We start from the raw sequence: 57671 nt of genomic DNA, 5'->3' as shown, positions 1-57671 counted from the left end.
AAGCCTCTCCCCTCGTTGGCATTCAAGCCATCGAAAGAGATTCGGTATCTGGTGGAATGGGTGGGCGGTGCTGCGCCAGTGCAGCAGGCGAAGCCCTTGGGCAGGGCTATGTCACGAAGACGAGCCCCTTGCCGAACACTGCACGCACCGGCAAGGGCGTGCCAGTGATTTCCAGGGTTTTGCGGCGCAACCGGTTGAGCGCCGACTCGATACGGTGGAAGTCGTCCTCCAACCCTCTTCCACCCACGGCGTGCATCAAGATCTGCTTGCTGACAACCACGCCCTTTGTCTTGAAAAGACAAGTCAGGAGTTCAAGTTCACGGGTGGTGAGAGGCACCAACATTTGATTGGGCGCGCGCAAGACCGCATTCGCAGCGTCGAGTTGCCAGGGAACAGCAACCGACGCGTCGATCTCCCCTTGCAAGCGCTTGCTGCGTAACTGGGAACGGATGCCAGCCACGAGTTCCTGCATGTCCACAGGCTTCACAAAATACTGCAATGCACCGGCATCTAGACCCCTGATCCGACTGTCGAGATCGGCACGGGCAGTCATGAGTACCGTGGGGACGCCCTGAGAAGCCAACCGGGTGAGCAAGCTGAGTCCGTCTTCTCCTGGCAACCCGATGTCGATGATCACCAAATCCACGCGCGACTGCAGCAGACGGACGTAGAAGTCCTCTGCGGACTCCGCGCCCCAAGACTGAAAGCCAGAACGCACCAGAAATCGGCACACATTGCTGCGGATGTCTTCGTCGTCTTCTACGACAGCAATGATGGGTTCAGCAGACATGAGAAAAATGGGAGCGAATCGGGAAGTGAGCTTGCGTAACATTGTGTCAGCGCATCGAACTGCCAGCCATGCACAAGAACTCTCAAGAACTCACAGAATCGATGCATCAAAAGCCCTCACGAACAACGTCCTTCCCCCTGACCGCACTTTGGCTCTGTGTTCTGCTTTGGTGCAGCCTGCTATGCGTACCGGCACAAGCGCTGGAATCGCAAACCAGTTGGCAGCTGGGTTGGGACATCCCCATGGACAGACTGGATGATGAAAGCGGGAACCTGGAACCAGAGGCAATCAGCGCCATTCCAGCGGAACGAGCGACATCCCGACTTAAAGCGCCTTTGAACGGTGGGTATCTGCGCCATACCGTTTGGCTGCGTTTCAAGGTGCCAGCCCTCCCCCCCGAACATGAACCGGGGGATCTATGGCTGCTCGCACAACCGACCTATCTTGACTATGTGACCCTGTACCAGAAGGGCAGCGATGGTGCGTGGCATCAGCAGGACAGCGGCGATCTGGTGCCCACGGATCGCAAACCGGGCGTTCGGCAACATCTGTTTCGTTTGACGCCTGGCCAAGTGGCTCTCATCCGAATTCATACGTCCAGTGCGACGCAGTTCCACGCGGACATTCTCGACACCCATGCACTTGCGACCACCCTAGCATCCGCAGAACTGCTCATGGGGCTTTACTTCGGCGCCATGTCCGCTCTTTTGGTCGGCATCTGGGCTGCCACCATCATTTTCCGGACGCGTGCGCTCTTCTCGCTCGCGGTCCTGGTGACCGCCAGCGCCATCCATGTGTTCAATGTGCGGGGCTATTCCAGTCTCTGGACCCCACCGGACTTCATCTTCTGGGACAGCAACGCGGTGAGCATAGGAGCCTTTCTGCTACCCGCAGCGCTGGCGTGGCAGATCAAGGAGCAACTGACACGCAATACGCCCTACCGGTGGACCGACAGATTTCTGACATTCCTCATCGCTGTGAATGTGCTGGGAGCATTCAGTGGGCCTTTAGGTTTCTACCCTGATGTGGCGTGGGTCAATCTGATCTCTCTGCTGGCCAGCGACATCGTAGGAATATCACTGTGCTGGCTGGCCTTACAGCGGCGAGACCGCCTCGGTCCGCATGTGCTTTTGCTCCTGGCATACGGTCTGCACTGCGTGTGCGGTGTGCCGATCGCCATTCTCATGACGGGTCAGATTCAATGGAACGTCGATGCGACATTGATCTGGCAACTTGAGGCCATCGTGTTCACCGCCCTGCTGGCCAGTGCGGTGTTCGTGGGGATGGTGACCCGGTATCGAAAAGCCCAGCGTGCCAAGGACCAGGCCATAGAACGGCTGGCGCTGTCCGAGCAGTCGCTGGAGGAACGCATCCTGCAGCGGACCACGGAGCTCTCGGCGGCCCAAGTCGCGCTCGCGACATCGCTTGAAAGCGAGCGAGCCTTGCGACATGAACAACGGCAGTTCTTCCACATGATCAGCCATGAATTCCGAACACCTCTGACCGTGATCGATAGCGCTGCAGCAGAGCAGCAGAGCAGCAGAGTTTTCCATCCGCCGAACTGCAGCCGCAGGTAGATCGAGCCGCACAGATACGCAGAGCCAGCAGGCGCCTGACCGCATTGGTCGACAGTTGTCTGATCAATGAACGGCTGGATCACAGCGGCCTCGCGCTGCAGGCATCACCGGTCAAGGTCAGTGACTTGCTTCACCACGCCGCTCAACTCGTGCACTGGTCGCCGCGCCACCACTTGCAGCTTTTTACCGACTCAGCGCCTCTGGAATGGGTCTGCGACGCGACACTGGTGCACATTGCCCTATCCAACCTGGTGGACAACGCTGTGAAGTATGCGACCGCTGGAGAAATATTCATTGCGGCGCAAAAAGGTGAGACAGGACTGCTTGAAATCTCTGTGGCCGACGAAGGCTCTGGAATGTCGCTGGACGTGATGAACCGCATTTTTGAACAGTTTGAGAGAGGCGACCGTACGGACCAAAGCAAGGGATTTGGCCTTGGACTGTGGGTTGCGCGCCGCATTGCACGCCTGCACGGGGGCGACATCACCGTCCAGTCCAGCGAGGGCCAAGGCGCCTGCTTCACATTGACGCTGGCCTCGCAACGCATCAGCCCAAGCGGGAGATGAGGCGCCAGGGTAGCCGCGTCGCCAGAAAGCTGCGTAGGCGGAATCCTGGATAATCGACCCTCGCAATTCTTGTTGGCACGGGGCCTCCTGTGTCCGGCGCACCGCCCGGCGGTCCATTTTCAAAGTTCCAGTATCCATGAGCGCAACAGCGACAGACCCCAACCTTCAGCACCTGACCCAGGCCCGCGAGCAGATTGCGCAAGGCGATCTCAAGAAAGCCGCACTCACGCTCAACATAGCCAACGCACAATGGCCTCAGGATCCCCGGGTTTTCATGCTAGGCGGTCTGCTGGCTGAAAAGGCGGGCAACGTTCAAGGTGCTTTTGACGCGCTGCGCAAATCGGTGGCCCTGGCTCCCGACTGGGGCCCTGGACTGCTGGAGTTGGCGTTGCTGCTGGCGCGCCAGAACCAGTTCCCAGAAGCTATAGAGACCGCTGAAAAGGTGGCCGCACTCGAACCTAAGAACCTGCAGGTGCTTGCAGGTGTGATCGATATCGCGCACCGTGCCGGTCATTTGGAAATGGCTGTCCGCCACCTGCAGCGAGGCCTTGAGCTGGTGCCCGGTGATATCGCGCTGCGGCGCTTGCTGGCTCGTGACCTGAGTGAGCAAGGCAAGCACGAGGAGTCCCTTGCGATCTGGGACAGCTTGGTGCAGGAACTGCCTTTGGATCCACAGTCGCTGGTAGGCCGTGTACAGGCGTGCATTGCAGCCGGGAAACCAACCGACGCCAAGAAAAATACAACGGCTTTGCTGGGCTTGGCACCGGATGACGCGGTGTACCAGTACTACGGACAGCTTGCCGACGGTAAAACGCCTGGGGAACAGCCCCCCGAACTAACGCGTTCTATTTTTGACAATATGGCTGAGTTTTACGATTTGCACGTTGTGCGTGGTCTCAAGTACCAATTGCCCAAGCAAGTCGGAGACAAGATCCTGGCGAGACACCCTGACAAAAAGATCAATGTCCTAGATCTTGGCTGTGGTACGGGGCTGCTGGGGGTGTGCCTGGGTCGCCTGGATGGCGCGCTGGTGGGTGTGGACCCATCGATGAAGATGATTGAGCAAGCAGCGCGACACAACGTCTACGACCGCTTCCATACGGTGAATTTACATGACGCGCTGCGCGAGACGCCCGGTGCGCTTTATCAGGTGATTGCTGCGCTTGACGTGTTCATCTACGCGGGCGAGGTGGCGCGAGCCATCCCCAACGCGCACCGCGTTCTAACGCCGGGCGGCATGATCGTCTTCTCGTTCGAGTCAGCCCCCGAACAAGGCCCCGACATGGTTTTGCAACCTAGCGGCCGATATGCGCACAAGCGCAGCCACGTGGAAGCAGTGTGCAAATCGGCTGGGTTTGCCACCGTCGAGATCGAGGAAACCGTGCTGCGCGAAGAAAACCAAGCCCCCGTCCTCGGGTTCCTGGTAACCGCCCACAAGGCAGCTTGACCGATTGGCAAGGTGCCGCCGCACCGTGCACGCAGACGGTGTAGACCCGAGCGTCACGTCAACAAGCGCGATGACTTCGGCACGTGCGCCATCAAAAACTCCATCTGATCGGCCAGGATGCGCCGGTTGCGCAAGATGAAGTCTTCCCACAGACTGGGTACATAGGGCGCATACAGCAGCGGCATGTGCGCCTGCTCTGGCGTGCGGGGGCCCTTGCGGTGGTTGCAGGGGCGGCAGGCCGTGACCACGTTCATCCAGTGGTCCTGGCCGTTGCGGGCGAAGGGCACGATATGTTCGCGCGTCAGGTCTTCTTCGTGAAAGTGCCCGCCGCAGTAGGCACACACATTACGGTCGCGGGCAAAGAGCTTGCTGTTGGTCAGGCTGGGCTTGAGCTCGAACGGATTGATGCTGGGCACGCCCTTGGTGCCGATGATGCTGTTGATGGCGATCACCGATTGCTCACCCGAGATGGCGTTGTGCCCGCCCCGGAACCGGGCAATCTGGGCACCAGATTCCCAGCGCACTTCCCCGGCGGCGTAATGAATGACCGCCTGCTCCAGCGAAATCCACGATTGGGGCAGCCCTTGGGCTGACAGCTTCAAGACCTTCAAAACACGCCTCCTGGAACACAAAGTACACAAGGATCGGAACGCAGATGTCTCGCGGGCAGCCCTGCGCGGGGCCAGCCGTGGGTCACAATATACTCCGTTTTCATGACAAATTGGCGTCCTGCGCTTATTGCGCTTGCACAGACCGCTATCAAAAAGATAACAAACCGATGAAGATCTTTCGCGGATTCCACCACCCTGGCATCGCTGACGCCTGCGCGCTGACCATCGGTAATTTCGATGGCGTACACCGAGGTCACCAGGCCATGTTGGCCCTGTTGAACAGCGAGGCCGCACACCGGGGGGTGGAGAGCTGTGTGCTCACTTTCGAGCCCCACCCGCGCGACTACTTTGCCGGTGCACACCACAAGCCGGAACTCGCACCAGCCCGGATCGGCACCCTGCGAGACAAGCTCACCGAGCTGGCACGCTGCGGTGTGCAGCAGACTGTGGTGTTACCGTTTGACGCGCGACTGGCCGCACAGTCGCCCGAGGCCTTCATCGACGAGGTGTTGGTGCGCGGCCTGGGTGCCCGCTACGTGCTGGTAGGCGACGATTTCCGCTTTGGCCGCCAGCGAGCGGGCGACTACGCCATGCTGGACGCGGCCGGGCAAGCCAAGGGCGTCGACGTAGCGCGCATGAACAGCTACGAGGTGCACGGCCTGCGCGTGTCCAGTTCCGCCGTGCGCCAAGCCCTGGCGGCGGGTGACATGGAGGCGGCCGCACGCCTGCTGGGGAGGCCCTACACCATCAGCGGCCATGTGGTGCACGGCCGCAAGCTGGGGCGCGAACTGGGCGCCACGGCGGAAGGCGCGGGCGACGGTTTTCGCACCCTCAACCTGCGGTTTGCGCACTGGAAACCCGCCGCCAGCGGCATCTTTGCCGTACTGGTCCATGGTCTCGCTGGCGAGCCCTTGCCGGGTGTGGCCAACCTGGGCGTGCGCCCCTCCCTGGACCCCAATGACGTGAACGGCGGCCGCGTGCTGCTGGAAACCCATTGCCTGCACTGGCCTGCCGAACTGGGTGCCGAAGGGGCGTACGGTAAAATCGTGCGCGTGGAACTACTGCACAAACTGCACGACGAACTGAAGTACGACAGTCTGGACGCCCTGACGACGGGTATCGCGAAAGACTGTGCGGATGCGCGCGCCTACTTTGCATCGGCCCACGCCGCTCCCAACCACACCGAGACCCGGCGCCAGACCACGCGCGACCGAATTTAGGGGGCTGCCTGCGCAGCGCCTGCCCTGCAGGCACTACACCTCCCGCGTTTCGCCCCCTGTTTCCCCGCATTGCTCCGGGCCTGCCCCGGAATGCCCCGTTTTAAGGCTCCCTCATGTCCGACAACGCCAGTACCCCCGCATCCACCGCCACGGACTACCGCAGCACGCTGAACCTGCCCGACACCCCCTTCCCCATGCGCGGCGACCTGCCCAAGCGCGAGCCGGGCTGGGTGAAGGACTGGGAAGACCAGGGCGTCTACAAGCGCCTGCGCGACGCTCGCCGGGGCGCCCCCAAGTTCATCCTGCATGACGGCCCGCCCTACGCCAACGGCCAGATCCACATGGGCCACGCGGTCAACAAGATCCTGAAGGACATGATCACCAAGGCGCGCCAGCTGGAAGGCTTTGACGCGCTGTACGTGCCTGGCTGGGACTGCCATGGTCTGCCGATCGAAAACGCCATCGAGAAGAAACACGGCCGCAACCTGAGCCGCGACGACATGCAGGCCAAGAGCCGCGCGTTCGCCACCGAGCAGATCGCGCAGCAGATGGTGGACTTCAAGCGCCTGGGCGTGCTGGGCGAATGGGACAACCCCTACAAGACCATGAACCCCGCCAACGAGGCGGGCGAAATCCGCGCCTTCAAGCGCGTGATGGAGCGTGGCTTCGTGTACCGAGGCCTCAAGCCCGTGTACTGGTGTTTTGACTGCGGCTCGTCGCTGGCCGAGTTTGAGATCGAATACCAGGACAAGAAGAGCACCACGCTGGACGTGGCCTTCAAGTCGCACGACCCCGCCAAGCTGGCAGCCGCCTTTGGCCTGCCCGCATTGGCCAAGGATGCGTTTGTGGTCATCTGGACCACCACTGCCTGGACCATCCCTGCCAACCAGGCGCTGAACCTGAACCCCGAGATCAGCTACGCGCTGGTGGACACGAGCGAGCGCATCCTGCTCGTGGCAGAGCCGCTGGTGGCGTCGTGCCTGGAGCGTTACGGCCTCACGGGCAGCGTGCTGGCCACCACCCTGGGCAAGAACCTGGGCGGCCTGGAATTTGAGCACCCGCTGTACGACGTGGCCAGCGAAGACGGCAGCTTCGGCTACCGCCGCCTTTCGCCCGTGTACCTGGCCGACTACGCCACGGCCGACGACGGCACGGGTATCGTGCACTCCTCGCCCGCCTACGGTCTGGAAGACTTCAACTCCTGCCGCGCGCATGGCATGGCGCTCGACGACATCCTGAACCCCGTGCAGGGCAACGGCACCTACGCGGCCGACTTCCCGCTGTTCGGCGGCCAGCACATCTGGAAGGCCGTGCCCGTGATCATCGAAGCCTTGCGCAACGCAGGCCGCCTGATGACCACCAAGGACATCACACACAGCTACCCGCACTGCTGGCGCCACAAGACGCCGGTGATCTACCGCGCCGCCGCACAGTGGTTCGTGCGCATGGACGAGGGCGAAGGCGTGTTCACCCAGCCCGGCATGAAGCCCGCCAAGACGCTGCGCCAGATCGCGCTGGATGCCATCGAGCACACCAGTTTCTACCCCGAGAACGGCAAGGCCCGCCTGCACGACATGATCGCTGGGCGGCCCGACTGGTGCATCTCGCGCCAGCGCAGCTGGGGCGTGCCCATCCCGTTCTTCCTGCACAAGGATTCGGGCGAACTGCACCCGCGCACCATGGAAATCATGGACCAGGCCGCCGACATCGTGGAAAAGGGTGGCATCGAGGCCTGGAGCCGCGTGACGACCGAAGAGATCCTGGGCGCCGAAGACGCGCCGCATTACACCAAGAGCACCGACATCCTGGAAGTGTGGTTCGACTCCGGGTCCACCTTCAGCCATGTGCTGCGTGGCACGCACCCCGAGGTGCACCATGACACCGGCCCTGAGGCCGACCTGTACCTGGAAGGCCATGACCAGCACCGCGGCTGGTTCCACAGCTCGCTGCTGCTGGCATCGGCGCTGGAAGGCCGCGCGCCGTATCGCGGCCTGTTGACCCACGGCTTCACCGTGGACAGCCAGGGCCGCAAAATGAGCAAGTCGCTGGGCAATGGCATCGACCCGCAGGAGATCAACAAGAAGCTGGGCGCCGAGATCATCCGCCTGTGGGTGGCCGCCAGCGACTACTCGGGCGACATCGCAGGCGACGAGAAGATCCTGGCGCGCGTGGTGGACGCCTACCGCCGCATCCGCAACACACTGCGCTTCCTGCTGGCCAACGTGAGCGACTTCGACCCGGCCAAGGATGCCGTGCCGTTTGACCAGATGCTCGAGATCGACCGCTACGCGCTCACGCGCGCGTCCGAGTTCCAGGCCGAGGTGCTGGCGCACTACAAGGTGTATGAGTTCCACCCCGTGGTCGCCAAGCTGCAGCTGTACTGCTCGGAAGACCTGGGCGGCTTTTACCTCGACGTACTCAAGGACCGCCTGTACACCACGGCGCCCAAGAGCCTGGCCCGCCGCAGTGCGCAGACCGCGCTCTACAACATCACGCACGCCATGCTGCGCTGGATGGCGCCGTTCCTGTCGTTCACGGCCGAAGAGGCGTGGAAGGTCTTTGGCAGCTCCGACTCTATCTTCCTGGAGACCTACGGCAACGTGGCAGGCGTGGGTGCGGGTGCCGACGAAGGCCTGTTGGCCAAGTGGGCGCGCATCCGCGAGATCCGCGATGCGGTGAACAAGGAGATCGAAGCGCTGCGCGCCGCCGGTCAGGTCGGCTCGTCGCTGCAGGCCACCGTCACCCTCACGGCTGCGCCGGAGGACCACGCACTGCTGGCCAGCCTGGGCGATGACCTCAAGTTCGTCTTCATCACCTCCGCTATTGAATTGGTAGCTGGTAGCGCTTTGCAGATCAGCGTCAAGCCCAGCTCTGATGCGAAGTGCGAGCGCTGCTGGCACTACCGCAGTGATGTGGGCAGCGATGCCGCCCATCCCACCATCTGCGGCCGCTGCACCAGCAACCTCCACGGCGACGGCGAAAGCCGGGCGCACGCGTGATGGCGCGCACAGCACAGGCCGGACGCACCGGCGCGGGCATGTGGCCGTGGCTGGCGTGGGCGGTGTTCCTTCTGGGCGCCGACCAGATCACCAAGACGCTGATCCTCAACCACTACCAGCTGGGCGACTCCACGTTCATCACCAGCTTCTTCAACATCGTGCGCGCGCACAACACTGGCGCAGCGTTCTCGTTCCTGTCGGACGCGGGCGGCTGGCAGCGCTGGCTGTTCACCGGCATCGGCGCGGCGGCCACGATCTTCATCGTGTGGCAGCTGCGCGCGCACCCGGGCCAGAAGCTGTTCAGCTTTGCGCTGTCCAGCATCCTCGGCGGAGCGGTGGGTAACGTGGTGGACCGGCTCATGCACGGCTATGTGGTGGACTTCTTGCAGTTCCACTACGCGGGCTGGTACTTCCCGTCGTTCAATCTGGCGGACTCGGCCATCACGGTGGGTGCGGCCTGCCTGATCCTGGACGAGCTGCTGCGGGTGCGGCGCGAGCGTTGAGGCCACCCTGGCTTTGCTCCCCCTTGAACGGCCCGCTGCATGCGGGCCGCGCTGTTTGTGCGCAGCAACGCACCCAGCGCCGACATGGGCATCTGCTCCAGCGCTATGGAATCAGGAGTATGCTTATGTGTCAGTTTTATGACAGCCCGGTGTGCGCGGTTCTTGCATTGGCCCCTGGGTCTGGTCATCGCAGGGTTTGCGCCCATCACAAGAAGAAGAAACAACGGTTTTCATGAAGCATCTCCTCAATCTCCTGGCAGCCGTGGCGCTGCTGATCTGGGGCACCCACCTGGTGCGCACCGGCATCCTGCGTGTGTTCGGCGCGAACCTGCGCCAGCTCATTGCGCACAGCGTCAGCAGTCGCTTCACCGCTGTGCTCTCCGGCATTGGCGTGACGGCCGTGGTGCAGTCCAGCACCGCCACCGCGCTCATCGTGTCGTCCTTTGTGGGCCAGGGCCTGGTGGGCCTGCCTGCGGCGCTGGCCGTGATGCTGGGCGCCGACGTAGGCACCAGCGTGATGGCCGTGGTGTTCTCCATGGATCTGTCGTGGCTGTCGCCCCTGTTCATCTTTGTGGGCGTGGTGCTGTTCATCTCGCGCAAGGACACCGCCGTGGGCCGCGTGGGCCGGGTGCTGATCGGCCTGGGGCTGATGCTGCTGGCGTTGCGCCTCATCACCGAATCGACCACGGTGCTCACCCAGTCGCCCACCGTGCGCACCCTGCTGGGCGCGCTCACCAGCGATCTGCTGCTGGAGATTTTTACCGGCGCCATTCTGGCCATCGTGGCGTACTCCAGCCTCGCCACCGTATTGCTCACAGCGGCGCTGGCGGGCTCGGGCGGTATTCCGGCGGACGTGGCGCTGGGTCTGGTGCTGGGCGCCAACCTGGGCAGCGGTGTGCTGGCGGTGTTGACCACCATGAAGTCCAACGTGCAGACACGCCAGGTGCCCCTGGGCAACCTGTTCTTCAAGATCATTGGCGTGCTCATCATGACGCCGCTCACCGGCCTGTGGCTGCAGCATGTACGGCCCTATGTGCCCGAAACCGCCGCCCTGGTGGTGCTGTTCCACCTGGCCTTCAATATCGTGGTGGGCATCGTCTGCATTGGCCTGACAGGTACGGTGGCGCGGGCTGTGCAGCGCCTGCTGCCGGTTGAAAAGGCGCAGGCTGCCGCAGGCACCCGTCCCCAGCATCTGGACCCCTCCGCCCTGGCCACACCATCGCTCGCCATCTCGTGCGCGGCGCGCGAAGCCCTGCATCAGGCCGACGTGGTCGAATCAATGCTGCTGGGCTTGCACAAGGTGATCCGCACGGACGACCTGCAGTTGGCAGAAGACCTGCGCAAGCTCGATGACGAGGTGGACGGCCTGTACTCGGCCATCAAGTACTACATGACCAAGATCTCGCGCGAGGCCCTGGACGAACGCGAGGGCCGCCGCTGGGCCGACATCATCAGCTTTACCATCAACATGGAGCAGATCGGCGACATCATCGAACGGGTGCTGATCGACATCGAGGACAAGAAGATCAAGAAGGGCCGCCAGTTCTCCGAGGCGGGCATGGAAGAGATCAACGAGCTGCACGCCCGCCTGATCGACAACCTGCGGCTGGCGATGAGCGTGTTCTTGAACGGCAGCGTGCGCGACGCACAAAAGCTGCTCGAAGAAAAAGCGCGCTTTCGCGACCTGGAACACGCCTATTCGGCCACCCACCTGGCACGCCTGTCAGACAACACCGTGCAGAGCATTGAGACCAGCTCACTGCACATTGACCTGATCAGCGAGCTCAAGCGCATCAACTCGCTGCTGTGCTCGGTGGCCTACCCCATTCTGGAATCGGCCGGCGCCCTGGCGCCCAGCCGCCTGCGCGCGCTCAACGAACAAGGTTGAAGCCTTTTGGGCTGCAGCCGCATATTCCCTATGCGCCTACAGCTACATAAAAGATAGCAAACTAGCATCTACGCACTGCGCCGCGCATAGCGTTGCGCCAGCACCGCACACACCATCAGCTGCATCTGGTGGAACACCATGATGGGCAGCACGATGGCGCCCACCGCGTGCGACGCAAACAGCACCTTGGCCATGGGCACACCGCTGGCCAGGCTCTTCTTGGAGCCGCAGAACACCAGGGTGATTTCGTCCTCCTTGGAGAACCCCATGCGCCGCGCGACCCAGGTGGTGGTCACCAGCGCCAGGGTCAGCAGCACGGCGCACACCACCACCAGGCCCAGCAGTGCAGACGCTGGCAACTGCCGCCACAGCCCCTCGACCACCGCTGCGCTGAAGGCGGTGAACACCACCAGCAGGATAGAGCCCTGGTCCACCAGCTTGAGCGCTGCCGCACGGCGCTGCACAAAACCGCCAATCCACGGACGCAGCAGGTGGCCCGCCACAAAGGGCACCAGCAACTGCAAGGTGATGCGGCCGATGTTAGCCAGCGTGTCATGCTGCGCAGTGCCTGCCTGCTGCTGCGCCTCGGGCAGCAACAGCCCCACCAGCAGCGGCGTGATCACAATGCCCAGCAGGGTCGATGCCGACGCGCTGCAGATGGCCGCCGGCATGTTGCCGCGCGCCATGGCCGTGAACGCAATGGCCGACTGCACCGTGGCTGGCAGCACGCACAGGTACAGGATGCCGGTGTAAAGCCCAGGCGTGACCAGCGGCAGCAGCACCGGCCGCAGCGCCCAGCCCAGCAGCGGGAACAGCACAAACGTGGTGCCCACGACCACCAGGTGCAGCCGCCAGTGCGAGAGCCCCGCCACGATGGCATCCCGCGAGAGCTTGGCCCCGTGCAAGAAGAACAGCAGCGCCACCGCAGCCACGGTGATCCCCTCCAGCGCCTGGGCCGCCACGCCCGATGCGGGCAACACGCTGGCGAGGGTGACGGTGCCCAGCAAGGCCAGGGTGAAGTTGTCAGGGAGAAAACGGGAACGGGCCATGGGTGACAGCGCAGCGGCAGCGCAAAAAATGCAAAAGGACATGGGGCACACAAACCCCAAAGACACGCATTGGACCGCAGCCTGATTCCAAAGAGAAATGGATTTCTCTGATGGATTTATGATTCGAGCGCATGAATATCACCCTGCGCCAGCTGCACGTGTTTCAGTCGGTGGCCGCCACCCGCAACTTCAGCCGCACCGGCGATGCGGTGGGACTGACCCAACCGGCCGTGAGCCGCTGCATCACCGAGCTGGAAGCCCAGCTGGGCCTGAAGCTGCTCAACCGCACCACGCGCGAAGTGACGCTGACCGATGCAGGCCAGCGCCTGTCGGCCCGCCTGCCGCGTGTGCTGGAGGAGCTGGAGAACACGCTGCTGGACGTGCGGGAACTGGCCACCGAGCGGCGCGGCCGCGTGCGTGTGGCCAGCAGCCCCACACTGTCGGCCAACCTCATGCCCGACTGCATCGCCGACTGCCAGCGCACCCTGCCTGGGCTGGAGCTGGTGCTGCTGGACCGCATCCAGAGCGCAGTACTGGCCAGCGTGCTGTCGGGCGAGGTGGACTTTGGCGTGGTCATCGACCCCAGCGAGCGCGAGGCGCTGTACTGCGAGACCATCCTCACCGAACCCTTTTGCCTGGCCTGCCCGCCCGACCACCGGCTGGCGGGCAAACGCCAGGTGCGCTGGACCGACCTGCAGGGCGAAGCGCTGGTGCTGCTGGATCACGAATCCGGCAGCCGCCGCCTGATCGACCGCGCCCTGGCCGAGCACGGCGTGACCTGCACGGTGGCTCAGGAGGTGGGCCACCCCACCACCATCTTCCGCATGCTGGACGCAGGCCTGGGCATCTCGGTGATCCCCACCCTGGCGCTCCCGCCAGAAGGCCTGACACGGCTGGCGGTGCGCCCCCTGGTGCCGCGCGTGGACCGCGAGATCATGCTGGTACACCGGAGGCACCGCGCGCTCTCGCCCGTGGCGCAGGCGGCCTGGGACCTGGTGAAAACGGTGGCGGTGCAGCGCAATGGCACGCAGGCTATTAGCAACAAAGGCCGTTGAAAAAACGGCTCCCAAGGTACTTCCATGGGCATCTTCAGCTGCCCAATAGATCGCCGCCTTCCACACCCATCCGATTCAGCGGACTAGTCGGCCGATTCGTCGCTGCCTAGTCCTTCGACAAGGTACCGCTCCAGCCCAACCACCAGCGCATCAAACATGTGCCTGCAGCGCGGACTGGTGCGCAGGTCCTCGTGCATCACCACCCAGGTCTCCAGCCCGTATTGAAGCTGCTGCGGCAGCACCCGCACGAGTGCGGGGGCGCTGCGCCGGGCCAGTGCTTCCTGGCAAATGCCGATGCCGGCGCCTGCGCGGACAAAGGCCAGCTGCGCCACATCGCTGTCGCTGCGCACGGCAAACCGATCTCGCCGCCACACAGGCAGGGTCTTTTGGGCCGCACGCAGAAAAGGGGTTTCTGCATCAAAGCCTATCAGGCGGTGCTGCGCCAGCTCGGCCAGGGTGGCGGGCATGCCCTGGGCGGCGATGTAGCGCGGATGGGCATACAGGCCCAGCGGGATGGTGCCCACGCGGCGGGCGATGAGCGCGTCCTGCCGGGGTTCGGTCATGCGGATGGCGATGTCGGCCTCTCGCTGCAGCAGGTCGTGCACGCGGTTGCTCAGCACCAGCTCCACCGTCAATGCGGGGTGCTCGGCCTGCAACTGTGCAAGGAGGGGCGGCAACACCTCGACCCCCATCACCTCGCTGGCGCTCACGCGCACCGTGCCGCGCACGCCGTCGCCCTGGCTGTCAGCCGCGCGCACCAGCGCCGCCGCAGAGTGGCCCATGGCTTCGGCGTAGCTGCGCAGGGCCAACGCGGCCTCGGTGGGCAGCAGGCCCTGCTGAGAGCGCGTGAAGAGCACCAGCCCCAGGGCCTGCTCCAGCGCGGCAATGTGGCGGCCCACGGTGGGCTGTGTCACCCCCAGGGCCCGCGCGGCGCCCGACAAGGAGCCCTCTCGCAGCACGCCGAGGTACGAACGGTACAGCTCCCAGCCAATGTCATGGCGATCCGGTTGGTCCATACATAAATGTATAGCCAAGCACTCATTTTCAGCAATTCCATTGGATTGCCCTGGCGCAGACACTGCCTCCATCCACAGGTTTTTGAAGGAGTATCGCGATGAGCAACAACACCACGGGCAGCCGCCCCAAAGTACTGGTTCTGGGCGCCACCGGCGGCATTGGCGGCGAGGTGGCGCGCCAGCTGCGTGACCGGGGGTGGGAGGTGATGGCACTGCACCGCAACGCTGCGCAGGCCAGAGAACAGCGCGACGGGTTCACCTGGATGCGGGGCGACGCGATGACCCGGGCCGACGTGATGGCCGCCGCCACCGGCTGCCAGGTGATCGTGCACGCGGTCAACCCGCCCGGTTACCGGCGCTGGAGCGAGCTGGTCCTACCAATGATCGACAACACGATTGCAGCGGCCCGGGCGCACGGGGCCACGGTGGTGCTGCCAGGCACTGTCTACAACTACGGGCCGGACGCCTTCCCGGTGCTGCACGAAGACGCCCCCCAGCAACCCCGCACGCGCAAGGGCGCCGTGCGGGTGGAGCTGGAGCGCCGCCTGCAGCAAGCCACCGTGCCGAACCCGCTGGAGGCAGCATGCCGCGTGATCATCGTGCGCGCGGGCGACTTCTTTGGCCCGCAGGCGGGCAACAGCTGGTTTGCGCAGGGCCTCATCCAGCCGGGCCGACCGGTGGCCACGGTAAAGCAGCCAGGCGCGCCCGGCGTCGGGCACCAGTGGTCGTACTTGCCGGACGTGGCGCGCGCCATGGTGTTGCTGCTGGAGCGGCGCGCCGAGCTGCCCGCATTTGCCTGCTTTCACATGGCTGGGCATTGGGATGCCGATGGCACGCAGATGGCGGCTGCCATTGGCCGTGTGGTGGTGGCGCGGGGCGGCCAGGCGCCGCGCGTGCAGGCTTTTCCGTGGTGGCTGGTCACGCTGGTCTCGCCGTTCATGACCACCTTGCGTGAAATGCGCGAGATGCGCTACCTGTGGCAGCAGCCGGTGCGCATGGCCAACGACCGGCTGCGGACGTTGCTGGGCGAGGAGCCACACACCCCGCTGGACGAGGCGGTGCAGGCAACCTTGCAGGGCCTGGGCTGCCTGCCAGCCTGCTCCGGTAGCAGCGGGAGCGGGCACGCCCAGGCCGCACCGGCAACTACACCCCCAGAAACCCCGCAATCACCAGCCCGGCTTCCAGCGTGAACGCCCCCTGGGCCACCCGCTCGCGCACCGCGTCCAGAGGCAGCAGGTCAAAACGCTCGACCTCGCCGTCCTGGTTGTCGGGCTCCATGCCCTGAGGCACCTGGGCGCGGAACCAGTCGATGCGCTCGACCATGAAGCCCGCGCCACCGCCCTCCCGGCTGGGGCGGCTGAACAGCACGTGGCCCCCGTGCGCCACGTTGGCCAATGCCTCCACCCGCAAACCGGCCTCTTCCCAGGTTTCGCGGGCCAGGGCCTGCGGCAGAGAGTCGGCAGCGGAGACCATGCCACCCATCAGCGTGTCCCACAGTCCGGGGTTGTTGGGCTTGGTCAGGGAGCGCTTTTGCACCCACATGCGCCCGTCAGGCGCCAGGCCCACCAGGTGCACGGCGCGGGTGGCCACGCCCAGCACGCGCACCGCCCCGCGCTCCACGGAGCCGATGACCTCGCCCGCCGGGTTGGTGACCGCCAGCTGCTCGTCGCGCCAGGGGCCACACAGGCCCGCATCGCGCAGCGCGGCGGCCAGGGTGTTGAGGGCATCCGTGGTGTCGGTGGGCGATGCCTGCAAATGCCAAGCAAGTCCCTGAGAATGCTCTGCTTCTGATAGCAGGTAGCGCTTATTCATCAAGCGCTCCAGGCTGATTTGGCTAAAAAACCCGGGCGCTACCGAGCCCACCACCTGCCCCGCCACCACCAGGGGCTGGCGCGGCTGGGCCGGTGGCTGCTCCGCCGCCTGGCGTGCCCCTGCCAGCCACTGGTCGAAGGTGGGCGCCTGTGCAGCCGCGTTCACAGCGTGAGGATGGTGCAGCCGGTGGTCTTGCGTGCTTCCAGGTCGCGGTGGGCCTGCTGCACATCGGCCAGCGGGTAGCGCTGGTCGATGTGGATCTTGACCTGTCCGCTGGCGACCACGGCAAACAGGTCGTCCGCCATGGCTTGCGTGGCCTCGCGCGTGGCGATGTGGGTGAACAGTGTCTGACGCGTGACGTACAGCGAGCCTTTGGCGCCCAGGCTGCCAGGCGCAAACGGCGCCACCGGGCCCGACGCGTTGCCGAAGCTGGCCATCAAACCGAAGGGGCGCAGGCATTCGAGCGACTTGTCCCAGGTGTCCTTGCCCACCGAGTCATACACCACCTTCACGCCCTTGCCGCCGGTGATCTCCTTCACACGGGCCGCAAAGTCCTCGGTGCTGTAGTTGATGGCGTGCGCCGCGCCGTTGGCCAGGGCCAGCTGGCACTTGGCATCGGACCCCGCCGTGCCGATGAGCTGCAGGCCGAGCGCCTTGGCCCATTGGCAGGCGATGAGGCCCACACCGCCCGCTGCGGCATGGAACAGCACATGGTCGCCAGGCTGCAGGCCTTCCACAGGCCGGGTTTTCTTGAGCAGGTATTGCGCCGTCAGGCCCTTGAGCATCATGGCCGCGCCGGTCTCGAAGCTGATGGCGTCGGGCAGCTTGCACACGCATTTGGCGGGCATCACGCGCACTTCGCAGTAGGCACCGGGAGGGTTGCTGGCATAGGCGGCGCGGTCGCCCACCTTCAGGTGCGTGACGCCCTCACCCACCGCCTCGATCACGCCCGCGCCTTCCATGCCGATGGTGGCGGGCATGCTCAAAGGGTACAGGCCCGTGCGGTGGTACACGTCAATGAAGTTCAGGCCAATGGCGTGGTGGCGGATGCGGACCTCACCGGGGCCAGGCTCGCCCACAGGGACGTCAACGATGTGGAGTTCTTCGGGACCACCGTGCTGGCGGATCTGGACGGCAAGGCTCATGGCTAACGTCTCCTCAAACAAAAAAAGGGGGGGATGTCTCAACGGCGGCCATCCTGCCACGAATCGCACGCGGTTGCCGACGGCCCTTGCAGCACCGGTGCGTGCTGGGGCCTTGTGCCCCGGGGGCAGCAGGGCCCGGGCTGCACCGTTACAGTGCAGCCCCATGACTCAAAAAATCACACCCGGCACGGCCGTGCTGCTGGTGATTCCGCCCCTGCTGTGGGCCGGCAACGCTGTGGTGGGGCGGCTGGTCCATGACCTGATTCCCCCCATCACCCTGAATTTCATCCGCTGGGTGCTGGCCTTTGCCATCTTGGTGCCCCTGGCCCATGGCGTGCTGCGCACAAACAGCCCGCTGTGGCCGCACTGGCGCCGCTATGCGCTGCTGGGCCTGCTGGGCATCGGGGCCTACAACGCGCTGCAGTACATGGCGCTGCAGACCTCCACCCCCATCAACGTGACGCTGGTCGGCTCCAGCATGCCGGTGTGGATGCTGGCCGTGGGCGCGCTGTTCTTCGGGGCCAGCGTCACGCGGCGGCAGGTGCTGGGGGCATTGCTGTCGGTGTGTGGTGTGCTGCTGGTGCTGAGCCGGGGCGAGTGGTCGCAGCTGCTGGCCTTCCGCCTGGTGCTGGGCGATTTGTTCATGTTGCTGGCCACCATCTCGTGGGCTTTCTACAGCTGGCTGCTGTCGCGCACTGGCGAGCCCACCAGCATCCGGGGCGACTGGGCTGCGTTTTTGATGGCACAGATGGTGTTTGGACTGGCCTGGTCGGGCAGCTTTGCGGGGGCCGAATGGGCCAGCGGGCGCACGCACATCGCATGGGGATGGCCGCTGATAGCCGCCCTGGCCTTCATTGCCGTGGGGCCTGCGGTGCTGGCCTACCGCTGCTGGGGGGTGGGCGTGCAACGCGCCGGGCCCGCAGCTGCCGGATTTTTCATCAACCTCACGCCGCTGTTTGCCGGGGTGCTCTCGGCGGCCTTTCTGGGCGACACGCCCAAGGCGTTCCACGCCGTGGCGTTCGCGCTGATCGTGGGTGGCATTGTGGTGTCGTCACGGCGTTGACGGATTTAAGTTTTGGCAAAAACCGGCGTTAGCGCAGGTATTTATTACCCCAATTGCTACACAAAGAGTAGCAAACGGCGCGACCTTTCCGGGCCCATCAACCCGGGGCAGTGACCGTGGTGGCCGACTCCATCAACGCCTCCAGGTCCATCACCGGGGTGGGCCGCCCCAGCAGATAGCCCTGGAAGTACACACAGCCGTGCCGGGCCAGGAAGTCCTTCTGTGCCTCGGTTTCCACCCCTTCGGCAATCACATCCAGCTCCAGGTTGCGTGCCATGCCCAGAATGGTCTGGACGATCACATCGTCGGTGTGCCGCACCCCCAGGTTGCGCACAAAGGACTGGTCGATCTTGAGCTGGTCCAGCGGCAGCCGCGTGAGATACGCCAGCGATGAATAGCCGGTGCCAAAGTCATCCACCGAAAAGCGCACGCCCTTGGTCTTGAGCATGCCGATCTTGGCGATGGTGTCGTCCACGTTGTCCAGCACCAGCGATTCGGTGAGTTCGAGCTTGAGCAGGTGTGGCTTGGCGCCCGTCTCGCGTAGCACCTCCACCACCCGGGCCACAAAGTCGCGCTGTCGGAACTGCCGCGCGCTCACGTTGACCGACACCTGCAGGTGCCGGTACCGCTCGTCCCCCTGCCAAGCCGCCAGCTGCTCGCAGGCCGTGCGCAGCACCCAGTGGCCCATGGGCACGATGAGTTCGCTTTCTTCGGCCACGCCTATGAACTCGCCGGGCGCAACCAGCCCGCGCTCGGGGTGCTGCCACCGGATCAGGGCCTCGGCGCCCACCATGCGGCCATCCAGGTGGAACTGCGGCTGGTAGTGCAGCACAAACTGCCGCGCGGTGAGCGCCATCTGCAGGTCGGTCTCCAGCTGCGCGCGCATGCTGATGACGATCTGCATCTGTGGGTCAAAAAAGCACAGCGCGTTGCGCCCTTGCGATTTGACCTGGTACATGGCGATGTCCGCCTCTTTCAGCAGGTCCACCGACGACTGCAGGCTGCCGCCCATCAGCGTGGCGCCAATGCTGGGCGTGCTGTGGTGCGCGTTGCCCCCCAGCGTGTAGGGCACATTCAGTTTGCGCAGGATCTTCTCGCCCACCCGGCGCGCCTGGGCGGCGGCTTCATCACGGTGCACCGACAGGTCACTGAGCATGACCACGAATTCGTCGCCCCCCAGGCGCGCCACCGTGTCCTCGCGCCGCACGCAGGTCTTCAGACGCTGGGCCACCTGGCGCAACAGCATGTCGCCAACCTCGTGGCCCCGCGTGTCGTTCAGGGTCTTGAAGTGGTCCAGGTCCAGGAACAACAAGGCGCCGTACTGCCCGCTGCGCACACTGGCGGCAATGGCTTGCTGCATGCGGTCCATCAACAGACGGCGGTTGGGCAGATTGGTCAGCGGATCGTAAAAGGCCAGGCTCTCGATCTCCGTGCTGGCCTTGCGCAGCGCAGTCACGTCGTGGTAGCTGATGACGAGGCCGCCATCGGGCGTGGCGCGTTCGGTGATCTGGATGGTGCTGCCGTTGGCGTACGACTGTTCACGCGGCTCCGGCTGGTGCTTTTGCCGCTCCAGGCGCTGGCTCACCCACCGCTTGCGCTCATCGTCGGACAGGCGGGGCACATGGTGCTCCACCGTGGCCTCCAGCACCGTTCGGAACGGAATGAGTGGTGTGATCACGCCCTGCAGCCACGGGAGAATCGTCTCCAGCTGGCGGTTCCATTGCACCACCCGATGCTGGCTGTCCAATAGCAAGAAGCCGCTCACCATGGACTCCAGCGCCTGGTCCAGCGTGGCCTTGGACTGCGCAATGGCCAGGCGGGCCTGGGACATCCGGTCCACATAGCGCAGCGCCAGCACTCCCGCCGCAAAGATCATGGCGATGAACAGCGCGGTGGTCAGCGCAATGGCATCGCGCTGGTCGCGCCAGCCGGCGAGCGCCGCATCCAGCGGAATGCTGGCCGCGATGCGCAAGTCCTGGTACAAGATGGGCCGGAACACCACCAGCGATGGCTCGCCGGTCAATCGCGCAGGGGCCTGCCAGGCCATTCCCCGGTCGACCAAATCTCCGATGGGCGGCGTGAGGGTGGGCGCGGTCACGTCTTCGCGGTTGGGCACGCTCAGCAGCAGTTGCCCGGTGGCGCGCTCCAGCGTGACCTGCAGGCCGCTGATGTCCACGCCCTGTACCAGCACCGAGCTGAGGGCCGACACCGGCAGCTCGGCCACGGCCACCACCCGCGAGCTGTCGGCCATGCGCAGGTGGCGAGCGAAGTACAACACTTTCTCGGAACTGGCAAAGCTCACCACCGGCGCGCTGACCATCAGGGTGGATACAGGTTGCTCCAGCACGCTCTCCAGAAAACCGGCCGGCAGTTGCACCAACAGGCTGGCGCCTGCGGGGTCGGACGACGCCAACGCCTTGCCCGTGCTGTCGAGCACCGCCACGTAGCGCACCATGAGGTTCTGCCGCGCCGACCCCCGCAGCCGCTGGCTGGCCGTATCGGCATCCAGCCACTTGGGCATGGCATTGGACAGTCCCAGCAGCTCGTCCATGCTGGCCAGCAGCACGTCCACGGCCAGCAGCGAGCGGTTGAGTGCCGCCTCTGCGCCCGCCACGAAGCGGGTGGCCTGGGCCTCGCTATCGGCCAGCGCGGCCTGGCGGGCATTCCACGCCAGGGTACCGGCCACCGCCACCACGGCCGCCACAAACACTGCAGCGCCCGCCCAGACATAGGCCTTGATGCGCGAAGGTGCGGCGGACTCTGTCATTTCGCAGGCGCTGCCTGCAGCCCACGCGCTGGCCCGATGGTCTGGTTCCAGACCTGCGCGCAGCGAGCGCCGCAACGCTGCACCCAGCGCGGCAACACGGTGGATTCAAGGATCTCCTGGCGGCTGCGCTCATCCTGGGGCGACACGGGCACCACCACCATGCTGCCCTTGGTGCCAGCGCTGCAGGTGGAGGCACCCCGGTTGCAAGCCAGCCCGTCGGCAGTTTCACGCTCGGACTCGGCCCAGATGGCGGCTTCCAGGCGGGGCAGTTCGCGCTTGAGCAGCGTGCGCAGGTCGGCCGGCAGCGCCGCCCAGGCGGCTTGGTTGGCACCGAACACGGCAAGCCCCCAGGTCACCGGCAGGGTGTGCACGTGGGTGGTGAGCGACGGCAGGCCAAGCATGTTGCCCGACATGGTGCCGGTAATGGCGCATTCGGTATTGCCCGCGGTCAAGCTCGGCACGATCTGCGAAAAACTGGTCAGCACGGGCACCCCGCCCAAGGCGCCCACAAAGTCGGCCTGGCTGGCCGACGACACACGCACGCGGCGGCCAGTGAGTTCGGCCAGCGTGCGCAGTGGCTTCTTGCAGAACACCACCTGCGCCGGGTACACATAGATGGCAAGTGCCTCGACACCATGCTGCTCACGCAACGCCTTTTCGAGGTAGGGGCGAAACGCCGCCAGCGTGGTCTTGAGCGTGGCAAGGTCGGGGTTCAGTCCGGCCAGGTCAGGCGCTGTGTATTCGGGGTATTGCGCGGTGAACGAACTCATCAGGGTGGTGCCAAAAGGAACCACGCCCAGCTGCAACAAACGCAGCATCTCGGCCCCGGGCACGCCGGCCCGGTCAAAGGGCACGATCTCTGCCTGGAAGCGCCCGGCGCTCAGGCGAGAAAGCTCCTTGGTCCAGAAGGGCTCTTCCTGCCGGACGTACTGGCTGATACCGGCCAGACCGCCCACGATGCGCAACCGGTACGGAGCTGCCGCTGTGGTGCCCGCACCCGCCGCGCTGGCCGCATCGGCGGCCTGCACAGCAGCCCCAACGCACAGCGCCAGACACAGCAGGGTGCAGTGGCGTTTCAGGCGCGGCAGAAAGGGAGTGTGGACAGATTGCATGGCGGCGGACAGTGGCAGGCGCTGGCCCGCAGTATTCCACCAATTATTCAGCGCTCCGGTAAAGCTGTCGGCAAAACACCACGCCAGCTTCCGTTCTGCGGGAGCACTGCGCCACACAGCCCACCAGCCGGGCCTTGTCGGGCCCGGCCTGCGTCAGAACGTACCGGGGTAGGCACCACCGTCGGCCAGCACGTTCTGCCCCGTCATGTAGCCCGCGTGCACGCTGCACAGGAAGGCGCAAATGGCACCAAACTCTTCGGCAGAGCCATACCGCCCTGCCGGGATCTGCGCCTGCTGCGCGGAGCGCACATCCTGGACGCTCTTGCCCGCCTTGCTGGCGGCTGCCGTGACGGTGGCTGCGAGCCGGTCGGTGTCGAACTTACCAGGCAGCAGGTTGTTGATGGTCACCCCACTCGCTGCGATCTTGCTGCGCGACACACCCGCCACAAACCCCGTGAGACCACTGCGCGCGCCGTTGGACAGGCCCAGGATGTCGATGGGCGCCTTCACGGCGCTGGAAGTGATGTTGACGATGCGGCCAAACCCGCGTTCAGCCATGCCATCCACCGTGGCCTGGATCAGTTCGATAGGGGTCAGCATATTGGCGTCCACAGCCTTGATCCAGGCGTCGCGGTTCCAGTCGCGGAAGTCGCCGGTGGGTGGGCCGCCTGCGTTGGTGACCACGATGTCGAAGTCACGGCCCGGTCCTCCGGCCGCCGAGAACACCGCCGCACGCCCTTCGGGCGTGGTGATGTCGGCCGCCACAGCCAGCACCTGAGGTGATGCACCCTTTTGGCCGCTGGCGCTAGTCTTGTTTGCACTTTCAGCTATCAAACGAGTAGCAGCCTGTTCGAGCGCCTCGGCACTGCGGGCGTTGATGACCACATTGACACCCTCGCGCACCAAAGCCTGCGCGCAGCCATAGCCCAGCCCCTTGCTCGCGCCACACACCAGCGCCCATTTGCCTGCAATACCCAAATCCATAACAATCTCCTGGTTGCACACTGATACAAGTGCCCTTTGTTAAATCATAGTTGGAGAGCATCACCATGAACCGGCCGCACTGGAAAGCCCTGGCGCCTTGGCTGGCATCGGCCGCGATGGCCCTCTTGCCACTGCTCTGCACCACAGCGCATGCGCAGGAGGCTGCCGTGGTCAAACGCGCCACCCAGCTGCGCGACAGCCCCGCAGAAAGCGGCGCCAGCGTGGCACCGCTGGAGGCCAACTCAGTAGTCACGCGTAGCAGTGAGCGCAAGGGGCCCTGGACCAAGGTCAGCACAGCACAAGGCGCTACGGGCTGGGTCCATATGTTTGACCTGGGCCCCCAGTCAGGCGCTGCACCGGCCACTGGTAATGCCGCAACGAGCGGAATGCGAGGCCTTGGCAGCTTGTTCGGCGGAAACAGCGGCGGCACCACGACAGCCACCTCCACCGTGGGCATCCGGGGTCTGGGAGCCGAAGACATCGCCAAGGCGCAACCCAACCCGGCAGCCGTGACCCAGGCCGAGGGGCTGCGGGTCAACGCCGACCAAGCCCGCCAGTTCGCCAGCAATGCGTCGCTGCAGCCACGCAACGTGGCACCCCTGGCGGAGCCGCCCCGGCCCTCCTCCAGCAGCGGATCGGGGGCGACAGGCTCGTCCAACAATCCGTCCGACCCCAATTTCAGCCCCAACTGAGCGAGAGCTGCCATGCGTCTGCCCCCATCCCTCTCCCGCACCCGATTGCTCGCGGCGGCGTGTACCGCCCTGGCCCTGACCCTGCTCCCCAGCCAGGGGCAGAGCCAGGGGGTCATGAATCTGCTCAACGCCCTGGGTGGTGGCAGCTCCACCAGCAACACCGGCGGAGGCCTGCTGGGCGCCATCACCGGTGGAGGCAGCCCCGCAGGCCAGGGGGATGACCTCATCAGCATGCTCACCCGTTCGGTTGAGAGCATCGACGAGCCCCGCGAGATCGAAATCGGCCGCCAACTCTCGGCCGTGCTGCTGGGCAGCAAACCCCTGCACCCGGACATGGCACTGCAGCGGTATGTGAATCAGCTCGGGCGCTGGATCAGCCTGCAATCGCCCCGCCCCAACCTGCCGTGGACCTTTGTGGTGCTGGACGACTCGGGGTACAACGCCTTTGCGGCCCCGGGGGGGTATGTGTTCGTGACCAAGGGCCTGATCGACCGCTGCGCCGACGAGGCCGAGCTGGCTGGCATCCTCGCCCACGAAATCACCCACGTCACCGCCAAACACCACCTGCTGGCCATTCGCAAGACGGCACAGTCGGGCATGCTGACCCAGTTGGTGGCTTCGCAGATCAAGACCAACGCCGTGGGCAACGTGGTGGCCTCGCAATTTTTGGCACTGGGGCGCAACCTGTACGCACGCGGCCTGGACCAGACCGATGAGTACGATGCCGACCGCACTGGCGTGGCACTGGCCACCCGCGCGGGGTTTGATCCCTATGGACTGGTGTCGGTGCTGCAGCACCTGCGCACCGCCACGCCTGACAACCCGGCCTTCACGCTGGCACTGGCCACGCACCCGCCTGCACAGGCGCGCCTGGAGCAACTGGAGCTGGCCATGGGCAAGAACCTCGATGGATTCACCGGCACGGCCCCCGTGACGGTGGCCCAGCGCATGAATCCCAAAGCGGCACCCGCAGCAGCAGCGGTGCCGTCGCCTGCAGCACCGGCCGAGGCTCCAGCCCGCAGCAAGGCAGCTCCCAAAAAGAAGACGTCATAAAAGCAAGCAGGGCGGCCCTTGTCACGGCGCCCCAAAGGGCTGCGGGATGTGGGCTGTCAGGCCCTGCGCGCCATGCGGGTAAAAATGAAGATACCCGCCACCACAAGCACCGTCCCGGCAGCGACCCACACCGTGAACGGTTCGCCCAGAATCCACACGCCCATGAGGATGGTGGACAACGGGCCCACCATGCCCGTCTGCGCGGCCATGCCTGCGCCGATGCGCTCAATGGCCATCATCACCATCAGCACGGGCGCGGCCGTGCACAAGGTGGCGTTGAGTACCGACAGCCAGATCACCTCAGGCGCAACGACTGCCGCACTCAGCGGCCGCAGCACCACAAACTGCAACAGGCAGCACAGGCAAGCCACGGTCGTGGCAAGCCCCACCAACCGCAGCGCGCCCAGGCGCTGCACCATCTCGCCGCTGTAAACCAGATAGATGGCATAGCTGACTGCGCTCAGGAACACCAGCAAGGTGCCCCAGGCAGCATTGGCACCCTGCAGGTTGGCCTCGTGGCCAAACACCAGAACCACGCCGCTGTAGCTCACCAGCATGCCTGCCGCCTGGGCCCAGCGGATACCACGCCCGTACAACACCCAGCCCAGCAACACGACCAGCGTGGGGTTGAGGTACAGGATGAGGCGCTCCAGGCTGGCACTGATGTAGGCAAGCCCTGCAAAGTCGAGAAAACTCGCCAGATAGTAGCCGGTGACACCCAGGCCCAGCACGCCCAGCCAGTCCTTGCGGGTGAGCGGCGGTTTGCCCCGGCTGGCCCACCAGGCCATCACGGCAAAGATGGGCAGCGCAAATAGCATGCGGTACATGATGAGCGTGACCGCATCCACCCCATGGCGGTAGGCCAGCTTGACGATGATGGCCTTGCCGCTGAAGGCGATGGAGCCCAGGAACGCCAGCACAAGGCCGGAGGCAATGCTCTTCTTTTCAGTGGTCACGGGTACGAAGGGACGCAAAGCGCCTGCTGAAGTATCTGCCGGACAGTGGTCGCCGGAGCGTTGCGCCCAGTGTGACACGGCAAGGCTGGTGCAGGCCATCGAACCTCTGCGCGGGCGCCCCCTTCATCAACGATGGCTGACAAGCCAAAGTGCACCCCGTGCCGCTCGACAGATCGGTGGGCCAACCGCCTTAGCGGTGTTTGTGGAACACCCGCTGGTGCAGCCGCCGCAGTGACCACCACACCCCTGCCGCCACCACCGGAATCGCGAGGGCTGCCGTAGTCTCCGGCGACAACGGCCAGCCCAGTTTTTGCGCGCCCTTGGCCAGATAGCTGACGAGCCCGACGATGTAATAGGTAATGGCCGCCACAGACAACCCCTCCACGGTGGACTGCATCTGCAACTGCAGATCCTGCCGGTGGTTCATGGTGGTCAGCAGCGCCTGGCTGCTTTGCTGCTGTTCGATCTCTACCCGGGTGCGCAGCAGGTTGCTCATGCGCGATACGCGCTGCGACAGCGCATCCTGCCGACGGGTTGCCCACTCACAGGTACTCCGAGCGGGGGTCAGGCGCCGGTCCATGAACTCCCGGATGGTCTGCATGCCCGCCAGGCGGGACTCGGCAATGTCCTGGATACGGCGGTCCAGCAATTCAAAGTAGGCACTGCTGGCCGAGAAGCGCGAGTGCGTGGCTGCGTACTGACTTTCCACCTGCCCGGCCAGGCGCGTCAGCCGATCGAGCAAGGCGGGCTCGTCATCACGGTTGGCCGTGCGGATGGCTTCAGCCAGCGCCGCCAGTTCGCGCTCAGCAAAGGCCAGCACGCTGGCAGCTTCGCGAGCGGCAGGCAGGCCGAGCAAGGCAGCCATGCGGTAGGTCTCGATTTCCAGCAGGCGCTGCACCAAACGCCCCAGGCGCCGTGGTGTCATGCCCCCTGCAAGCAGCACCATGCGCGAAAAGCCGTCGGCGTGGATCGCAAAGTCGGTGTACACCTCACCATGCCCGTCGGCCACGGTAGAGGCTACCAATGTGTCTTCGTGCAGAACATGCTTGACCAGAGAGCCCGATCCAAAGGTGTGTGTGGGCAGCACCCACAGGTTCAGGCTGCACAGGCACTGGCCGGGCAAAGCTGCGAGCCAGTCGTGCGGAACGGAATCCACGGCACTGACCGGCTCCCGCTCTCCAAAAGCCTCCACCGGCGCCGGGACCATGAAGGTCCAGGTGACGAATTCGGTGTGCATCTCCCAGCGCATCCGAAAAGCGCCCAAGTCCATCCGCAAGTGGGTGGTCTGGGCGTCGGGAAGCGCCATGTGGTGGTCCCGCAGGAGCGCGGCAACATGGGCCCGGCTGGCCTCGCGCCCTGCCGCATCGGCCAGCATCACGATGTGGGCGATGGCCAGCGGGGCATTCATCGCCTCGGGCGGGCGGGCGTGGATTTCGTTGTGCAGCATCGCCCGGTGCGGGTGCTGCGTGGGATGAAACGGTGTGGACATGCGGACCTCTGCCCGCAATTGTGTACTGGCGACAGCCGTACCACGTGGACGCCACTGCCCAAAAAACAACGGCACCCGAAGGTGCCGTTGATCAGGGTGAGAAAAGAGTCGGAACCGATCAGTCTTCCACAAACGCTTCTTCGCGCTTGTTCTTGACTGAAGGCAGCAGCACGATGATGAGCAGCAGTGCCGCAGCCGCCAACAGGCCAGCCGACAGCGGACGCGTCACAAACACGCTCCAGTCACCACGCGACAGCAGCAGCGCACGGCGCAGGTTCTCTTCCATCATGGGGCCCAGAATGAAGCCCAGCAGCAAAGGTGCTGGCTCGGTGCCCAACTTGTGAAAGATGTAGCCAATCAGACCAAACGCACCCACCATCCAGATGTCGAAGGTGTTGTTGTTGGTGGAGTACACACCCACCGCGCAGAACAGCACGATGGACGGATACAGCCAGCGGTAAGGCACGGTCAGCAGCTTGATCCAGATGCCGATCAGCGGCAGGTTCAGGATCACCAGCATGGCGTTGCCGATCCACATCGACGCGATCAGGCCCCAGAACAGTTCGGGGTTGCTCGTCATCACCTGGGGACCAGGCTGGATGTTGTGGATGGTCATGGCACCCACCATCAGCGCCATCACGGCGTTGGGAGGAATGCCCAGCGTCAGCAGAGGGATGAACGAGGTTTGCGAACCTGCGTTGTTGGCCGACTCGGGGGCCGCTACACCGCGGATGTTGCCTTGGCCGAAGGGCACTTCGCCAGGACGCAGCTTGGTCTTCTTTTCCACCGTATAGGCAGCAAAAGCGGCCAGCAAGGCTCCACCACCGGGCAAGATGCCCAGAGCAGAACCCAGCGCTGTGCCACGCAGCACAGCGGGGATCATGTTCTTGAAGTCTTCCTTGGTGGGGAACAGACCTTCCACCTTGGCAGTGAACACCTCACGCTCATCATCGGGGCGCGAGAGGTTGGCGATGATTTCACCGTAACCGAACACACCCATGGCGATGGTCACGAAACCGATGCCGTCGGTCAGCTCAGGGATATCGAAGCTGAAGCGCGCCACACCCGAGTTCACGTCGGTCCCCACAAGACCCATCAGCAGGCCCAGCACGATCATGGCCACCGCCTTGAGCAACGAACCCGAGGCCAACACCACGGCACCGATCAGGCCCAAGGTCATCAGCGAGAAGTATTCGGCAGGGCCGAACTTGAACGCGACTTCGGTCAGCGGAGGCGCAAACGCCGCCAGGATCAGCGTACCCACGCAGCCCGCAAAGAACGAACCCAGGCCCGCAGCCGCCAGCGCCGGCCCCGCTCGCCCCTTGCGCGCCATCTGGTAACCGTCAATCACGGTCACCACCGACGAGGACTCGCCTGGCAGGTTCACCAGAATGGCGGTGGTGGAACCACCGTACTGGGCACCGTAGTAAATACCAGCCAGCATGATCAGCGCCGCCACCGGGGGCAGCGCATAGGTGGCGGGCAGCAACATGGCGATGGTCGCCACCGGGCCAATGCCTGGCAACACGCCAATGAGCGTGCCGAGCAAACAGCCCACAAAACAGTAAATCAGGTTCTGGAAGGTGAAAGCAACACCAAAACCCAACGACAAGTTGTTAATAAGATCCATGGTCGGTGCTCCTGCTTAACCTGCGATGAAACTCGGCCACACAGGAAACTGCAGCTTGAGCGCCCACACAAAAGCCACATAGCTGCCAATGGCCAGCACGGTGGCGAGAACAAATACGGCCTTGGCATTGAATTCATTGCCAGCCAGACTGGAGATGAAGGTCAGTGCATAGATGCCCACGATGAGCCCCATGGCCGGGATGCCCAGGCTGGGCAGGCCGCCCAGCAGAATGCCGAAGGCGAAGTTGGCGGCCAGGATGAAGAACAGCGGCTTCCAGGCCCATTTGCCGATCTTGTCGCCGTCGGCGGTTTCCACGGTCAGCGCCTTGAAGGTGATCACGCTGCCGATGAGGGCCAGCAAGATACCAAGCAACAACGGGAAGTAGCCAGGGCCCATGCGCGCGCCCGTGCCCACGTTGTAAGTGGTGGCACCCCACGCAAATGCGACCCCGACGCCCATGAACATGAGCCCGGACGCAAAGTCTTTATTACTCTTGATTTTCACGAATTGTCTCCTTGACGGAATTCTCGACTGCGCGATTGTGCTGGCAAGGAGGGGGCAGCGCGATGTGGATTCCACCTACATCCGGTAACGCCTGGCAAGCATGCACCACCGGGCGAGTCGCCCAGGAGACTGTCTCGAAAACCACTCTGGAAGACGGCTGGCCAACCGCAGAGGAATGACCGCCCCTCCCCTTCGCTCACTCCAGAGGCGGCGTGGCGGCAATCACCTCTTCCATCGTGGTCAGCCCCTCGGCCACGCGCAGCGCACCCGCCAGGCGCAGGGGACGCATGCCGTCTTGCACGGCCTGCCGACGCAGCACATCAATGGAAGGCGCCTGAGTGATCTTGTCTTTGAGCGCCTCGCTGACGGTGAGCAATTCATAAAGCCCCATGCGGCCCCTGAAACCGCCCATGCGGCAATCCACGCAGCCAACCGGCTTGTACGGGTGGTAGCTACCACTGATCTTCCAGGGCTTGACCACCTCGGTCAGGGCTTCACGGCTCGCGGCCTCATCCTTTTGTTTGCAGTGTTTGCACAGCGTGCGCACCAGCCGCTGGGCCAGCACGCCCAGCAAGGTGGCATTGATGAGGTACGACGGAACACCCAGCTCCATCATGCGGGTGATGGCGCTGGGGGCATCGTTGGTGTGCAGGGTAGAGAACACCAAGTGGCCTGTCAGCGCTGCCTGGATGGCCATCTCGGCGGTCTCCAGGTCGCGGATTTCGCCCACCATGATGATGTCAGGGTCCTGCCGCATCAGGGCGCGCAGGCCTTCGGCAAAGTTGAAGTCGAGCTGCGGCTGCACCTGGGTCTGGTTGAAGCTGGGCTCGATCATTTCGATGGGGTCTTCCACCGTGCTCACGTTGACCTCTTCGGTGGCCACGCGCTTCAGGGTCGAGTACAGCGTGGTGGTCTTCCCCGAGCCCGTGGGGCCAGTCACCAGGATGATGCCGTGCGGGCGCTTGACCAGCGCCTCCCAGCGCTGCGCGTCATGCTGCGCAAAGCCCAGGGCATCAAGGTCCTTGACCGCGTTGTCCGGGTCAAAAATGCGCATGACCATCTTTTCGCCAAACGCAGTGGGCAAGGTGGACAGGCGCATTTCCACCTCTTCGCCCCGCTGGTTGCGGGTCTTGATGCGGCCGTCCTGGGGGCGGCGTTTTTCCACCACGTCGATGCGCCCCAGCAACTTGATGCGCGCCACCATCGCGTTGTGCACGCCCATGGGCATCTGGTAGACGGGGTGCAGCACACCGTCGATACGAAAACGGATCACGCCCTGGTCGCGGCGCGGCTCCAGGTGAATGTCGCTCGCGCGCTGGTCAAACGCGTACTGCCAGAGCCAGTCCACCACCTTGACCACGCCCTGGTCGTTGGCATCGAGCTGCTTGTTGCTCTTGCCCAGCTCCACCAACTGCTCAAAGCTGCTGCCACCCGAGTTGCCGCCAGCCTTCTGCGCGGCGCGCACCGACTTGGCCAGCGCAAAAAATTCAGCCGTGAAGCGGTGGATGTCTTGGGGGTTCGCCACCACCCGACGCACCGAGCGGCGCGACTGGCGCTCCACCTCGGCCACCCAGTCATCGATGAAAGGCTCGGCCGTGGCCACCACCACTTCTTTGCTGGTCACCTGCACGGGCAGCACCTTGTGGCGTTCCGCATAAGTGGCGCTCATGGTGTCTGCTACGCGCCCCACATCCACCTTGAGGGGGTCGATGCGCAGGTAGGCGAGGCCCGCACGTTGCGCCAGATACTCGGACAGCGCCTCGATGTCGAGCGGCTTGCTGTCGCTGGCGCGCTCCATGGCCACACTGGCAAGGCGTACTAGGGCATGCTGGGAGCTCTCAGCCTGCGAACAGCGGGCGATGGTGCGTTGCGCTTCCTCGCGCGAGATCACCTTGTCATCGCTGAGCCACTGCACCATGCGGCGCCAGTCCACCGGGCCAATGTGTGAAGCCGACTTCAGCCGGTCAGGGGTCACGACAGGAGCATTCATTGCAAGATTCCTCTCAGGGGTTCACAGGCTTGAACACCCGCAGCCATTTGGTGGTGGGCAGGTCCCACCGCGCCTGAATCGCCTCGGCCCGCTCGGCCAGTTCCGCGCGCTTGGGCCGCGTGGGGGTGCGCTGGGCCAGCACCACCGTGTTGCCTTCACGCGTGGGCTTGAACGCCCACAGCGCATCGCTGCCAAACGCCTGGGACATGCTCTGCAGGCTGCGGTCAAAGCTCGACGCGCGGCCGAACAGGTTCACGGTCATGCAGCCCGTCTCCGTGAGCAGTGCGCGGCAGTCGGCATAAAAATCGGGGCTATCGAGCACGGGGGCCGCAGCCTCGTGGTCATACAGGTCCACAGCCAGCGCATCCACCGTGCCCAGCCACATGGGGTTCTGGATCTCCTTGGACGCATCGGCCAGCACCACACGCAGCTTGGAGCCGTCGGGCGGCAGCTTGAACCACTGGCGGCACACGGCCAGCACCTGCGGGTTCAGCTCGATGGCGGTGGTGCAGATGCGCAGCTTTTTGTGGCAGAACTTGGTGATGGCACCCGCCCCCAGCCCCAACTGCATGGCATGGCCCTTGGACACCTGCGCCAGGTCGGCAAACAGCAGCCAGGCCATCATGCGCTGCACGTACTCCAGCTCCAGGGCAAAGGGCTCGTCGATGCGCATGGAGCCCTGGATCCAGGGTGTGCCCAGATGCAGGTGGCGCACTTCGCCATCGTCAGACACGCTGACTTCGGGCAGTTCTTGCAAGGTTTCTTTTTTACGGGCCATTCACAGCAATCCGTGCCGGGCCATCACATCGGCCCAGGCGGTCAATTTACGTTCAAAACTCCAGGAGGCGTTGGCCGGGCTGGTCGATGGCAGCCGCACGGCCTCGATGGCACGTGCGCCTGACTTCCCCACATCATGCGGCAAGAGCGTCGGCGGCCCGGCAGCTCCCAGCGCGGCAAGTGCCGCCGGCGCGTGCCGAAAACTCTCCGCACCGTTGTGCGCCAGCGCGGCCAGTCGGGGGCACACGCTGCGCAGTGCCGCAAAGTCGTTGAGCCGGGCGTTACGGATACTGGTGTCCAGGCTGCCCTCGCGCTCGCAGCTCTGGTACACGTCCCACAGGCCCAGGCCGCGATCCAGCAGCCAGGCGCAGCGGCCCGCATAGCCATCCGGCCCCGCCGGGGGCAAGGGATGCTGGGGCCACAAGGCCTGCAGGATCTTCCAGAAGTGGTTCTGGGGGTGCGCGTAGTACTGGCGGGCTTGCAATGACGCAGCCCCCGGAAAACTGCCCAGCACCAGCACCACGGTGCGCGCACCTGCCACCGGCGGCAGGCCCAGCCAGCGCGCGGATGGGCCGACGGCGTCAGGAGTGGCGGCCACAGACGGATCGGCGGCAACAGGGACTGGGGACATGGGGCAATTTTGGCCCCAAAGGGCCGTCAGCCCCGTCCGGCAGCACAAAAAAGATAGCTGTCGGCCCTTAGCCACAGGGCATCAAGCTCCCAAATTTCTCCCCATTTATCTTTTTTTGCCGATCCCTCATCCACCCTGCAATGGCTACCCGTCTGTCAGCAGCCCCTCCAACCGGGGCAAGGCGGCCAAGGCATTGGCCCTGGTGCTGCCAGCCAGCGCCGGCACAGACTCGCCGCGCAACTGGGCCACCACGGCCGCAATGCCGGGTAGTTCCCCCGGACTGTTGCGGCCCTGGGGCCGCCCTGCAGCGCGCTCAGCCGCCGTGGTGTACAGCCAGTGGGGCGGAATGTCAGGCGCATCTGTCTCCAGCACCAGGGCATCGCCGGGCAGCTCGGTGGCCAGGCGGCGCAGCTGCAGGGCGCGGTCATAGGTCACCGCACCGCCAAATCCCAGCTTGAAGCCCAGGCCGATGAACGCCTGCGCCTGCTGCAGGCTGCCGTTGAAGGCATGCGCAATACCGCCGCGCACCGGCAAATCCCGCAGGCCCTTGAGCAACTTGTCGGCAGAGCGGCGCACATGCAGGATCACCGGCATGTCAAACCGCCGGGCCAGCTGCAGCTGTGCGCGGTAGAACCGCTCCTGGCGCGCCGGGTCGAGGCCCGGCACAAAGTAATCGAGGCCGATCTCGCCTATCGCCACCAGGCGCGGGTCGGCGTGGTGCTGCTCCAGGTATCCGGCCAGATGCTGCAGGTCCTCCTCCTCGGCGCGCCCTGTGTAGAGGGGATGAATGCCCAGCGCATAGCTGTCCCCATGCTGGTGCGCCAGCGCCCGCACGGTGTCCCAGTTGCTGCGCTCCACGGCCGGAATCACGCAATGGCAAACGCCTTGCGCCGCCGCCAGTGTGCGGACTGCACTGCGGTCGGCATCGAACTCGGGGGCGTCGAGGTGGCAGTGGGTATCGATCCAGGCGGTCATGCGCCGATGATGCCCGATGCAGCCTGCAAAGGCTGCGGTCGCAGGGGACGGTGGGCCCGTGTAGCCCTGCATGTGCATTTGCCCGCAAACCGTGCTACTGTCATTTGCGTGCGCCAGGCCCTGGCGTGTACGAGCAAAGGTGACAGGATGCCCCGGCCCGCCCTCTACAGCAGCTCCCGCCCCGCCCGCAGCCGCACGCCTGCGGCGGTGGATGCCACCGAAGCCGTGGCCTCCACGGCGCCGCCCGCAGATGATTCGCCAGCGATGAACGCCGCCACCGCAGCCGCCACGCCCCCGAATTCCCAGGCATTCAAACGCCAGCTGGTCGCCCTGTGGACCATCGTGGTACTGTTGGCCGCCTTGCTGGTAGCCAGCGCCTGGCACAACACCCGCAGCCCCGCCCGCAAGATCACCCAGGACGACATCGACGCCGCGGTGCTGCGCACGCTGGAGACCACCACCCCGCCCTCTGCCGCCGCGCGCGCCGTGGAGAGCATCGGCCCCTCGGTGGTGCGCGTGGTGGGCTACGGGCGCAGCAAGAACGGCAAGGAAGAGATCGAGCGCGGCATCGGCACGGGCGTGGTCATCGTGGACAAAGGCGTCATCCTGACCAACCTGCATGTGGTGGCGGGTTCAGACCGCATAGGCATCACCTTCCACGACGGACTGGAAACCACGGCCAGCATCACCGGCGTGCAACCCGAAAACGACCTGGCCGTGCTGCAGGCCCACAAGGTGCCCGACGACCTGGAGGCCGCCACCCTGCGGTCCACCCAGAACCTGCGCCCGGGCGACCATGTGGTGGCCGTCGGCTTTCCTTTTGGCATCGGCCCGTCGGCCTCGGCGGGCGTGGTGTCCGGCCTCCAGCGCGAGTTCACGTCGCCCGAGGGCAAGCGCCAGCTCAGCAATCTGATCCAGTTCGACGCAGCGGCCAACCCTGGCAACTCTGGCGGCCCGCTGGTGACGATGGACGGCGAGGTGGTGGGCATCGTCACCGCCATCCTCAACCCCACGCAGGCGCGCACCTTCATCGGCATCGGTTTTGCGGTGCCCATCGAAAACGCGGCGTCCGCCGTCGGCATGCCCCCGTTCTGACCGTACGCCGCCCCACCACTTCACTCGTCATCGCAAGGAGTCCCATGTCATCCAGCACGTCGCCCAATGCATCGAACGCTGCCACCGCCACGCTGATGGAACAGGTGCTCTACGAGGTCAAACGCGTGGTGGTCGGGCAAGACCGCTTTCTGGAGCGTGTCATGGTCGCCATGCTGGCCCAGGGCCACCTGCTGGTCGAGGGCGTGCCGGGCCTGGCCAAGACGCTGACGGTGAAAACACTCGCCAGCACCATTCAGGGCAGCTTCAAGCGCATCCAGTTCACACCCGACCTGGTGCCCGCCGACCTGGTGGGCACGCGCATGTACAACCAGAAAACCGGCGAGTTCAGCACCACGCTGGGGCCCGTTTTCACCCACCTGCTGCTGGCCGACGAAATCAACCGCGCGCCCGCCAAGGTGCAGAGCGCGCTGCTGGAGGTGATGCAGGAGCGCCAGGTGACCATTGCAGGCGAAACCCACAAGGTGCCTGAGCCCTTCCTGGTGATGGCCACCCAGAACCCCATCGAGACCGAAGGCACCTACGCGCTGCCCGAGGCGCAGGTGGACCGTTTCATGATGAAGGTGCTGCTGGGCTACCCCACCGAGGAAGAAGAATTCGTGATCGCCCAGCGCGCGCTCGATGTGCCCGTGCAGGTGCTACCCGTGGCCACCACGGCGCAGCTGGCGGCGTTGCAGGCCGAATGCCGCACCGTGTATGTGGACCCGTCGATGCTGCAATACGCCGTGAAGCTGGTGGCAGCCACCCGCGAGCCCGCACGACATGGCCTGAAGGACCTGGCCGGCTACATCAGCTGCGGCGCCAGCCCGCGCGCCACCATTGCCCTGGCCGAGGGGGCTCAGGCCCTGGCCATGCTGCGCGGGCGCAACTACGTGCTGCCCGAAGACATGACCGATCTGGCCGCCGATGTGCTGCGCCATCGCGTGGCGCTGTCGTACGAAGCGCTGTCCGACGGGCTGGATGCCGACGCACTCATCCAGCGCATCATGGCCAAGATCCCGGCACCAGCACGTCCCTTGCATCACGAGCAAAAAGCTGCTTGAGGTGTCATCGCCATGAACAGCAAGCCGCCTGCAACCTCCGCCACGGTGCACACCCTGCCCACATTGCCCGGGCAGGCCGACCGGCTGCTGCGCGAGCTGGAGTGGAAGGTGATCCGCCGCCTGGACGGCCTGCTGCAGGGCGACTACCGCACGCTGATGCGCGGCAGCGGCCTGGACCTGACCGACCTGCGCGAATACCAGCCGCACGACGACGTACGCCACATCGACTGGAACGTGACCGCGCGGCTGAACACCCCCCATGTGCGCGTGTTCACCGAAGACCGCGAAATGTCGGCCTGGTTCCTGCTGGACCTGAGCCCGTCCATCAGCTTCGGCCCCACAGGCCACGCCAAGCGCGACATCCTGACCGGCTTTGTGGCCGTGCTTTCGCGCCTGCTTACCCGCCACGGCAACCGTGTGGGCGCCGTGCTCTACGGCGGTGCCAGTCCGAAGGCCGAACGCGCAGTGGATGCCGTACTGCCCCCGCGCAGCAGCCGCGCCCATGTGCTGCACCTGGTGCACAAACTGCTGCCGTCCAAAACCCCGGTGCCACCGCACAAGACGGGTGGCGGCGCCACCGAACTGCACCGGCTGCTGCAGACCGGCCTGGCCACGCTCAAGCGCCGGTCCACCGTATTTGTGGTGTCCGACTTCATCAGCGCGCCCGGCTGGGAAAAGCCCCTGGCCCAACTGGCCCAGCGGCATGACGTGGTGGCCGTGCGCCTGCTCGACCCGCTGGAGCTGGAGCTGCCCGACGTGGGCCTGGTCACGCTGCGCGATGCCGAAAGCGGCGAGCAACTGCAGGTGGACACGCACGACGCAGGCTTTCGCCGCCGCTTTGCCCAGTTGGCCGCCGACCGCGAGGCGGCGCTGCGCGAGGGCCTGACCCGCGCGGGCGCCGACACGCTGGAGCTGTGCACCGACGACGATCTGGTCGACGCCCTGCTGCGCTTCATGGACCTGCGCCAGCGCCGGGTGCGGGCGCACAGCAACCCCCTCGTCCCCGCATCGGCATCCGCAGGCCCTGCCGCAACGGCTGCCGCCGCCTGACCTATCGATTGATCACCCGCCGCACACGCTGTACTCGCCACCAAGGACACACACCATGGTTTTTCTCTGGCCCACCCTGCTCTGGCTGCTGCTGGCTGTGCCCCTCTTGGTACTGCTGTACTGGTGGCTGCTGCACCGGCGCAAGAAAACAGCGCTGACCTACTCCAGCCTGTCCCTGGTGCGCGAGGCCATGGGCCCGGGCCAGCACCTGCGCCGCCACATCCCGCCCGCGCTGTTTCTGCTGGCCCTGGTGGCGCTGCTGCTGGCCGCTGCGCGCCCGCTGGCCGTCATCACCCTGCCCTCGCAGGACCAGACCATCATGCTGGCCATGGACGTGTCGGGCAGCATGCGCGCCGCCGACGTGGAGCCCGACCGCATCACCGCCGCCCAGAACGCCGCCAAGGCCTTCATTGCCGACCTGCCGCGCCATGTGCGCGTGGGCATCGTGGCCTTTGCGGGCAGCGCCCAGCTGGCCCAGCTGCCCACCCAGAGCCGCGAAGACCTGGTGAAAGCCATCGACAGCTTCCAGCTGCAGCGCGGCACGGCCACGGGCAACGGCATCATGCTGTCGCTGGCCACCATCTTTCCCGATGCGGGCATCGACATCGCCGCTCTGGGCGGCCGCCAGGCCATGCGCCCGAAGCCCATCGAAGAGCTGGGCAAACAACAGGACCCCGCCAAGACCTTCACGCCCGTGGCCCCAGGCTCGTACAACTCGGCCGCCATCATCATGCTGACGGACGGTCAGCGCACCACAGGCGTGGACCCACTGGAAGCCGCCAAGTGGGCGGCCGACCGGGGGGTGCGGGTGTACACGGTGGGGGTGGGCACGGTGCAGGGCGAGACCATTGGCTTTGAGGGCTGGTCGATGCGGGTACGGCTGGACGAAGAAACCCTGAAGGCCGTGGCTGCGCGGACCAATGCCGAATACTTTCATGCGGCGACGGCGGCAGACTTGAAGAAGGTGTACGAGACGCTGAGCTCGCGGCTGACGGTGGAGAAGAAGGAGACTGAGATTTCTTCTTTGCTGGCGTTGTTGGGGGCGGTGCTGGCGTTGGTGGCGGCGGGGTTGTCGGTGTGGTGGTATGGGCGGGTGATGTGATATTTTTGGGTGATTTTGGCTGGATGTGCTAGTGGGATATGGGCTGGTAGCTATTGATCTTGTAGCGTTTGGTTGCGTGCGCTGACTGAGTCGCATGCCTTTGTTAAGGTCGGAGGCCGGGAGTCGCCCGGCAGGCGAGTAACTTTCTCTTGTCTCGCCAAGAGAAAGTCACCAAAGAGAAAGCGACCCCACTGTCTGCGTCCCCGGCGCTGCGCGCCGGGGCAACCTGCGGTGCTCGGGTTTGGCGGGGTCTCGCTCAACTCGCGCCGCTGCGCGTCGCTCAGACACACGCGAGCCCTGATCCACCAAACCCTGCGCTCCTCGGCGCATCCAAAGGGGCACCGGGGTACAGAACAGCCACACGGGCCTTTGCTGCGCTCGGCCCCATCTCGCGGGCGCAAGCGCCACGCGCTGCGCAGCCTGGGCCGAGCGCAGCAATGGCCCGAATGGATGTCCGGCTGTTTGGATGTTCGGCTGTCCCCCCCTGCTGGCTGCGCCTGCGGCGGGGCGGTTGCGGGGTGAGCATGGGCGTCGGAGCGCCCATGCCTCGTGCACTGGCTCGCCGTGGATGTCCGAGCGGCGCGCGGCAGCGCAAAGCGAGTTCCACGGCGCACCCCGCAACCGCCCCGACGCAGGTGTGCCCCGGAGCGAAGCGCAGGGGTCGCAGACTGGGGGTCGCCTTTTCTTTGGTGACTTTCTTTTGGCGAAGCAAAAGAAAGTTACTCGCACGCCGGGCGACTCCCGGCTCCCGCCCTCAACAAAGGCACGCCACCCAATCAGCGCACAAGAACCAACACTGCAAAATCAATAGCTACCAGCCCATATCCCACTAGCGCATCCAGCCAAAATCACCCTAACACCCCAGACACCAGCCTCACCACCCGGTCACACCGCGCCGCCAGCGACTCATCGTGCGTCACCATGACAAACGCCGTACCCTGGTCCCGCGCCAGTTGCAGCATCAGGTCAAACACCCCATCAGCCGTACTCCGGTCCAGATTGCCCGTAGGCTCGTCCGCCAGCACGCAAGCAGGCCGCGTCACCAAGGCCCGCGCAATCGCCACCCGCTGACGCTCACCGCCCGACAGCTCGGCCGGCCGGTGCATCAGCCGCTCCTTCAAACCGACTGACGCAAGCACACGCTCCGCCTCCGCATGGCACTGGGCCAACGGCAGGCGGCGGATGCGCAGCGGCATGGCCACGTTGTCCAGCGCACTGAACTCCGGCAGCAGGTGATGGAACTGGTAGATAAACCCCAGGTGCTGGTTGCGCAGCTGCCCCTGGCGCTCCGCCGACAGCGACGACATCTCTTCGCCCTTCAGGCGCACCGTGCCCGCCGTGGGTGCATCCAGCCCGCCCAGCAGGTGCAGCAAGGTGCTCTTGCCCGAGCCCGAGGCACCCACGATCGCCAGCGTTTCACCCGCATGGATCTGCAGGTCCACGCCCTTGAGCACGGTCACATCCAGGCGGCCTTCGGTAAAGCGTTTGGTCAGGCCCTTGGCTTCCAGCACCACCGGGTGAGCGTTGTTTTTATTGTCGTTGGAGGTGGGATTACTCATAACGCAGCGCCTCGGCAGGGTTCACACGGCTGGCGCGCCAGCTGGGGTACAGGGTGGCCACAAAGGCCAGCACCAGCGAGATGACCGCAATGGGCACGATGTCGCTGCTCTGCGGCTCGCTGGGCATCTTGCTGATGAGATAGATGTCCTTGGGCAAAAAGCTCGCGTTCAGCGCGCGCTCGATGGCCGGTACGATCACATCGATGTTGAACGCGATGCCAAGGCCCAGCAGCAGGCCGACCAGCGTGCCGATCACGCCCACCATCGCGCCCTGCACCACAAAGATGCCCATGATGCTCTTGGGGCTGGCGCCCAGCGTGCGCAGGATGGCGATGTCAGCGCGCTTGTCGGTCACCGTCATCACCAGCGTGGAGACCAGGTTGAACGCCGCCACGGCCACGATGAGCGTGAGGATGATGAACATCATGCGCTTTTCGAGCTGCACGGCGGCGAACCAGGTGCGGTTCTGCTGCGTCCAGTCGCGGATCAGCAGTTGGCCGCTCACGGACTGCGCCAGCTGCTGCGCCACCTCGCGGGCCTGGTGCAGGTCCTTGAGCTTCAGGCGCACGCCCGTGGGGCCTTCCAGGCGGAAGATGCGCTGCGCGTCCTCATGGTGCAGCAGCACCAGGGCCGAGTCGTATTCGTAGTGGCCCGAGTCAAACGTGCCCGCCACCGTCATCTGCTTGAGGCGCGGCACCACACCTGCGGGCGTCACCTGGCCTGCGGGCGCAATCAGCGTCACCGGGTCGCCCACCCGCACGCCCAGGGCACGGGCCAGCTCGCCCCCCAGCACCACGCGGAACTCGCCGGGCACCAGAAGGTTCAGCGTCTTCTCGTTGGTGGCGGCCAGGTCGGTCACCGCGCCTTCCAGGGCCGGATCGATGCCACGCACCAGAGCACCTTTCATGTCTTCGCCACGCGCCAGCAGGGCCTGGGCCGCCACAAAAGGTGCAGCCCCGATCACATTCGGGTTCTTCTTGGCCTCGGCCAGGGTGAGCGCCGGGTCGGGCAGCGCGGCCCCCAGGGGCGCAAAGATCTCGATGTGCGAGACCACGCTGAGCATGCGGTCGCGCACGTCCTTTTGAAAGCCGTTCATCACCGACAGCACGATGATCAGCGCCGCCACCCCCAGCGCAATGCCCAGCATGGACACGCCCGAGATGAACGAGATGAAGCCATTGCGCCGCGTGGCGCGGCCCGCGCGCGTGTAGCGCCAGCCCAGGGCCAGTTCGTAGGGAATTTGCATGGATTAGGAAAGAAGGACCTGTACGGTGCGGAATGCACGCTACGGGCCGGGCCGATTGTGGCATCCCGGACAATACGCCCATGTCGGACACCACCCATTTGCTCATTCCCTACGCCGCCAGCGCCTCACCGGGATGCCAGCAAGCCCAACAGGGCCTGGCCCTGCCCCACCTGGACCGGCTGCTGGCCCGGCTCAGCCCCCATCCCGCCCGGAGCGACAGCGGCGAAGAAACCAGCTTCTCTGCCCCCCATGAACGCGCCCTGGCCCTCGCCCTGGGCCTGCCCGCGCAGGACGGCCGCATCCCCTGGGCCGCCTGGCACCGCCAACAGCAAGGCCTGACGACCCACGGCGAGGCCTGGGCCTTCGTCACGCCCTGCCAGTGGCAGGTCAGCACCGACCACGTCACCCTGCGCGACCCCGAACAGCTGGGGCTGGACGAAGCCGCGTCCCGCGCGCTGCTGGCCATCGTGGCGCCCTGGTTTGCCGAGGACGGCATCACCCTGCACTACGACCAGCCCACGCGCTGGCTGGCCAGCGGGCCGCTGTTTGCCGACCTGGCCACCGCGTCGCTGGAGCGTGTGCTGCTGCGCGACGTGCGCGCCTGGATGCCCGATGCGAAACAAGCCCGCACCCTGCACCGCCTGCACAGCGAGATGCAGATGCTGCTGTACACCCACGCCTTCAACGACGAGCGCTCAGCGCGCGGGCTGCCCATCGTCAACTCGTTCTGGGTGCATGGCACGGGCGCACTGGCCGGCCCACCGCGTGGCACAGTGCCACCCCATATGCCCACCACCCTGCGGGACGCCGCCTTGCACGACGACTGGCGCACCTGGGCCAGCGCCTGGGCCGCGCTGGACGCAGGCCCCGTGGCCGACCTGCTGCGCCGGGCCGAAAGCGGCACGCCCGTGCAGCTGACCCTGTGCGGCGAACGCAATGCGCTGGGCTTCCACACCGCTCCACGCAGCCTTGCACAGCGGTTTCAAGGTCTTTTTCGCCCCATGCGCTGGTCGAATATGCTGGTGCAGCTATGAAAATAATAGCAAGAGACATTCCGCCCCGCGCCGCCTGGGCGCTGGAGCAGGCCGGCGTGCACCCGCTGCTGGCGCGCCTGTACGCCGCGCGTGGCGTGCGGGCCAAGGACGAGCTGGACGATGGCCTGGGCCGCCTGCTGCCGCCCAGTGGCGACCATGGCTTGAAGGGCATTGACGCCGCAGCCCGCCTGCTGGCCGATGCCATGGCGCAGAACCAACGGCTCATCATCGTGGCCGACTACGACTGCGACGGCGCCACCGCCTGCGCCGTGGGTGTGCGCGGCCTGCGGCTGCTGGGCGCCCAGAGCGTGGACTACCTGGTGCCCGACCGCGTGACCGACGGCTACGGCCTCACCGCCTCGATCGCCCGCCGCGTGGCCGAGCGGGGCGCTGACATGCTCATCACCGTGGACAACGGCATCGCCAGCGTGGACGGCGTGGCCGAGGCCAAGGCGCTGGGCCTGCAGGTGCTGGTGACCGACCACCACCTGCCTGGCCCCGAGCTGCCTGCGGCGGACGCCATCGTCAACCCCAACCAGCCCGGCTGCCCGTTCGAAAGCAAGTCCATGGCCGGGGTGGGCGTGATGTTTTATGTGCTGCTGGCCTTGCGCGCCGAGCTGCGTGCGCGTGGCGTGTTTGACGCCGCCACGCAACCCAAGCTCGACCCCTTGCTCACCCTGGTGGCGCTGGGCACCGTGGCTGACGTGGTCAAGCTGGATGCCAACAACCGCCGCCTGGTCGCCCAGGGCTTGAAGCGCATCCGCGCGGGGCAGATGCCCGCAGGCATCGCCGCCCTGTTCCACGCCGCCGGCCGCAAGGCACCCGTGGCCACCACCTTCGACTTTGGCTTTGCTTTAGGCCCACGCATCAACGCTGCCGGCCGCTTGGCGGACATGACGCTGGGCATCGAATGCCTGCTGACGGACGACGCAGGCCGCGCTGCCGAACTGGCCGCCACGCTCGATGGCATCAACCGCGAGCGCCGCGAGATCGAAGGAGGCATGCGCGAGCAGGCCATGCTGATGGCCGAGAGCCTGTTCGACGAGAGCGAAGAGCCCCCGCCCGCCATCAGCGTGTTCGACCCCGACTTCCACGAAGGCGTGGTGGGTATCGTGGCCAGCCGCATCAAGGACAAGCTGCACCGCCCGACCTTCGTGTTTGCGGCCAGCAGCGCGCCGGGCAAGGAGCATGAGCTCAAAGGCTCGGGCCGCTCCATCCCCGGCTTTCACCTGCGCGACGCGCTGGATCTGGTGGCCAAACGCCACCCGGGCGTGATCCTCAAGTTCGGCGGCCACGCCATGGCGGCGGGCTGCACGGTGGCGGAGGAATCGTTCGACGTGTTCGAGCAGGCCTTTGCCCAGGTGGCGCAGGAATGGCTGGACGCCGCCACCCTCACCCGCCGCATCGAGACCGACGGCCCGCTGGCCCCCGAATACTGCCGCGCCGACATCGTGGACACGCTGCACCGCGAGGTCTGGGGCCAGGGCTTTGCGCCCCCCACCTTCAGCGAAGAGGTGCAGATCGTGAGCCAGCGCCTGGTGGGCGAGGCCAAGAACCACCTGTCGCTCAAGCTCATCCACCAGGGCAACCCCGTGGATGCCATCTGGTTCGGCCACACCGAGCAGTTGCCTGCCCGGGTGCTGCTGGCCTTCCGCCTGGATGTGAACGAGTGGAAGGGCGAGCGCAAGGTGCAGTTTCTGGTCGAAGGCGCGCAGGTGTAGCGCGCCACCGCTCAAGCCTGCGTCGGCCCCTTGCTTCGCTGGCGGATCACGGTCACCGGCTCACCGCCCTGCCCCCAGTTCTCGGGGTCCACCTCGTCGATGATGACGGTGACACTTTCCGGCCGCTTGTCCAGCACCTGCTGCATGAGCTGGGTCACGCCCGCAATCAGGGCGGCTTTCTGGGCTGCGGTAGTCGGCAGGTCGCGGCGCGCAAGGCGGATGTTGACCAGGGGCATCGGAGAATCCTTTCAAGGTGCACCAAAACAAAAGGCAGCTCACGCTGCCTTGCTGTCAAATCGGCCGGAATACCGGCCACAAAAAATAGCCGCCAGCGCTTGATGGTCATGCGCTGGCCGCTATCGATTTAGAAGCTCTCCCAATCTTCATCGCCACCCTGCGCCGCTGCCTTGGCAGCGGGTGCGGGGGCGGGTGCCTTGGCCGCAGGCAGGCGCGCCGGGGCGGGCGCAGGTGCCTTCGGGGTGGCGGAAGACGCCACGCGGGGCGCGCTGGCCGTTGCCTTGGCCACGGCAGGCCGTGGCGCAGGCGCCGTTGCTGCAGCGCGGGGTGCCGCTGTCGGCGCCCGGGTGGCCACCGCGCCCACGTTGAACACCGACACCACCTGCGCCAGGTGCTGTGCCTGGTCACGCATCGAGGCGGCTGCGGCCGTGGACTCCTCCACCAGCGCCGCGTTCTGTTGCGTCATCTGATCGAGGTGTGTGACGGCCTGGTTGACCTGCGCGATGCCGTCGCGCTGTTCTGTCGAGGAGGCCGTGNTCCACCAGCGCCGCGTTCTGTTGCGTCATCTGATCGAGGTGTGTGACGGCCTGGTTGACCTGCGCGATGCCGTCGCGCTGTTCTGTCGAGGAGGCCGTGATCTCGCCGATGAGGTCGCTCACGCGCTGTACGCTGGCAACGATCTCTTGCATGCTTTGCCCTGCCTGCGCCACCTGGGCCGAGCCCGATTCCACGTTCTCCACGCTGGCGCTGATCAGGGTCTTGATCTCTTTGGCCGCCTNCTCTTGCATGCTTTGCCCTGCCTGCGCCACCTGGGCCGAGCCCGATTCCACGTTCTCCACGCTGGCGCTGATCAGGGTCTTGATCTCTTTGGCCGCCTGGGCCGCCGTGCCGGCGAGCTGGTTGGCCTGGCGGGCCGTGTCGGCCGACTGGCTCACGGTGGCCGTGAGCTGTTCCATGCTSGCTGCCGTCTCTTCCAGGTTGGAGGCCGTCTGCTCGGTACGCGCCGACAGGTCGTGGTTGCCGTTGGCAATCTCCACCGACGCCGACGAGACCGAGTCCACCCCCTGGCGCACTTCGCTCACCACACCGCGCAGCCGTGCCGACATGGCCGACAGCGAACGCCGCATGTGGCCAAACTCGTCCTTGCGGGTGGATTGCAGCTCGCGCGTCAGATCGCCTGCTGCAATGGCATCGATGGTCTCGACCGCTTCGTTCAGCGGCAGGGTGATGGAGCGCACCAGCTTCCAGGCCAGGAACAGGCCCGCCGCCATCAGCACCATGGAGCTGATGATGCCGGTGATGGCGTATTCGATGCGGCGCTGGGTGGCTTCGGCACGGATCACGTCGCGGCGCTTTTCGAGCGTGGCCACAAACTCATCCTGCGCCTTGAGGTACTTGGTGACCAGGGGGGCAAACTCGTCGTCCGCATAGCGTTGGGTGGCGACGGCATCGCCTGCGCCCTTGAGCTCCCAGGTCTTGGCGGTGGCCGCCAGCACGGCCTTGCGCGCCTCCAGCACCTTGTCGAGCGAGGCTTTCTCCTCGGGCGCGGTGGCTGAGGCCACGATGCCTTCCTGCACCTTGTTGATGTTGCCAATGATCTCCTTGACCTTGGCGCCGTATTGCTCGGCCAGCACCGAATCAGTGGTCACCGCGCCGCCCATGACCATGGTGACAGCCGTTTCGGTGGCGCCCCGCCAGCGCACAGCAGCCGAGATGCGGGCCTCGATCTCGACCACGGCGTCCATGGCTGCTGACATCGAAGAGTTGCCCCGGTTCTGCGCAAACGCAGACAGCAGCAACATGGCAATCATGAGCCCCAGAAAGGCGCCCCACAGCTTGCGGGAGACGCGGATATTGTCAAATTGCATGGTTGGTTTTTCCTCGTGGATCGGTGATGTCTCCATGGTCTGCGCATGGCGTGCAAGACACATTCGATTACATCAACAACAGGCCATAGCCTACGCCAGCCCAAGGCACCGGCGGACTCATGCCCCACCGGGAAAAACCCGCATCCAAAATCCGCCAGGAATGCGCGAACGAAGACAGATCGAACAGGCGCTAGAACCCATGGCCTGACGGGGCCTGACCGGTACACAAGTCCCAGCCCGCCACACCCAAGCCTCTGGTCCCAGTATTGCGGGCCCTGACAGGCCCACGCCCCTGAGCCTTCAGGGCACGCAAGGGCCAGGAATCAGAAGCTTTCCCAGTCGTCGTCCCCGCCCTTGGCCGCAGCCTTGGGTGCAGGGGCTGCCGACTGTGTGACTGCGGGTGCAACTGGCGGCGCCAGCCGCGACGGGGCCTTGGGCGCGCTGGCGGCCGCCTTACTGGCGGTGGCAGGCTTGTTGCCCAGAGGGGCCTTGGCGGCCGGCGCGGGCCGTGGCGCAGGCGCCGGTGCTGCAGCGCGGGGTGCCGCTGCCGGCGCCCGGGTGGCCACCGCTCCCACGTTGAATACCGACACCACCTGCGCCAGGTGCTGTGCCTGGTCACGCATCGAGGCGGCTGCGGCCGTGGACTCTTCCACCAGCGCCGCGTTCTGTTGCGTCATCTGATCGAGGTGTGTGACGGCCTGGTTGACCTGCGCGATGCCGTCGCGCTGTTCTGTCGAGGAGGCCGTATCTCTTGCATGCTTTGCCCTGCCTGCGCCACCTGGGCCGAGCCCGATTCCACGTTCTCCACGCTGGCGCTGATCAGGGTCTTGATCTCTTTGGCCGCCTCGGCGCTGCGCTGCGCCAGGCTGCGCACTTCGCTGGCCACCACCGCAAACCCACGGCCCTGCTCGCCTGCTCGGGCGGCTTCCACCGCAGCGTTCAGCGCCAGGATGTTGGTCTGGAAGGCGATGCCGTCGATGGTGCCGATGATGTCGCTGATCTTGCGGCTGCTGTCGGTGATCTGCTGCATGCTGGTGACCACCTGGCCCACCACTTCGCCGCCCCGCGCTGCAGCCTGGGCTGCCGTGCCGGCGAGCTGGTTGGCCTGGCGGGCCGTGTCGGCCGACTGGCTCACGGTGGCCGTGAGCTGTTCCATGCTGGCTGCCGTCTCTTCCAGGTTGGAGGCCGTCTGCTCGGTGCGCGCCGACAGGTCGTGGTTGCCGTTGGCAATCTCCACCGACGCCGACGAGACCGAGTCCACCCCCTGGCGCACTTCGCTCACCACACCACGCAGCCGTGACGACATGGCCGACAGCGCCCGGGTGAGCACGCCCAGTTCATCCTTGCGGTCATCGTGAATGTCTTGGGTCAGGTCCCCGGCCGAAATGGCTTCGGCCAGCACCACGGCCCGATCCAGCGGCCGCGTGATGGAGCGCACCAGCAGGGCCGCCAGCAGCATGCCCAGGGCCACCACCGCGATGGCTGCGGCAGCCCCGATCAGCACCAGGTTGCCGCGCGTGGCACGTGCGGCCTGCACCGCATCGTCACGCTGGCGCTCCTGCACCGCCACGAACTTGTCGATCGACTCCAGATAAGCCAACACCTTGGGCCGGTAAACCTTGTCCACATAGGCCTGCTTGGCGGCGGCATCGCCCGCATCGGTCAGCTCCTTGAGCTTGTCGGTCTGGCCCCGGACATCGGCACGCGCAGCGGCCACCGCGGCCAATGCCGCCTTGTCCTCGGGGGACACCGCCGCCTTGCTGATCTTTTCCTGCACCGGGGTGATGCGTGCGGTGAGCGCAGCCACCCGGGTATCAAAATCTGCCTTGAGCGCCTGGTCGGTGGTCACAAACCCGGCCATCGACATGGTGACCGCCACTTCCGCCAGGCCACGCCAGCTGACCGCCGTGGTGATGGCAGACTCGTACTTGTTGACGGACTCTTCGGTCGCAGCAGTGACCTGCCGCCCATACCACTGGGTCCAGACGGCGGCCACCAGCATCAGCGCCAGCAGACCAAGAATCACGCTCCACATCTTGTGGGCGACGCGCAGGTCATTGAATTTCATGGTTGCTCCTGATGCTCTGCAAAAACCCCGAGGTTCCGCGTTGTTGTATCTTGCCCAAGGAAAACCACCACACTGCCGGCATTCGACCCGGCTGAACACCCGCCAGCCAGGCGAAATGTGCATGTAACAAGTGTTAATGGATTCCGTGGGGCGCGTTATCAGTACAAGCCCTAAAATGAATCGGTGACCTCCATACTCAACGCCGACCTGCACTGCCATTCCGTCGTCTCCGACGGAACCCTGACCCCCGAAGACCTGGCCGCGCGGGCCAAGGCCAACGGGGTGGAGCTGTGGGCGTTGACGGACCATGACGAGATCGGCGGCCAGCACCGTGCGGCCGCTGCCGCCCGCGCCCAAGGCATGGCCTACCTCACCGGCACTGAGATTTCGGTCACCTTTGCCGACACCACCGTCCATATCGTGGGTCTGGGCTTTGACCCTGACGACACCCAGCTGGCCCAGGGCCTGGCCGCCACACGCGGCGGGCGCGGCGAGCGGGCGCAGGAGATGGCGGCCCAGCTGGCCCAGGTCGGCATCAAGGGCGCCTACGAAGGGGCGCTGCAGTTTGTGGGCAACCCGGCACTCATCTCGCGCACCCATTTCGCGCGTTTTCTGGTGGAAACCGGCGTGTGCAAGGACACCTCCGAGGTGTTTCGCAAATTCCTGACCGAAGGCAAACCGGGCTATGTGCCCCACCGGTGGGCCAGCCTGGGGGATGCCGTGCGCTGGATCACACAGGCCGGGGGCATGGCGGTGATCGCCCACCCGGCGCGCTACAAGTTCAGCGCCAATGAAGAATTCGCGCTGTTCTCCGAATTCAAGCAACATGGTGGCCGGGCGGTCGAGGTCGTCACGGGCAGCCACAGCGCGGCCGAGTACGTGACCTACGCCGACATGGCGCAGGAGTTTGGCCTGGCCGCATCGCGTGGCAGCGACTTCCACAGCCCCGACGAGTCGCACACCGACCTGGGCACGCTGCCCCTGCTGCCCGGCGCATTGACCCCCGTGTGGGAACTGCTGTCCGACCGAATTTTGCGATGACCCCGCGCTGCCGCAGCCGCGCCAGCCGCCCTCTGGACGACCTGCCACCAGGCAAGGCACCCACACGCAGCGCCACGCATCACTGAGAACCTGCCCCATGGCCCAGTATTTCGAAGCCCATCCCGACAACCCGCAGCCCCGGCTGCTCAAGCAAGCCGCACTGCTGCTGCAAAAGGGCGGCATCGTGGCCGTGCCCACGGATTCGAGCTACGCGCTGGTCTGCCACCTGGACGACAAGGACGCAGTGGACCGCCTGCGCCGCATCCGCCAGGTGGACGAAAAGCACCACCTCACGCTGCTGTGCCGCGACCTGTCGGAGCTGGCCAACTACGCACGGGTGGACAACCGGCAGTACCGCCTGCTCAAGCTGGGCACGCCAGGCCCGTACACCTTCATCCTCGAAGCCACCAAGGAAGTGCCCCGCCGCGTGAGCCACCCCTCGCGCAAGACCATTGGGCTGCGGGTGCCCGACCGCAAAGGCCTGCAGCTGCTACTGGAGCTGCACGGCGCCCCGCTGCTGGCCACCACGTTGATCCCTGCGGGTGAGACCGAGCCCCTGAACGACCCGCAGGAAATCCGCGAGCGCTACGAAAAGCTGGTGGATGCCATCGTCGATGCCGGGGCCTGCCCCCTGGAGCCCACCACGGTGGTGGACCTGACCCCCATGGGCACCGGCGGCGACCCGGTGGTGGTGCGCGAAGGCCGGGGCAGCCTGCAAGCGCTGGGGCTGTAAGAGCCCGCCGAAGCGGCGCCACGCCCGATACATTCGCTGCGGCGCAGCGGGCTTCGCTCAGCCGCCGGTAGCGCACCTTGGAGGGGAGAGCGGCAGAGCGGCTCAGGAATTCGTCAGAGCTTGAACGCCCCCACCGCCTGCTCCAGGTCGCGGGCCTGCGCCGACAGGGCCGACGCCGTGCTCACCGCATGCTGCACCAGTGAGGCCGTCTCCTGCGTGCTGCCGTCCATGTGCGACACCGCCCCGTTGACATGGCTGATGGCTTCGCTCTGCTCGCGCAGGGCGGTGGAGATTTCGCCCAGCAGCGCGCTGACCTGGCCCACGGCGCCGACGATCTCTTCCATGGTCTTGCCCGCCTTGCCCACCTGACCGGCGCCGCTTTCGACCTGTTCGACCGACGCGCTGATCAGTGCCTTGATCTCGCGCGCCGCCACCGCGCTGCGCTGGGCCAGGTTGCGCACCTCGCTGGCCACCACGGCAAAACCCCGGCCCTGTTCGCCCGCGCGCGCGGCCTCCACGGCAGCATTGAGTGCCAGGATATTGGTCTGGAAGGCGATTCCCTCGATCACCTGGATGATGTCCACTATCTTGCGCGAGCTGCCACTGATGGCCTGCATGGTCTGCACCACCTCGCCCACCACCGACCCGCCCTGCTCGGCAATCGCCGACGCCTGCACGGCCAGGCCGCTGGCCGAATGGGCGCGCTCGGCGTTCTGGCGCACGGTGGCTGTCAGCTGCTCCATGCTGGCTGCCGTCTCGGTCAGGGACGACACCTGGTCTTCCGCCCTGCGCGACAGGTCGGTGTTGCCATGGTCAATGTCTGCCGCAGAGGCCGTGATCGAATCGGTGCTTTGCTTGATGCGGGACACCAGGTCGGTCAGCGTGTCCTCCATGGTGCCCAGCGCGCCCAGCAGGCGTCCAAAGTCGCCCTCCAGGTCGGAGTTGAACTCCTGGCTCAGGTCTCCTGACGCCACGGTTTCGGCAATCAGGATGGCCTGGTTGAGCGGCGCCACGATGCTGGCGCGCAGGCTGAGCGTGGCCACCAAAGCCAGCACAAACACCACCACACTGCAACCGATCACCCAGATGCGCGCACTTTGCAGCTGCGCCAGCGCCGCCTGGGCGGGGGGCGTGGCGCCCTGCAGCGCCTGCTCGGCGCCGCCGATGCCGGACAGTGCCATCACCATCAGCAGCAGCACGACGAGTGCGAGGCCGCCAAACGCCAGCAACAGGCGCGTTCCGATCTTCAAGTTGTTCCACATGGCTTCAATGTCTCCAGGCCTGTTGTATGTCGTTGTGGGAGGGGCCGCCGCGCAGCGCTGCGCGCCAAAGGGCACGAACTCGCACAAACTGGCACGGGCTGCGGGCAAGAGGTTGATGCTAGCAACGAACACCCCGCCTGGAGACCCGTCAGCATACGTACAACCCACAATACGCGGTTGCCGCCGGGCGCCTGAACACCCGCCGGGTCACCCTGGCAACGCCGGGGGCAGCGGGGCGTCTGAGACAATCCCGGCGTGGACACCTCCAATCTCATCCAAACCGTTCTGATCTACGCCCTGCCGGTGCTGTTTGCCATCACCGTGCACGAGGCGGCCCATGGCTACGCGGCGCGCCACTTTGGCGACAACACCGCGTACATGATGGGGCGCATCACGCTCAACCCCTTCAAGCACATCGACCCGGTCGGCACCATCCTGATGCCGCTGCTGCTGTACTTTGCGACCTCGGGCGCCTTCCTGTTTGGCTACGCCAAGCCGGTGCCGGTCAACTTCGGCAATCTGCGCAACCCCAAGAAGCACATGGTGTGGGTGGCCCTGGCGGGGCCCGCGTCCAACTTCATCCAGGCCATCGCCTGGGCCGTGCTGCTCGTGGTGCTGGTGGGCACGGGGATTGAGGAGCGCTTCTTCCTGGAAATGGCACGCGCCGGGGTCATGGTCAACCTGGTGATGTGGGCCTTCAACCTGTTTCCGCTGCCGCCGCTCGACGGCGGGCGCATTCTGGTGGGCCTGCTGCCCTGGAAACAGGCCCATATGGTGTCGCGCATCGAGCCCTGGGGCTTTTTTATCGTGATGGGCCTGGTGATCGCCGGGGTAGTGGGCACGCTATGGCTGCGCCCCCTGATGGCCGTGGGTTACACCGCCATCAACCTGTTGCTCACCCCGCTGACGGCCTTGCTGCGCTGAGCGCAGCAGAAGCCCGCCACTTCCTGTTCATTTGATCTGCTGAGTTTTTGTTTCCCATGAGCACCACCCGTTTTCTCACCGGCATCACCACCACCGGCACCCCCCACCTGGGCAACTTCGTCGGCTCCATCCGCCCGTCGGTGGCGGCCAGCCTCACGCCCGGCGTGCAGAGCTTTTATTTTCTGGCCGACTACCACGCGCTCATCAAATGCGAAGACCCGGTGCGCATCCAGCGCTCCACGCTGGAGATCGCGGCCAGCTGGCTGGCCGCAGGGCTCAACCCTGAAAAGGTCACCTTCTACCGCCAGTCCGACATCCCCGAGATTCCCGAGCTGACCTGGCTGCTGACCTGCGTGACCGGCAAGGGCGTGCTGAACCGTGCCCACGCCTACAAGGCCAGCGTGGACAAGAACACCGCCGCCGGGCGCGAGCATGACGACGGTGTCACCGCAGGCCTGTTCATGTACCCGGTACTGATGGGCGCGGACATTCTGATGTTCAAGGCCCACAAGGTGCCGGTGGGCCGCGACCAGATCCAGCACATCGAGATGGCCCGCGACATGGCGGCCAGCTTCAACCACCTGTACGGCGAGCACTTTGTGCTGCCCGAGGCGGCCATCGACGACCACGTGGCCACACTGCCAGGGCTGGACGGCCGCAAGATGAGCAAGAGCTACGACAACACCATCCCGCTGTTCAGCTCGCGCGCCCAGCTGCAAAAGCTCATCGGCGGCATCCTGACCGACTCGCGCGCGCCCGGTGAAGCCAAAGAAGTCGAAGGCTCGGCCCTGTTCCAGATCTACCAGGCCTTTGCCACGCCCGAAGAGACCGAGGCCCTGCGCAAGGCCTATGCCGACGGCATTGCCTGGGGCGACGCCAAGCACCTGCTGCTGGAGCGTGTGGACCAAGTGATCGCCCCCATGCGCGCGCAGTACGAAGAACTCATCCACAACCCTGCGCGCATCGAACAGACCCTGCTGGCCGGTGCCGAGCGCGCCCGCGCGCTGGCCACGCCCTTCATCCGCGAACTGCGCAGCGCCGTGGGCCTGCGCAGCCTGGTGCAGGCCAGCACAGCCGCCAAACCGGCCAAGGCCGCCAAGGCCGCACTGCCCGCTTTCAAGCAGTACCGCGAGGCCGACGGCAAGTTCTACTTCAAGCTCGTGGCCGCCGACGGCCGCCTGCTGCTGCAGAGCACGGGATTTGACGCACCCAAGGAGGCCGGCCAGGCGATTGCCCAGTTGCAGAAGGACAGCGCAGCCCTGCAGACCCTGGCCCCGCGTTTGGCCCCCGTGGACGGCGTGGAAGCTGCCGAAGTGACGGCCGCCCTGCAGGCGCTGGCCGAGGCCGCCGCTGCATAAGCCGGCGCGCCACCGAGCGCAGCGTGCAAGACACACAGCCCGAGCCGCAAGGCTGCGGGCTCTTTTTTGTACGCCTTTCAACGCCTATTCGCTACATTTTTGATAGCTACTTGGGCATATCGCACTAGCGCTACCGGCCAAAAAGGCCTCACACACCCTTCCATCACCCGGTAAAGGCGCCCTCTGCACACTGGGCGCCCCTTCAGTCCCGGTACCGCACCAGGGCCCACAGCGTGGGCCGCTCCCCGGCGCGCAGCCCGGTCTGCACCGTGCCAGTAAAGCTCCAGCGCCGGTCCTGCGACTCCCAGCCATGGGCCAGGGCCAGGCTCCAGCCCGGGGCGCGTTGCACGGTGTTGGCCTCATCGCTGTAGCGCATGCCGCGCCAGGTCAGGCGCAGCAGCGAAAAGCTGCGCGCCTCGTGGCGCCATGTGGTCTGGCCCAGCACCACGTGGCGGGCAAAGCCGGGCAGCCAACGCCCCTCCAGACCCGCCCCGGTGTTGCGCGATGTGGTGTGGATGTAGCTGCCCAGCACGCTCCAGCGCGGACCTAGCAAATGGTTGACGGACACTGTGGCCTGCGCCAGCTGTCCCTGCCCGAAGACAGGCGTTTCCTCATAGGTGCTGAGCGTGGTCTGGGCATTGAGCACCACGGGGGCGATGGTGGCCACGTTGTCGAACAGCGCCCCCGTGTTCTGCGCAAACAGGCGACCGTTGGCGGCCACCAGGTTGCTGATGCGCTGTCCCGACAGGCTGGCGCCCCAGAAGGTGGTAGAGCTGGCCTCCCAGTCCAGTTGCACCGCGTGCTTGCGGGCGTAGCTGCCCGCCAGCAGGTACTGGTTGTCCACGGCAATGGCACCCGTGGCGACGGGCGACAGGGTGTGCGTGCCGGGCGCTCGCACGCTCTCCTGCCAGGCCCAGTGCAGGGCGCGGCCCGGGCCCAGGCGCAGGCTGGCGCCCAGGCGCGGCAGCAGCCGGTGGCGGTGCGCCGCGCCGTCGTCCTGCACGGGCAGCAGGTCTTGTCCCGTCGCTGTGTCGGCATAACGGTCGCGCTGCCGGGTGGTGAACCGGGGCCAGTACGCCTCGGCCATCCAGGTCCAGGCACCGCTGCGCCATTCGCCCGCCACCCAGGGCATGTGGTAGCGCTCGGTGTTGGTGCGCGGCGTGGTGATGCCGGGGTCAGAGATCGCGCTGACGGTATCCCTGTCCACGCGCTCCCAGCCCACGCTCAGGCGGTGCGCGCCCCACAACACGGTGTGGCGCAGGAACAGGCCCTGCTCGTCACTGGCATAGCGGTAGTCCTGGGGGCCCCAGCGCGCATCGTCCAGCACCAGGCCGGAGGTCTGGCGCCCGCTGTGCACCTTGAACCAGGTCTGGCTGTCGGCGGACCAGCGCCACGCAGCGCCCAGGTCGGTGCGGCGGGTGTGCGTCTCGGCGCCGCCGGTGAAGGTGATGCCGTTGCCGAAGTCCAGGCCTTGCGGAAAGCGATAGCGCAAGGTGGTGTCACCATGCAGCGCGAACAGCGTCAGGCTCTCGTTGGGCCGCGCACCCAGCGCCAGGTCCACCCCGGGCGACGACAGGCGGTACTGCGTGGTGGCGGGGCCTTCGCGGGGCCACATCTGCACGTCGTTGGCGCGCACCAGCCAGGCCACGGGCACGCTGCTGGAGGCAAAGCCGCGGTAGCCCACATCGGCCGTGGCGTTGTGGCGCAGCGGGTTGCGTTCAGCGCTCGCGCCCATCGACCATTCACTGCCTGCAGACAGCAGGAGCGGCGCGCGCTTGTCGCTGGCGCCAAACACGGTGGGGTCGGTGAGGTAGCCCTGGAACAGCTCGGAGCGGCGGCTGAAGTCGCTCTCGTACCGGTCGGCCAGAAAGAAGTGGCTGCCCGCCCACAGCGGGTAGTACGACGCGCTGGCGTAGGCCCGCGCCCAGTGCTCCATGCCGAAGTCGCCCAGCGCCTTGCCCAGGTTGGCAGAGCCCTGGCTGTCCGAGGCCAGCGGGTTAAGCGACTTCAGGTAGGGCAGCCGGGTGAGTGCCTCGCGCGCTGCGGCCATGGCCGCCACGGGCTCGCCGCTGTCGTTGCGCAGCATGGCCTCCACCTGCCAGGGCAGCGGGTCGCGCGCGTCGGCCAGGCGGGCGCGGTCCAGCGCGTCCAGCGCTGCAGCGCGCTCGCCCAGCGTGTATTCGGCCACCGCCAGCCACACCTGTGCGCGGGCGTATCGCGGCTCGATCACCAAGGCCTTGAGCAGCGCGGTGCGGGCAGCCTCGGCATCGCCTTGCCGCAGCGCCAGGAGTCCGGCAGCCGCCAGGGCCACGTAGTCGTCGCCCGACTGCGCCAGGGCGGCATCCAGGGCGGTGCGCGCCTCGGCAAGGCGCAGGGCTTCGATGGCCGCCGTGGCGGCTTCGCCCCAGTAGGCCGCTTGGTCTGGCGCCAGGGCCACGGCCTGCGCCAGTGCACTGCGGGCCGCACGCAGGTCTCCGCGCTCTTGCAATGCGCGGCCCAGCCCTGCCAGGGCGGCGGCCCGCTGCGCATCATCCTCCGCGTGGGCCACTGCCTGCTGGTACAAGACCAGGGCGGCGTCGCCCTGCCCTTGTAGCCGGTGCCAGTCGGCGTCGACCTGCAGCAATGGCGCAAAGCCGGGCGACGCGGCCCGCGTGGTATCCATCCAGGTGCGCGCTTCTGGCAGGCGGTCCAGCGCCATCAGCAGGGCGGCGCGGCCCGCAGCGGTACGGGGGTCTTGCGTGCGCCGCCAGGCCAAGGCCAGGCGCTGCTGCGCGGCGTCAGGCTGGCCGTCCAGCACCTCCAGGTCCGCCAGGGCCAGCTCGACCACGGCCCCACCATTCCCCTGAGCCGACAGCGTCTGCAACAGGGCACGCGCCTGGGCCCATTGCCCCGCGCGCAATGCGGTGCGAACCTCTGCCAGAGCGGGTGGTGCCGTCTGAACGGGCTGGAACTCGGTCCAACGCGTCAGGTCGCCCGGGTAGGCGGCCACCCACTGCACCCGCTCGCGGGGGTTGACCAGCAGGCGCTTGACAGGCGCCTGGCCGGGCTCGGCCACGCCCTGCTCGGCGGGTCCCAGTTGCACGCTGCCCAGGTCGTTGCGCAACTCCACAGCGCCGGACAGCACGGTGAGCGTGGTCCGCCCCGCTCCGTCCACCTCCACGTCCCAGTCGGTACCCCGCACTACGGCCAGCGCCGCAGGCGTTTGCAGGAGCAGGTTGGCCGGGGCCTTCTTGGTGCGCGCCCACAGCCGGCCCGCAGCCAGTTCCAGCAGGGTGCGCGCTGGCTGGGCCTCGCACAGCCGCAATTGCGCGTTGGCCGACATGCGGATCTGCGTGCGGTCTGCCAGCAGCAATGCGGCGGATGACAACGCCAGTGTGCGCATGTCTGCCCCCGGGCCCAACGGCTGGGCGAGCGTGGCACGCAGCCAGGGCTCGGTGCCGGGGGGGCGCGTTTCGCCTTGGCCGCTGAGCGCCACAATTTGCGCAGCCACTGCGTCAGGCGCCAGAGGTACACCGGCACATTGCGCGCTGGCACTGGCAGCACTCCAGGCCGACAGGGCGACACCCACCGGCGTAAGCCACACCAGGCGTGACGGGGATGACACAGGAGGGATGGGCATAGTGGGCCTCTCTGGGGGAGTCTTGCGCCGGGGAATCAGGTCTTGTCCAGCGCCTGCGCGGTGAATACGGCTGTGGCGCCCGCTACAGGGCCGTCCGCCAGCGCAGTGTCTGCCTGGGCATGCACCCGGGCATGCCAGCGTAGCGCCTGTCCGTGCCACTGCGGGGCATGTGCGGGCGCGTGCGCGCACGCATCAGCACAGCATTGCAGAGCCTGCGCCCAACGCGCAGCGTGAAGGTGGTCCCGCAGCGTGTGGCTGATGGAGGCCAGCGCGGGGTCGTCACACGGCGTGTACACGTCCACACCAGTGCTGCGCCCAGCCAGCACCACGGTGTCCAGCCACATCAGCGGGACCTTTGGGGCAGCACCCGCTGGCACTGCCTGCAGCGCATC

Annotated in this window: 47 protein-coding genes and 3 pseudogenes (2 of these 50 only partly in view); 22 read left to right on the top strand and 28 right to left on the bottom strand. The window is 66.0% G+C overall.

Features of this window, described 5'->3' with window-relative positions; translation table 11 throughout:
- Both ASC83_RS23920 and ASC83_RS09225 read right to left on the bottom strand, forming a co-directional pair.
- Window positions 1-2, bottom strand: a 2-nt sliver of a protein-coding gene (locus tag ASC83_RS23920; protein ID WP_156379464.1) for an IPTL-CTERM sorting domain-containing protein. Its footprint begins 2473 nt before the window's first position; a 2-nt sliver of its 2475-nt coding sequence is all that appears in the window; its start codon straddles the left edge of the window (only 2 of its three bases are visible, at window positions 1-2); the stop codon falls past the left edge of the window.
- Window positions 3-106: 104 nt separating this feature from the next.
- Window positions 107-790 (bottom strand): response regulator transcription factor, encoded by a 684-nt coding sequence (locus ASC83_RS09225; RefSeq protein ID WP_056062105.1) that lies wholly within the window; start codon window positions 788-790, stop codon window positions 107-109.
- A gap of 68 nt (window positions 791-858) precedes the next feature.
- On the opposite strand from ASC83_RS09225, the gene ASC83_RS09220 reads away from it, so the two are divergent.
- The 3 genes from ASC83_RS09220 to ASC83_RS09210 all read left to right on the top strand — a co-directional run bounded on the left by ASC83_RS09220 (window position 859) and on the right by ASC83_RS09210 (window position 4380).
- On the top strand, window positions 859-2367 hold the full coding sequence (locus ASC83_RS09220; protein WP_156379463.1) for a 7TM-DISM domain-containing protein: 1509 nt from the start codon (window positions 859-861) through the stop codon (window positions 2365-2367).
- Between the two features lie 44 nt (window positions 2368-2411).
- A complete protein-coding gene (locus tag ASC83_RS09215; protein WP_056060997.1) occupies window positions 2412-2933 on the top strand; it encodes a sensor histidine kinase KdpD in 522 nt (173 codons plus the stop codon).
- Between the two features lie 136 nt (window positions 2934-3069).
- Entirely contained in the window at window positions 3070-4380 is a 1311-nt protein-coding gene (locus ASC83_RS09210) for a tetratricopeptide repeat protein (RefSeq protein ID WP_056060994.1), read from the top strand.
- Between the two features lie 53 nt (window positions 4381-4433).
- On the opposite strand, the gene ASC83_RS09205 is transcribed toward ASC83_RS09210, so the two are convergent.
- Window positions 4434-4991 carry an HNH endonuclease gene (locus tag ASC83_RS09205; RefSeq protein ID WP_056060991.1) on the bottom strand — a complete coding sequence of 186 codons (558 nt, stop codon included), beginning with the start codon at window positions 4989-4991 and terminating at the stop codon, window positions 4434-4436.
- A 167-nt stretch (window positions 4992-5158) separates the two neighbouring features.
- Here ASC83_RS09205 and ASC83_RS09200 point away from each other — a divergent pair, with 167 nt between their 5' ends.
- The 4 genes from ASC83_RS09200 (at window position 5159) to ASC83_RS09185 (ending at window position 11601) form a co-directional block, all read left to right on the top strand.
- Window positions 5159-6211: a bifunctional riboflavin kinase/FAD synthetase gene (locus ASC83_RS09200; protein ID WP_056060988.1), complete on the top strand. Its 1053-nt coding sequence runs from the start codon at window positions 5159-5161 to the stop codon at window positions 6209-6211.
- A gap of 113 nt (window positions 6212-6324) precedes the next feature.
- The gene (ileS, locus tag ASC83_RS09195; protein WP_056060985.1) at window positions 6325-9210 is read left to right on the top strand and encodes an isoleucine--tRNA ligase; all 2886 of its coding nucleotides are present in this window, start codon (window positions 6325-6327) and stop codon (window positions 9208-9210) included.
- Window positions 9210-9713, top strand: coding sequence for a signal peptidase II (lspA, locus tag ASC83_RS09190; RefSeq protein WP_056060982.1), 504 nt, complete (start codon window positions 9210-9212; stop codon window positions 9711-9713). Before ileS ends, lspA begins: the two co-directional genes overlap by 1 nt.
- Before the next feature lie 232 nt (window positions 9714-9945).
- On the top strand, window positions 9946-11601 hold the full coding sequence (locus ASC83_RS09185; RefSeq protein WP_056060979.1) for a Na/Pi cotransporter family protein: 1656 nt from the start codon (window positions 9946-9948) through the stop codon (window positions 11599-11601).
- A 68-nt stretch (window positions 11602-11669) separates the two neighbouring features.
- On the opposite strand, the gene ASC83_RS09180 is transcribed toward ASC83_RS09185, so the two are convergent.
- Window positions 11670-12650, bottom strand: a complete 981-nt coding sequence (locus ASC83_RS09180) for a bile acid:sodium symporter family protein (protein WP_056062101.1) — start codon at window positions 12648-12650, stop codon at window positions 11670-11672.
- Between the two features lie 131 nt (window positions 12651-12781).
- Between ASC83_RS09180 and ASC83_RS09175 the strand changes: the two genes are divergently transcribed.
- On the top strand, window positions 12782-13705 hold the full coding sequence (locus tag ASC83_RS09175; RefSeq protein WP_056060977.1) for a LysR family transcriptional regulator: 924 nt from the start codon (window positions 12782-12784) through the stop codon (window positions 13703-13705).
- 83 nt (window positions 13706-13788) lie between these two features.
- On the opposite strand, the gene ASC83_RS09170 is transcribed toward ASC83_RS09175, so the two are convergent.
- Window positions 13789-14721, bottom strand: a complete 933-nt coding sequence (locus ASC83_RS09170; protein WP_056060974.1) for a LysR family transcriptional regulator — start codon at window positions 14719-14721, stop codon at window positions 13789-13791.
- Between the two features lie 98 nt (window positions 14722-14819).
- Between ASC83_RS09170 and ASC83_RS09165 the strand changes: the two genes are divergently transcribed.
- A complete protein-coding gene (locus ASC83_RS09165; RefSeq protein WP_056060970.1) occupies window positions 14820-15911 on the top strand; it encodes an SDR family oxidoreductase in 1092 nt (363 codons plus the stop codon).
- On the opposite strand, the gene ASC83_RS09160 is transcribed toward ASC83_RS09165, so the two are convergent.
- Window positions 15865-16698 carry a DUF4743 domain-containing protein gene (locus ASC83_RS09160; RefSeq protein ID WP_056060967.1) on the bottom strand — a complete coding sequence of 278 codons (834 nt, stop codon included), beginning with the start codon at window positions 16696-16698 and terminating at the stop codon, window positions 15865-15867. The two genes, ASC83_RS09165 and ASC83_RS09160, sit on opposite strands and share 47 nt — an antisense overlap.
- Window positions 16695-17678, bottom strand: coding sequence for a quinone oxidoreductase (locus ASC83_RS09155; RefSeq protein WP_056060964.1), 984 nt, complete (start codon window positions 17676-17678; stop codon window positions 16695-16697). Before ASC83_RS09155 ends, ASC83_RS09160 begins: the two co-directional genes overlap by 4 nt.
- A 163-nt stretch (window positions 17679-17841) precedes the next feature.
- Here ASC83_RS09155 and ASC83_RS09150 point away from each other — a divergent pair, with 163 nt between their 5' ends.
- The gene (locus ASC83_RS09150) at window positions 17842-18741 is read left to right on the top strand and encodes a DMT family transporter (RefSeq protein ID WP_056060961.1); all 900 of its coding nucleotides are present in this window, start codon (window positions 17842-17844) and stop codon (window positions 18739-18741) included.
- Window positions 18742-18838: 97 nt separating this feature from the next.
- On the opposite strand, the gene ASC83_RS09145 is transcribed toward ASC83_RS09150, so the two are convergent.
- From ASC83_RS09145 to ASC83_RS09135, 3 genes are all read right to left on the bottom strand, one after another.
- Complete coding sequence (locus ASC83_RS09145) at window positions 18839-21508, bottom strand: EAL domain-containing protein (protein ID WP_056062099.1); 2670 nt, start codon at window positions 21506-21508, stop codon at window positions 18839-18841.
- The gene (locus ASC83_RS09140; protein ID WP_233584286.1) at window positions 21505-22620 is read right to left on the bottom strand and encodes a TRAP transporter substrate-binding protein; all 1116 of its coding nucleotides are present in this window, start codon (window positions 22618-22620) and stop codon (window positions 21505-21507) included. The genes ASC83_RS09145 and ASC83_RS09140 overlap by 4 nt, the downstream gene beginning before the upstream one ends.
- A gap of 153 nt (window positions 22621-22773) precedes the next feature.
- Window positions 22774-23604 carry an SDR family oxidoreductase gene (locus ASC83_RS09135; protein ID WP_056060958.1) on the bottom strand — a complete coding sequence of 277 codons (831 nt, stop codon included), beginning with the start codon at window positions 23602-23604 and terminating at the stop codon, window positions 22774-22776.
- Between the two features lie 65 nt (window positions 23605-23669).
- Between ASC83_RS09135 and ASC83_RS09130 the strand changes: the two genes are divergently transcribed.
- Together ASC83_RS09130 and ASC83_RS09125 are read left to right on the top strand one after the other, a co-directional pair.
- Window positions 23670-24296 (top strand): SH3 domain-containing protein, encoded by a 627-nt coding sequence (locus ASC83_RS09130; protein WP_056062092.1) that lies wholly within the window; start codon window positions 23670-23672, stop codon window positions 24294-24296.
- A gap of 12 nt (window positions 24297-24308) precedes the next feature.
- Complete coding sequence (locus ASC83_RS09125) at window positions 24309-25349, top strand: M48 family metalloprotease (protein WP_056060955.1); 1041 nt, start codon at window positions 24309-24311, stop codon at window positions 25347-25349.
- Window positions 25350-25405: 56 nt separating this feature from the next.
- Here ASC83_RS09125 and ASC83_RS09120 read toward each other — a convergent pair whose 3' ends face one another.
- The 8 genes from ASC83_RS09120 to ASC83_RS09085 all read right to left on the bottom strand — a co-directional run bounded on the left by ASC83_RS09120 (window position 25406) and on the right by ASC83_RS09085 (window position 34301).
- Window positions 25406-26305: a DMT family transporter gene (locus ASC83_RS09120; protein WP_056060951.1), complete on the bottom strand. Its 900-nt coding sequence runs from the start codon at window positions 26303-26305 to the stop codon at window positions 25406-25408.
- Between the two features lie 190 nt (window positions 26306-26495).
- Window positions 26496-27794 (bottom strand): DUF3422 family protein, encoded by a 1299-nt coding sequence (locus ASC83_RS09115; protein ID WP_056060948.1) that lies wholly within the window; start codon window positions 27792-27794, stop codon window positions 26496-26498.
- A gap of 118 nt (window positions 27795-27912) precedes the next feature.
- Window positions 27913-29424 carry a tripartite tricarboxylate transporter permease gene (locus ASC83_RS09110; protein WP_056060945.1) on the bottom strand — a complete coding sequence of 504 codons (1512 nt, stop codon included), beginning with the start codon at window positions 29422-29424 and terminating at the stop codon, window positions 27913-27915.
- 15 nt (window positions 29425-29439) lie between these two features.
- Window positions 29440-29928 carry a tripartite tricarboxylate transporter TctB family protein gene (locus ASC83_RS09105; protein WP_056060942.1) on the bottom strand — a complete coding sequence of 163 codons (489 nt, stop codon included), beginning with the start codon at window positions 29926-29928 and terminating at the stop codon, window positions 29440-29442.
- A gap of 196 nt (window positions 29929-30124) precedes the next feature.
- A complete protein-coding gene (locus ASC83_RS09100; protein WP_056060938.1) occupies window positions 30125-31918 on the bottom strand; it encodes a GspE/PulE family protein in 1794 nt (597 codons plus the stop codon).
- A gap of 13 nt (window positions 31919-31931) precedes the next feature.
- Window positions 31932-32696 carry a hypothetical protein gene (locus tag ASC83_RS09095; RefSeq protein WP_056060936.1) on the bottom strand — a complete coding sequence of 255 codons (765 nt, stop codon included), beginning with the start codon at window positions 32694-32696 and terminating at the stop codon, window positions 31932-31934.
- Window positions 32697-33326 (bottom strand): DNA-deoxyinosine glycosylase, encoded by a 630-nt coding sequence (locus ASC83_RS09090; protein ID WP_235509342.1) that lies wholly within the window; start codon window positions 33324-33326, stop codon window positions 32697-32699.
- Window positions 33327-33470: 144 nt separating this feature from the next.
- Window positions 33471-34301, bottom strand: coding sequence for a TatD family hydrolase (locus ASC83_RS09085; RefSeq protein ID WP_056062088.1), 831 nt, complete (start codon window positions 34299-34301; stop codon window positions 33471-33473).
- Between the two features lie 147 nt (window positions 34302-34448).
- On the opposite strand from ASC83_RS09085, the gene ASC83_RS09080 reads away from it, so the two are divergent.
- Genes ASC83_RS09080 through ASC83_RS09065 form a run of 4 tightly spaced genes read left to right on the top strand, consistent with a single transcriptional unit; the run spans window position 34449 to window position 38609 of the window.
- Window positions 34449-35396, top strand: a complete 948-nt coding sequence (locus tag ASC83_RS09080; protein ID WP_056060930.1) for a S1C family serine protease — start codon at window positions 34449-34451, stop codon at window positions 35394-35396.
- Between the two features lie 44 nt (window positions 35397-35440).
- Entirely contained in the window at window positions 35441-36457 is a 1017-nt protein-coding gene (locus ASC83_RS09075) for a MoxR family ATPase (RefSeq protein WP_056060927.1), read from the top strand.
- A gap of 12 nt (window positions 36458-36469) precedes the next feature.
- On the top strand, window positions 36470-37507 hold the full coding sequence (locus ASC83_RS09070) for a DUF58 domain-containing protein (RefSeq protein WP_056060924.1): 1038 nt from the start codon (window positions 36470-36472) through the stop codon (window positions 37505-37507).
- A gap of 55 nt (window positions 37508-37562) precedes the next feature.
- Window positions 37563-38609 carry a VWA domain-containing protein gene (locus ASC83_RS09065; protein ID WP_056060921.1) on the top strand — a complete coding sequence of 349 codons (1047 nt, stop codon included), beginning with the start codon at window positions 37563-37565 and terminating at the stop codon, window positions 38607-38609.
- 848 nt (window positions 38610-39457) lie between these two features.
- Here ASC83_RS09065 and lolD read toward each other — a convergent pair.
- Window positions 39458-40168 carry a lipoprotein-releasing ABC transporter ATP-binding protein LolD gene (gene lolD, locus ASC83_RS09060; protein WP_056060918.1) on the bottom strand — a complete coding sequence of 237 codons (711 nt, stop codon included), beginning with the start codon at window positions 40166-40168 and terminating at the stop codon, window positions 39458-39460.
- On the bottom strand, window positions 40161-41414 hold the full coding sequence (locus ASC83_RS09055) for a lipoprotein-releasing ABC transporter permease subunit (RefSeq protein ID WP_056060915.1): 1254 nt from the start codon (window positions 41412-41414) through the stop codon (window positions 40161-40163). Before ASC83_RS09055 ends, lolD begins: the two co-directional genes overlap by 8 nt.
- A gap of 80 nt (window positions 41415-41494) precedes the next feature.
- On the opposite strand from ASC83_RS09055, the gene ASC83_RS09050 reads away from it, so the two are divergent.
- Both ASC83_RS09050 and recJ read left to right on the top strand, forming a co-directional pair.
- Window positions 41495-42448: a hypothetical protein gene (locus ASC83_RS09050; protein WP_056062085.1), complete on the top strand. Its 954-nt coding sequence runs from the start codon at window positions 41495-41497 to the stop codon at window positions 42446-42448.
- Complete coding sequence (recJ, locus tag ASC83_RS09045; protein WP_056060912.1) at window positions 42445-44169, top strand: single-stranded-DNA-specific exonuclease RecJ; 1725 nt, start codon at window positions 42445-42447, stop codon at window positions 44167-44169. The genes ASC83_RS09050 and recJ overlap by 4 nt, the downstream gene beginning before the upstream one ends.
- Before the next feature lie 11 nt (window positions 44170-44180).
- Here recJ and ASC83_RS09040 read toward each other — a convergent pair whose 3' ends face one another.
- The 5 genes and pseudogenes from ASC83_RS09040 to ASC83_RS09030 form a co-directional block, all read right to left on the bottom strand.
- Window positions 44181-44405: a 4-oxalocrotonate tautomerase family protein gene (locus ASC83_RS09040; RefSeq protein WP_056060909.1), complete on the bottom strand. Its 225-nt coding sequence runs from the start codon at window positions 44403-44405 to the stop codon at window positions 44181-44183.
- 128 nt (window positions 44406-44533) lie between these two features.
- Window positions 44534-44942: pseudogene (locus ASC83_RS24295) on the bottom strand (methyl-accepting chemotaxis protein); the annotation flags it as partial.
- Between the two features lies 1 nt (window position 44943).
- Window positions 44944-45184 (bottom strand): annotated as a pseudogene (locus ASC83_RS24290) (methyl-accepting chemotaxis protein); the annotation flags it as partial.
- Window position 45185: 1 nt separating this feature from the next.
- A partial coding sequence (locus ASC83_RS24285) for a methyl-accepting chemotaxis protein (RefSeq protein WP_235509341.1) occupies window positions 45186-46274 on the bottom strand: 1089 nt, incomplete at its 3' end.
- Between the two features lie 323 nt (window positions 46275-46597).
- Window positions 46598-48342: pseudogene (locus tag ASC83_RS09030) on the bottom strand (methyl-accepting chemotaxis protein).
- Window positions 48343-48525: 183 nt separating this feature from the next.
- Here ASC83_RS09030 and ASC83_RS09025 point away from each other — a divergent pair.
- Entirely contained in the window at window positions 48526-49383 is an 858-nt protein-coding gene (locus tag ASC83_RS09025; protein ID WP_056060904.1) for a 3',5'-nucleoside bisphosphate phosphatase, read from the top strand.
- Window positions 49384-49480: 97 nt separating this feature from the next.
- Window positions 49481-50116: an L-threonylcarbamoyladenylate synthase gene (locus ASC83_RS09020; protein WP_056060901.1), complete on the top strand. Its 636-nt coding sequence runs from the start codon at window positions 49481-49483 to the stop codon at window positions 50114-50116.
- 113 nt (window positions 50117-50229) lie between these two features.
- Here the strand turns inward: ASC83_RS09020 and ASC83_RS09015 are convergent, their stop codons facing one another.
- Entirely contained in the window at window positions 50230-51378 is a 1149-nt protein-coding gene (locus ASC83_RS09015; RefSeq protein WP_056060898.1) for a methyl-accepting chemotaxis protein, read from the bottom strand.
- A gap of 255 nt (window positions 51379-51633) precedes the next feature.
- Between ASC83_RS09015 and ASC83_RS09010 the strand changes: the two genes are divergently transcribed.
- Both ASC83_RS09010 and ASC83_RS09005 read left to right on the top strand, forming a co-directional pair.
- Window positions 51634-52302 (top strand): site-2 protease family protein, encoded by a 669-nt coding sequence (locus tag ASC83_RS09010; RefSeq protein WP_056060897.1) that lies wholly within the window; start codon window positions 51634-51636, stop codon window positions 52300-52302.
- A 56-nt stretch (window positions 52303-52358) separates the two neighbouring features.
- Window positions 52359-53660 carry a tryptophan--tRNA ligase gene (locus ASC83_RS09005; RefSeq protein WP_056060893.1) on the top strand — a complete coding sequence of 434 codons (1302 nt, stop codon included), beginning with the start codon at window positions 52359-52361 and terminating at the stop codon, window positions 53658-53660.
- Between the two features lie 202 nt (window positions 53661-53862).
- On the opposite strand, the gene ASC83_RS09000 is transcribed toward ASC83_RS09005, so the two are convergent.
- A complete protein-coding gene (locus ASC83_RS09000) occupies window positions 53863-57279 on the bottom strand; it encodes a FecR domain-containing protein (protein ID WP_082522397.1) in 3417 nt (1138 codons plus the stop codon).
- Between the two features lie 35 nt (window positions 57280-57314).
- Window positions 57315-57671 carry the end of a CHASE2 domain-containing protein gene (locus ASC83_RS08995; RefSeq protein WP_162245486.1) on the bottom strand. 1653 nt of this gene lie beyond the right edge of the window, so 357 of the gene's 2010 nt are visible here — the last part of the coding sequence; its start codon lies beyond the right edge, outside the window — the gene reads right to left on this strand; its stop codon occupies window positions 57315-57317.

This window comes from Acidovorax sp. Root402, from assembly GCF_001425125.1.
GTDB classification, from domain to species: domain Bacteria; phylum Pseudomonadota; class Gammaproteobacteria; order Burkholderiales; family Burkholderiaceae_C; genus Acidovorax; species Acidovorax delafieldii.
Note: the sequence above shows the minus strand (reverse complement) of the source record. Positions and strands in the feature narration are given on the sequence as shown.

What these genes read in the sequence shown, in the direction of transcription:
- lspA (WP_056060982.1), top strand. Translation starts at nt 9,210, where the DNA reads ATGGCGCGCACAGCACAGGCCGGACGCACCGGCGCGGGCATGTGGCCG.
- ASC83_RS09090 (WP_235509342.1), bottom strand. Translation starts at nt 33,326, where the DNA reads ATGTCCCCAGTCCCTGTTGCCGCCGATCCGTCTGTGGCCGCCACTCCT.
- ASC83_RS09165 (WP_056060970.1), top strand. Translation starts at nt 14,820, where the DNA reads ATGAGCAACAACACCACGGGCAGCCGCCCCAAAGTACTGGTTCTGGGC.
- ASC83_RS09175 (WP_056060977.1), top strand. Translation starts at nt 12,782, where the DNA reads ATGAATATCACCCTGCGCCAGCTGCACGTGTTTCAGTCGGTGGCCGCC.
- ASC83_RS09125 (WP_056060955.1), top strand. Translation starts at nt 24,309, where the DNA reads ATGCGTCTGCCCCCATCCCTCTCCCGCACCCGATTGCTCGCGGCGGCG.
- ASC83_RS09015 (WP_056060898.1), bottom strand. Translation starts at nt 51,378, where the DNA reads ATGTGGAACAACTTGAAGATCGGAACGCGCCTGTTGCTGGCGTTTGGC.
- ASC83_RS09220 (WP_156379463.1), top strand. Translation starts at nt 859, where the DNA reads ATGCACAAGAACTCTCAAGAACTCACAGAATCGATGCATCAAAAGCCC.
- ASC83_RS09110 (WP_056060945.1), bottom strand. Translation starts at nt 29,424, where the DNA reads ATGGATCTTATTAACAACTTGTCGTTGGGTTTTGGTGTTGCTTTCACC.
- ASC83_RS09145 (WP_056062099.1), bottom strand. Translation starts at nt 21,508, where the DNA reads ATGACAGAGTCCGCCGCACCTTCGCGCATCAAGGCCTATGTCTGGGCG.
- ASC83_RS09100 (WP_056060938.1), bottom strand. Translation starts at nt 31,918, where the DNA reads ATGAATGCTCCTGTCGTGACCCCTGACCGGCTGAAGTCGGCTTCACAC.
- ASC83_RS09050 (WP_056062085.1), top strand. Translation starts at nt 41,495, where the DNA reads ATGTCGGACACCACCCATTTGCTCATTCCCTACGCCGCCAGCGCCTCA.
- ASC83_RS09085 (WP_056062088.1), bottom strand. Translation starts at nt 34,301, where the DNA reads ATGACCGCCTGGATCGATACCCACTGCCACCTCGACGCCCCCGAGTTC.
- ASC83_RS09200 (WP_056060988.1), top strand. Translation starts at nt 5,159, where the DNA reads ATGAAGATCTTTCGCGGATTCCACCACCCTGGCATCGCTGACGCCTGC.
- ASC83_RS09170 (WP_056060974.1), bottom strand. Translation starts at nt 14,721, where the DNA reads ATGGACCAACCGGATCGCCATGACATTGGCTGGGAGCTGTACCGTTCG.
- ASC83_RS09210 (WP_056060994.1), top strand. Translation starts at nt 3,070, where the DNA reads ATGAGCGCAACAGCGACAGACCCCAACCTTCAGCACCTGACCCAGGCC.
- ASC83_RS09150 (WP_056060961.1), top strand. Translation starts at nt 17,842, where the DNA reads ATGACTCAAAAAATCACACCCGGCACGGCCGTGCTGCTGGTGATTCCG.
- recJ (WP_056060912.1), top strand. Translation starts at nt 42,445, where the DNA reads ATGAAAATAATAGCAAGAGACATTCCGCCCCGCGCCGCCTGGGCGCTG.
- ASC83_RS09065 (WP_056060921.1), top strand. Translation starts at nt 37,563, where the DNA reads ATGGTTTTTCTCTGGCCCACCCTGCTCTGGCTGCTGCTGGCTGTGCCC.
- ASC83_RS09115 (WP_056060948.1), bottom strand. Translation starts at nt 27,794, where the DNA reads ATGTCCACACCGTTTCATCCCACGCAGCACCCGCACCGGGCGATGCTG.
- ASC83_RS09225 (WP_056062105.1), bottom strand. Translation starts at nt 790, where the DNA reads ATGTCTGCTGAACCCATCATTGCTGTCGTAGAAGACGACGAAGACATC.
- ASC83_RS09185 (WP_056060979.1), top strand. Translation starts at nt 9,946, where the DNA reads ATGAAGCATCTCCTCAATCTCCTGGCAGCCGTGGCGCTGCTGATCTGG.
- ASC83_RS09155 (WP_056060964.1), bottom strand. Translation starts at nt 17,678, where the DNA reads ATGAGCCTTGCCGTCCAGATCCGCCAGCACGGTGGTCCCGAAGAACTC.
- ASC83_RS09020 (WP_056060901.1), top strand. Translation starts at nt 49,481, where the DNA reads ATGGCCCAGTATTTCGAAGCCCATCCCGACAACCCGCAGCCCCGGCTG.
- lolD (WP_056060918.1), bottom strand. Translation starts at nt 40,168, where the DNA reads ATGAGTAATCCCACCTCCAACGACAATAAAAACAACGCTCACCCGGTG.
- ASC83_RS09140 (WP_233584286.1), bottom strand. Translation starts at nt 22,620, where the DNA reads ATGCAATCTGTCCACACTCCCTTTCTGCCGCGCCTGAAACGCCACTGC.
- ASC83_RS09055 (WP_056060915.1), bottom strand. Translation starts at nt 41,414, where the DNA reads ATGCAAATTCCCTACGAACTGGCCCTGGGCTGGCGCTACACGCGCGCG.
- ASC83_RS09070 (WP_056060924.1), top strand. Translation starts at nt 36,470, where the DNA reads ATGAACAGCAAGCCGCCTGCAACCTCCGCCACGGTGCACACCCTGCCC.
- ileS (WP_056060985.1), top strand. Translation starts at nt 6,325, where the DNA reads ATGTCCGACAACGCCAGTACCCCCGCATCCACCGCCACGGACTACCGC.
- ASC83_RS09095 (WP_056060936.1), bottom strand. Translation starts at nt 32,696, where the DNA reads ATGGCCCGTAAAAAAGAAACCTTGCAAGAACTGCCCGAAGTCAGCGTG.
- ASC83_RS09080 (WP_056060930.1), top strand. Translation starts at nt 34,449, where the DNA reads ATGCCCCGGCCCGCCCTCTACAGCAGCTCCCGCCCCGCCCGCAGCCGC.
- ASC83_RS09130 (WP_056062092.1), top strand. Translation starts at nt 23,670, where the DNA reads ATGAACCGGCCGCACTGGAAAGCCCTGGCGCCTTGGCTGGCATCGGCC.
- ASC83_RS09135 (WP_056060958.1), bottom strand. Translation starts at nt 23,604, where the DNA reads ATGGATTTGGGTATTGCAGGCAAATGGGCGCTGGTGTGTGGCGCGAGC.
- ASC83_RS09040 (WP_056060909.1), bottom strand. Translation starts at nt 44,405, where the DNA reads ATGCCCCTGGTCAACATCCGCCTTGCGCGCCGCGACCTGCCGACTACC.
- ASC83_RS09000 (WP_082522397.1), bottom strand. Translation starts at nt 57,279, where the DNA reads ATGCCCATCCCTCCTGTGTCATCCCCGTCACGCCTGGTGTGGCTTACG.
- ASC83_RS09180 (WP_056062101.1), bottom strand. Translation starts at nt 12,650, where the DNA reads ATGGCCCGTTCCCGTTTTCTCCCTGACAACTTCACCCTGGCCTTGCTG.
- ASC83_RS09075 (WP_056060927.1), top strand. Translation starts at nt 35,441, where the DNA reads ATGTCATCCAGCACGTCGCCCAATGCATCGAACGCTGCCACCGCCACG.
- ASC83_RS09005 (WP_056060893.1), top strand. Translation starts at nt 52,359, where the DNA reads ATGAGCACCACCCGTTTTCTCACCGGCATCACCACCACCGGCACCCCC.